The sequence below is a fragment of the Rhodothermales bacterium genome (genome assembly GCA_039944855.1).
GTDB lineage: Bacteria > Bacteroidota > Rhodothermia > Rhodothermales > JANQRZ01 > JBBSMX01.
This window is the reverse complement of record JBDUXZ010000031.1, coordinates 1-57,671: the sequence shown is the minus strand read 5'-3', so window position 1 is coordinate 57,671 and position 57,671 is coordinate 1. Positions and strand designations below refer to the sequence as shown.

Below are 57,671 nucleotides of genomic sequence, written 5' to 3'. Positions count from 1 at the left end.
GGGTAGTTGTGCGGCGACTCGTAGACGAGGTCCTCGTAGTACCACTGCGGCGTGCCGCCGCCCCCGCCCGTCGGGAAGGTGACGGTGAGCTGGTAGTCGTCGGTCGTGGACGAGGCGCCGTTGTAGCCGTCGACGCGGACGTAGTAGGTCCCGGCGGCGGCGTTCGTGACGGAGATCGTCTCGGGGTTGTTCGTCGTGTAGCCGCGGCCGAGTTCGGCTTGGGCGCTGTTGTAGAGGAATACGTCGTAGTCGCCGGAGAACCCGCCGAGCGTGACGTTGATCGTGCCTGTCGCCGTGGACGTGAACGTGTAGTAGTCGTCGTCGGAGGACGAGGCGATGAACGAAGAGATCGCCGTGCCGGACGTGAGCGGGCCGTGGGCGGTGGCGAACGAGTCGTTGGGCTCGTACGTGTCGTTCGAGGGCGGCGGGTTCCCCCCACCGGCCGGGCTCCCGATGCCGACGGACGCCCACGCGTTCTGCACCGTCGAATACTCCGTCCCGCTCGTGCCGTAGAGGTCGGCCGTGGCCTGGAGCACGCCGGTCCGCGCGGCGGCGAAGTTCGTCGACTGCGTGAAGTAGACCGTGAGGGCGCGGTACCAGATCGCCTCGGTCTTGGCGCGGCCGATCGCGGCGACGGCCTGACCGTAGTGCGTGCCGCCGTCGGCCATGAGGTAGGCCACCTTGTTCGGAATCCCGGAGTTGATGTGGACGCCGCCGTTGTCCCCGGAGCCGGTGTAGCGGTCGGCGTAGCGGTCGGGCTGGTTGCCGAGCGGCGGGTTGTTGAGGTAGCGGAGCGCGTCGCCCGAGACACCCGGCGTGTAGCTGTCCTCGCCGACCTTCCAGTCGTCGCGGTCCACCATCGCCGCGAAGATGTCGGAGACGGCCTCGTTGAGCGCGCCGGACTCGTTCTGGTAGATCAGCCCGGCCGAGGCGCTCGTGACGGCGTGCGTCAGCTCGTGCGCCGCGATGTCGAGCGAGACGAGGGCGATGAACTGGCTGCCGTCGCCGTCGCCGTAGACCATCTGCGAGCCGTTCCAGAACGCGTTGTTGTAGTTGTTCGAGTAGTGGACCGTGCTCGTAATCGTCGCGTTGTTGTTGTTGTAGGAGCTGCGGTTGTGGGTGTTCTTGAAGTAGTCGAACGTCGTGATCGCGCCGTAGTGCGCGTCGACGGCGGCCTTCTGCACCTGCGACGTGAAGTTGTTGTCGGGGTCGGTGACGTAGGAGCCGGGGAGGCTCGTCCCGTTGTTGGCGGTCATCGTGCGGATGTAGCTCGGCCCGCGCGTGGTGTTGTAGAGGTAGTAGTTCCCGCCGGAGAGGAACGTCGGGATCGCGAGCGTGCCGCCGAAGAGGCTGGACCCGCTGCCGATGCCGTCCTGCATCATCACCGACACAGGGCTCGCCGACTCGGCGTGCGCGTCCGTCGTGTGGATCGAGTTGTAGCGGTCGACGATCTCGCCCGTGGCGGCGTCGACGAACACTTCCCAGTTGGCGGGCGCGGGCGCGTCGACGAAGAGGCGGACGTGGTACGCAAGCACGAAGGCTTTGCCGAGCGGGTAGACGACGAGTTCGGCCGTGGGCGCCCAGTCGGGCTGCTCGGCGGCGGCGAAGGCGTCGGCGGCGCGCGAGACGTTCGTGGCGCGGTAGACCGTGCCGGGGGCGAGGTTGGCCTGCGCGGCGGAGATCGCGGCGGCGGCGGAGAGCCCCGGCCGCGTGGCGACGCGCGCGGCCTCGGGGTAGACGTCGCCGTTGAAGGCGTAGACGGCCCCGCTCCGGTCGAGGTGGACGATCGACTCGGCCCCGAAGACGGGCACGCCGTCGACGGTCTGCTGCACGCGGACGTGCGTGTCGCCGAGGTCGCCGACCTCAGTACGGGTCGGGCGGAACGCCTCGGCATCCGCGAGGCCGAAGAGCGGGGCGCGCTCGGCAAGGAAGGCCGTGGCGGCGTCGACGCCGCGCTTACCGTCGGCAGCGCGGAGGTCGCCCGAGAGGAAGAGCGGCACGTCGCGCTCCGCGCTCCACGTCACTTCGGTGAGGGCTCCGGCGAAGGCGGCGTCGAGGGCGGGACGCTTGTCTTGGGCGTGGGCAGGGGCGAAGGTGGTCGCTAGCAGGAGCCCGCACAGGAGCGCGGGGAAGAAGCGTGGTGGGGTAGCGGTCCGAGGCATGGAGAGGTCTCCGTGGCTGAGAGGAGCAGGAACGAGAAGAGCCGCACCCCGATCGATTCCGCTACGTGTGTTCGCAACTCGAATGAACACCACAGATACGGCGACCGTGCGCGACCGGGACCAGGGTACGCACACATGCCCCTCCACACAATGTTCACGATCAAAAAAATCACCTCACGGACGGATCGCCCCGCCATTCCCCTCTTCGTTACCCGAAGCACGATAATTGCTTGCGCCCCGACAATGCGCGACGCGGCTCTCTCAACCTTGGCTCAGCAGGTCGCGCACGAACCCGCCTTCGCCCTCCGGCTGCGAGGCGAGCCACCGCTCCAAAAGGGCCCGACTCTCCCCCGCCTTCACTCCGCCGACGATGCGCGGCATCCGCCGTTCGGGCATCGTCTGCAGCTTGCCCGTCGCTCCGTTCGGCGGCGCGCCGAGCGCGAACACGACCGTGTCGATCCCGGCCTCGACCGCCGCGCCGAGGCACATCGCGCACGGCTCGAGGGTGGTGACGAGCACGAGATCCTCCGCCCGCCCGCCGCCTTCGACGGCGGCGTGTTGGAGCGCGAGGAGTTCGGCGTGGGCGAGGTTCGTCCCCGTCTCGCGTGCCTCGTTGTGCCCGCGAGCGACGACCGTGCCGTCCCACCGCGCCACGACCGCTCCGATCGGCACCTCGCCTGCCGCGAAGCCGCGCGTGGCCTCGGAGAGCGCCTCGCCCATCAGCGTGTCGAGTCGGCCCTGCGTCAGCACATCGGGGCCGGGCGAGACGGCGGCGAGCGCGTCGTCGAGATGGGCGAGGAGGTCGGCGGCATCGGCGTAGACCACGCGAGCGCCGGCCCGGCGCAGGGCGTCGGCGTCGAAGACCCACGTTGCGACGCCGATGCCGGCGACGCCGACGCGGGTGCAGGCCTCGAAGTCGTAGCGCGTGTCGCCGACGAGCGCTGCTTCGGTGGCAGCGACGCCGAGTTTGGCGAGCACGGCCTCGACCACGTCCGCCGCCGGCTTGGACTCGTCCACGTCGCTCTTCGTCGTCACCACGTCCACACGTTCGCGGAGATCGACGCCCGCGCTCTCGAAGATGGTTTCGAGGTCGTCCTCGCCGGACGACGTGGCGATCGCCACTTTCAGCCCGCGGTCTTTCGCGGTGGCGATGAGGTCGAGCGCGCCGGAAAAGAGGGCGAAGGCGTGCTCGGTGGCGAGCCGCTCGAAGCTCTCGCCGTAGGTTGCGCGGATGGCGTCGCCGTGCTCGCGCTCCGCAGCCTCGCCGAGTACGTCGGCGATGAGCTTGTCGCCGCCCATCCCCACGGCCCGGTCGATCCGGTCGCGGGCGACGCCGTAGCCGTGGGCCGCGAACGCCTCGACGAAGGCGGTGACGTGGAAGCGGTTGGTGTCGAGGAGCGTGCCGTCGAGGTCGAGGAGGAGCGCGGTGAGCATCGGGCGGGGAGACGAGGGGACGGGAGAAGGGAGCGCATGGGAGTATCTTTCGGCATCGTCTCCCACGCTCCCCGCAAACGGTCCAGCTTCCCGTGTTGATCCGCTCCGCCCTCCTCCTGCTCGCCCTGATCGCCGCCCCGGCGCAGGCGCAGAGCCCGCTCCCCTTCGCCACCTTCGCGCAGTTCACCGACAGCCTCGCCACGATCGGCGGCATCGGGGACGCGGACGAACGCGACGCCGCCCTCGACGCGCTGTGGGCCGACCTCATCGCGGCGGAGCAGGTCCCGTTCGCGCTCGGCGACTCGGCCGCGTTCCTCTACCGCGGATCGGCCTCCTCGCTCGCCGTCGCGGGCGACCTCAACGGCTGGAACCCGAGCGCGGGGCCCCTCGGCCGCGTCGGGCTGAGCGACGTGTGGATGCGGGTCTACCGCTTCCCCGGGGCCGCCCGGCTCGACTACAAGCTCGTCCGCAGCGGCACGTGGATCCTCGACCCGGCGAACCCGCACCAGCAGTGGAGCGGGTTCGGCCCGAACTCCGAGTTGCGGATGCCCGCGTGGGTCTTCCCCGCCGAGACCGTCCGCGACCCCCAGGTGCCGGCCGGCGCGTTCACCCCGAATCTCTCGCTCGCCAGCGCCGCGCTCGGCTACACCGTCCGCTACCGCGTCTACACGCCCCCCGGCTACGACGACCTCTCGAACCTCCCCGTCGTCTACGTCACCGACGGGCACGAGTACGCCGACGACCGGCTCGGCGCGTTCCGCATCGTCCTCGACAACCTGATCGCGGAGGGCCGCGCCGAGCCCGCGATCGCCGTGTTCATCGACCCACGCGTGAACGGGCAGAATCGCCGGCAGGAGCAGTACGTCCAGAACCCCGACTTCGCCGCATTCGTCGCCGACGAGCTCGTGCCTGCCGTCGACGCGGCGTACCGGACGCGCACCGACCGAGACGGCCGCGTGATCCTCGGGACCTCGCTCGGCGGGCTGTTCTCGGCCTACCTCGGCCTGCTCCACCCCGACACGTTCGGCAAGCTCGCGATCCAGTCGCCCGCGTTCTGGGTGAGCGAGCAGGGCGCGCTCGGATGGGAGGGACCGTCGATTTATACCCTCGTGGCTGAGGCGGAGGACGGACTGTTCGACGTGTACATGTCGACGGGCACGATCAACGACACCGAGGACGGCGCCCGGCAGATGCGGACCGTATTCGAGTCGAACGACCACGCGCTCGTCTACCGCGAGGTGCCCGAGGGTCACTCGTGGGGGAACTGGCGCGCGCTCCTCGACGAGATGCTCGCCGCCCTCCTCCCCGCCACGGCCACCGACGCCGAGGACAGCAACGGCGCGGTGCCCGATCTCCGCCTCACGCCCTACCCCAACCCCGCCCGCGACAGCGTCACGTTTCAGTTCGCCCTCGACGCCCCGTCGCCCGTCGCTCTCCGCTGCTACGACCTCGGCGGCCGGCTCGTCGCCGACCTCGCCGGCGGTGCGGCGCTGCCGGCCGGTCCCCACACCGTCGCCGTCGACGCCGAGCGGATCGGCGCGGCCGGCGTCTATGTCTGCCGGCTTTCCGACGGCGAGCGCACGGCGTCGCGCCTCGTCACGCTCGTGAACTGATGGCGCCGCCCGCAGCCGATCTCGTCCCCCTGCCCGACCTCGGCCCGCGCGTGCCGCGCAAGCGGAACGCCGTCACGCGGCAGCTCAGCCGCGCCGTGCTGCGCGCAGCGGGGTGGGGGTTCGATGGCGCCTTCCCCGACGCGCCGAAGTTCATCGTCGCCGTGGCCCCGCACACGTCGAACTGGGACTTCATCGTCGGCGTGCTTGCGCGGCGGGCGCTCGGGCTGGAGGCGTACTTCCTCGGCAAGCACACCCTCTTCGCCCCGCCGCTGGGCTGGCTGATGCGGTGGCTCGGCGGGACGCCGGTGCGGCGGGACGTGGCGGGCGGCGTCGTGCAGCAGGTCGTCGAGAAATTCCAGACGCACGACGCCTTCGTGCTCGGCCTCGCGCCGGAGGGCACGCGCCAACGGGTGACGACGTGGCGGACGGGGTTCTACCACATCGCGCGCGGCGCGGGCATCCCCATCGTCCCCGTCACGTTCGACTACGGCCGTCGCCGGATCGTCGCCGCCCCGCCCGTCGTCCCCACCGGCGACCTCGACGCCGACCTCGCGCCGATGCGGACGTTCTACGCCGCCGCGACGCCGCTGAAGCCGGAAGGCGCAGGCTAAGGGTCCCTACCAAAACCCCTCCACCTTGTCATTGCGAGGAGCGCAGCGACGCGGCAATCTCTCGACCCCAGCAAACCGGAGGAGATGGGCTGCGCCGAGCCCTGCGGGGTTGCCGCGCTCCTTTCAGTCGCTCGCAATGACGGATTGAGGTTTTGTTAGTCGGTCTAAAGCAGCCCGCGCGCTTTGACTTCGAGGTAGCGGTTGATCGTGTCCACCGTCAGCGCGTCGGGCGTCGTGAGGAGCGCTTGCACCCCGTGGCGGTTGAGCTCGCGGACGATCTCGCGCTTCTCCCAATCGAGCTTCTCGGCGACGGTTTTGACGTAGAGGTCCTCGGTCGTCTTCGCCGGCGCGGTGCGCAGCTCGTGGAGCCCGGTGTTCTCGAAGAACACGACCACGACGAGGTGGGAGCGGGCGAGCGCCCGGAGGTACGGGAGTTGCCGTTCGAGCCCGGCCCGCGTCTCGAAATTCGTGAACAGGAGGAGCAGGCCCCGCCCGTGGACGTGCTGCCGCGTCGTCGCGTAGAGCGCTTCGAAGTTCGGCTCGCGGAACGTGGTCTCCTGGTTGTAGAGCGCTTCGAGGATGCGGTAGATGTGCGCCGGCCTCCGCTCCGCCCGCACGACCGTCTCGACGCTCGACCCGAACGTGACGAGCCCGGCACGGTCGTTCTTCAGGAGCGCCGTGTTGAGCAGGACGAGCGACGCGTTGATGGCGTAGTCGAGCAGCGTCATGCCCTCGAACGGCGCCTCCATCGTCCGTCCCATGTCGATCACGGCGTAGACCGGCTGCGAGCGCTCGTCCTGGTACTGGTTCACGTGGAGCCCGCCGCGCCGCGCCGTCGCCTGCCAGTTGATCGTGCGGGGGTCGTCGCCGGCGACGTACTCGCGGATCTGGTCGAACTCCATCGTGCGCCCGAGCCGCCGGACGCGCTTGACGCCGACCTCTTCGAGCCGGTTGCTGGTGGCGAGGAAGGCGTAGCGACGCATCTGAATGAACGACGGGTACACCTGAACCTGCTGGTCGGCTTCGGCCCGGAACCGGCGTAGGAGCAGGCCGATGGGTCCGGCCGCATACGCGAGCACGGCGCCGAAGTGGTATTCGCCGCGCTCCGTCGGGCGGAGCGTGTAGCGGAACCGCCGCTCCTCTCCCGCGCCGAGCGCGAGGCCAAACCGCTCGTCGCGGACCTGGAACTGCACCGGCACCTCGTCGATCACGTCGAGCCGGACGGGGAAGCCGTAGTCATTCGCGAGGACGAGGTCGACGGGGTTCTCGTCGCCGTTTGAGAAGCGGTCCGGGGCCTCGCGGCGGGCGCGGATGCCGCCGCTCCGCCACAGCATCCACGCGTCTACGAGCGATGCCGCCGCGAGGGCGAGCACGCCCCCCTTCGCGAGCGCCGTCACCCACGGCACGAAGAAGCCCACGACGAACCCGAGCACGAGCCCGCCGAGCAGCCAGAACAGCCGCGTGCTGAGGTAGAGGCTACGGAGGAAGCGGACCATGCGATTGGCGCGCGGCTAGCGCGGCACCTCGACGCCTTCGACGATGCGGCGGATCACGGCGTCGGGCCGCAGCCCTTCCATCTCGCGCTCCGGCGTGAGCAGGATTCGGTGGCGGAGCACCGGCGCCGTCACGTCGCGGACGTCCTCCGGCGTCACGAAGTCGCGCCCGCGCATCGCCGCGAAGGCCTTTGCCCCGGTCAGCATGGCGAGCGACGCGCGCGGCGACGCGCCGAGCATGAGCGCCCGGTGCCCCCGCGTCGCCGCCACGATCTCGGCGACGTAGCGCAGCAGTCCCGGCTCGACGTGGACGCTGCGGACCTCGGCCTGCGCCGCCGCGACCTCGTCCGCCGTCCACACCGGCTCTACGAGCGCGAGGTCGAGCCGGCCGCCGTGGCGCTGGAACCCGTCGAGGATCCGCACCTCCTCGTCGAGCGACGGGTAGCCGACCTCGATCTTGAACAGGAACCGGTCGAGCTGGGCTTCGGGCAGGCGGTACGTGCCCTCGTGTTCGAGCGGGTTCTGCGTGGCGAGCACGTGGAACGGCGGGGCCATCGGGTGCGCCTCGCCCTCGATCGTCACCTGCCGCTCCTCCATCACCTCGAAGAGCGCGGCCTGCGTCTTGGCCGGCGCCCGGTTGATCTCGTCGATGAGGACGAGGTTGGCGAAGATCGGGCCGGGGTGGAACGAGAACTCCGTCGTCTTCGGGTTGAAGACGGTTGTGCCGAGCACGTCGGAGGGCATGAGGTCCGGGGTGAACTGGATGCGCGAGAACGCGGCCTCCATCGTCTGCGCGAGCAGCTTCGCCGAGAGCGTCTTGGCGATGCCGGGCACGCCCTCGATCAGCACGTGCCCGCCCGCGAGCACGGTGGCGATGAGGAGGTCGACGAGTTCGTCCTGCCCCACGACGAGCTTCCGAAGCTCGGCGCGGACGTGCTCGACGGCGGCTTCGACGCGGGCCACGTCGGCGCGCGGCTCAGCAGTTGGCGGGGCGGCAGCGGGCGGGGCGGCGGCGGGAGAATCGTGGAGGTCGGCGGGGTCGGGCGTGTCGTGCATATGCGATCAGAGTCCGTTTGGAAAGGCCGTCGTAGGGGCGACCCCATGTGGTCGCCCTCGTCGGGGCGGGCGTCACGAGGGCAGACATGTGGGTCTGCGGATGGGGTGTCTACGGATGGGGTGTCACGTCAGGCGGCGGAAGAACGCGTCGGTGCGGCGGTCGAGGTCGAGGAGGTCGGCGGCGGCGATGCGGGAGGCCGAGCGGAGGCGGAGGAAGAGGTCGAAGAGCCCGTCCACGTCGGCGCGGGCGACGCCGGCCTTGCGGGCGACGCGGTCACGCGAGGCGTCGGAGAAGTCGAGCGCCGTCTCGTTGAGCACGCCACGGAGGCGGTCGAGGAAGTAGCGCGCCTTCTTCTCGACGAGGTCGCGGTCGTCCCCGTGCTGATGGTACAGCCGCCCGACCGTCTCGACAAACCCGCGCGCCCGGTTCGGCGGCGGCGCGACGACGGGCACCGCCCGCTGCCACCGCCGCCCGCGGAAGAGGACCAAGAGGACGACGCCGAAGAGCGCGACGAAGTACGCCCATCGCAGCGCGGGGTGCGCCAGCACGAAGCGCAGCGGCGTCGAGCCGGCCGTGCGTTGCGGCTTCGCGTAGGCGTCCCAGAACGTCGGTTGCGTGGGGAGATACGCGAGCGCTGCCGCCGCGTACGCCGCCCCGTCGCCGCCGAGCAGGCCGTAGTTCGTGAACGCGAGCGGCACGGCCGAGAGGTAAAACGCGCCGTCGCCCACGTCCACGCGGACGTAGTTCGTCATGGTCGTTGCGGCTCCACCTAGTTCCACGGTACGGGACGTATCGACCGAGACGAAATACCCCGAAACCAATTGTTCGTTGAGGTAGAACCCTCCAGGCCGATCAAGCTGGGGATTCGTGAGCGTGAGGGTCGTGTCGCGCGGCATCCGGCCTACCGCGCGCAGCCGCTCCCCCGTCTCGACGCCGAGCGTGTCCGCGAGCGGGCCGTCAAAGGTCGCCGCCGCGATGAACACCGTGTTGCCGCGCTCGGCGTAGCGATAGAGCCGGAGCGCCTCGCCGTCGTCGGGGGCGAAGGCGTCGGTGAGGAAGAAGTACGTCGTCGCCGTGCTCGTGCTGTCGCCGAGGTGGAGGTACGGCGGGCGCTCCATCCGCTCGACCTCCGCGCCGCCGAGCAGGTCGGGCAGCAGCTCGTAGAGCACGCGCGCGCCGTACGGCTGCGTCGCATCGTCCTCGAACGATGGGCGCCAGTCGAGCGGGCGCGGGGCGAACCACTCGACGAGGAGCAGCAACGCGAACGTCGCGCCGAGCAGGACGAGCGGGAGGCGCTGTTTCATCGGCGGGCCTCCGTCGGACCGAGCGCGTCGTGGAAGCGAAGGAAGTGCGAGCGGGCGTCCTCGAATCCGCCCGCGTCCACGGGCAGGCTCCCGTACCACGCCCGCTCGAACAGCCGGGTCGCCGCCGCGAACGGCCCTTCGAGGTCGGTGCCGCGCAGCTCGGCGGCGTAGTCGCGGTTCGTCTTGTCGAGCGTCCAGCGGATGCGGCCGTGCTCACTGAGCAGTTGGAGTGTGCGCAGGTACAGCAGCCGCATCGCCTCGCGGAAGCGGCCCTCGCGCGCTGCTGCGTCCGTGAGCGCGGCGAGGTCGACGGCCTCGATGCCCCGCTCGGCCAGCACGCCGTCGAGTGTCGCCGCCTGCCCTTTCCGGCCGAAGACGCCCTGCCGATCCGCGCCGAACAGCCGGTACAGCGCGAAGAGCAGCACGACCGCGAGGAGGCCGTAGAACAGCACGCTGCGCGCGCTCTCCGACGTCGCCGCGTAGAACGGCGCGATGATGTGCCGCTCGATCCACCGCCAGACGAGGCCCCAGACGGACGGTGACGGCGGCGTCCGTTCGTACGCGAAGTCGGGGTCCGCGCGGAAGCGGTCGAGCGCCTCCGTCGGAACGGGCCGCGCCTCCACTGCCGACGAGTCGATCCGCAGCGACGGTTGGGCACCGACCGGTTGCGCGACGGCTGGATGGATGCCCGCCAGCACGACCAGCAGCACCGCCCCGCGCAGCACCGCCCCGCGCAGGATCGCCCCGCGCGGTATCGCCCCGCACAGTGTTGTCCCGCGCAGGGCCGTCCGAATGTGCACGCTACCGTAGCCGATCGGCATCCCTCCCCTCGTCCCAACCGGCATCGTCCCAGCCTGCATCGTCGTCGCGCCCGATGGCGTCGATCCGGCCCTCCAGGTCCGGCACCGGCGCGCCCTCCTGCTTCGTCACGAGGTTGTAGTAGTGCATCATCGCCGAGACGCCGTAGAACACGTAGAGGACGTAGACCAGCGATCCCACCAGTCCGCTGAGCGTGAGGACCACGCGTGACAGGAGGTCGACCTCTCCTCCTCCCAGCGCACCCAGCGCAGCGCCGAGCGCTATTGAGGGGATCGACAGGGCCACAGTGATGACGACGCAGAGCACCACGACCAGGATGATCAGCCACAGCGTCTGCCACCAGTACCCGTCCAGCAGGTGCCGCGCGCGGCGGAGCGAAGCGAACAGCCCGCGCTCCCCCGCGAGGCGCGTCGGGATCGCCATCCACATGATGGGGAGGACGTAGACGAAGCCGATGGGCCAAGCGATCCACCCCGCGATCGGCACGAGCAGGATTACCATGCTCACCACGAGCAGCAGATACAGGCCGATCGGGTAGAGGAAGAGGGGAGCGAGCATGCCCTTCGTCTTCTGCCAGACCTCGGCTACCTCAATGGGCTGCGTCCCGTCGCCCTCCACGTAGAGCCGGGTATACGCGAACCCGACCCCGGTAGCGAGAAGGGCCGTAACCGTCGAGAGCAGGCCTAGAAGGAGGTAGGTGAAGCCGAGAGACACATCGGCCGCTTCCGGGTCGAAGATGGAGCCGGGGTTCAGCAGGGGGTTCATCGCAACGGCCTCGTCTTGGTAGAAGAAGCTGACGAGCAGCGACAGCAGGAACGGCGGCCCCGCGATGTACAACAAGCTCCGCCCGATCTCCACGAAGTGGTCGCGGATGAACGTCAGCGAGTCGCTCAGCACGTCGCCGGCATCGCGAGGGCGGAGGAAGTCGATGGGGTCGGACGCGTACGGGTCAACCATGGGCGAGCGCGCGTTGGGCCTCCGCCGCGTCCCGGCGGTGGAGGCGGATTGGATAGACGACGAAGTACCCCACCACCGCTGCGAGCGAGCCGAGGATGATGACGAGGCTGAGCCCGAGGGGCATCTCCGTGTGACGGGTCACGAAGCCTTCGAGGAAGCCCGCCGCCACGAAGACGGGCACGAGACCGACGACGAGCTTCAACCCGTTCTTCGCCCCGCGTCGGAAGGCCGTCAGCCGGGGGTACGTCCCCGGGAAGAGCAGGCTGTTCCCCACGACGAACCCCGCGCCGCCCGCGAGGATGATGGCCGATATCTCGAGCGTGCCGTGGATCCAGATCGTCAGGACCGACTCGGCGAGGAGGCCGTGCTGGTGGAAGAAGAGCTGGAAGGCCCCGAGCATCACGCCGTTCTTGAGTAGCAGATACGCCGTCCCGAACGAGGTGAACACCCCGAACACGAAAGCGAGGAACGAGACGTAGACGTTGTTCAGCGTGATGCCGAGGAACATGTCGACCTCGTTCATCTGCTTGTAGACCGCCATCGGGTCCCCCCGCTCGATGTTGTCGAGCGTCATGTTGACGTAGGCATCGCCCATGATGAGCCGGACGAACGAGGGGTCGTTGGCGGCGGAGAGCGTCCCGATCGCGAAGGCGAGGAGGAAGACGACGGCGGCGGCTCGCAGCGCGCGGCGCTCGGCGTAGACGAGGCGGGGGAGTTCGTCCGTCCAGAACCGGACGAGGCGGCCTCGGTCCTCGCGCCGGCTGCGGTAGATCCGGTGGTGCGCGCGGGCCGCGAGCCCGTTCAGGTAGTCCGTCGTCGCGGAGTTCGGGTAGAACGTGCGGGCGTACGCGAGGTCGTCCGTGACGTGGACGTAGAGGTCCGCGAGCGCGTCGGGGTCGGCGGAGCGGGCGCCGAGCGCCTGCTCGAACTGCTTCCACCGATCGGCGCTGCGACGGGTAAAGACGGCCTCACGCATAACGGGCGAGCGAGTATTTTTGCGGAGCCGGACGATACGCCCGCCCGGCGTAACGGGGCAAGCCGGCCTCCCTCCACCAACACGTTTAGCCTATCGGCGTCCGGCCGATACTCTTTAACCCGCCCCGCTCCCCGCCCCCCCCGTCCGACCGCGTCCCCGCCGTGCCTGCCGTCCACATCCAGACCGCCCAGAACGTCACGATCGCCTACCGCGCGGCGGGCGTCGGCCACCGGATCGGAGCCTACTTCCTCGACGCGTTCGTCGCCGGCTGCTACCTGTTCGTGGCGCTCTTCATCCTAGGCCTCGCGGCTCCCGACGGCGGGACCGGCTGGGCGGTGAACGTGCTCATCGCCCTCCCCCTCATCGGCTACCACCTCCTCTCCGAGGTGTTCTTCGACGGCCAGAGCTTCGGCAAGCGAGCGGTCGGAATCAAAGTCGTCGCGCTCGACGGCGGGCAGCCGACGCTCGGGGCGTACCTGTTGCGCTGGGTGCTGCGCATCGTGGACGTCCTGCTCTTCACCGGGACTGTGGCCGTCGTCGCGATCGTGGCGTCGCGGCACGGGCAGCGGCTCGGCGACATGGCGGCGGGCACGACGGTCGTGAAGGTGGCCGAGCCCGTAGCGCTCGAGGAGACGCTGTTCGTAAACACCGACCCGGCCCACGTCATCCAATTCCCTCGCGTGGACCGGCTGACCGACGAGGACGTGGCGACCCTCCGCGACGTGCAGGCGCGCTTCCGCCGCGAGGGCCGCACCGCGCACACGATGCAGCTCCTCGAGCGGGCCAAGACCGCCGTCGAGCAAAAGATGGACATCGAGCCCGTGGCGATGCCGGCTCCGCCGTTCATCCGCCAGGTCATCCTCGACTACGCCGCGCTCGACGAGGTGTAGCCGCGCAGCGGTCGGCCGTTCAGTGCGCCGTACTGTCCTCGGCCTGCGCGAGCACGGCGGCCAGCAGGTCGTCCACGCTGCGCTCCGGCGTCCAGCGGACGTGGTGCGCGCTCTCCTCGTTGAGCCGGACCCAGTGGGCGAGGATGTTGATCTCGTCCACGTCGGGCCGGCCGAAGACGACGGGCGTTTCCAGCGTCGGGTCGAAGTGCTCGGCGAGCGCGGCGCGGAGTCCGGCCACGTCGTCCGGCGAAGTCGGGACGGGGAGCGAGCGCGTCTCGACGAGGCGGCCGAAGCGGAGGACGAAGAGTTGGACCTCGCCCGCGCGAAGGCCGGGCTCGACGAGGACGGCGTGCTGGTCGTGGACGGCACTCGCGAAGGGGCGCTGCTGAGCGAGCACGCGGCGCAGGCGCGCGAGTTGGTCGCGGTACCACCCGGCCTGCTCGAACTGGAGGTCGGCCGCCGCCGCCCGCATCGCGGCCTCGACGGCCTCGATCACCTCGGTGTCGCGCCCGGTGAGGAAGCGGCGGACGCGCTCGACCTCGGCCTCGTACACCGCCTCACCGGCGTCGGTGCACGGGGCGGCGCACCGATCCATCGCCCCATAGAGGCACGGCTGCCGCGCGATCCGCGCCGTCTGCCACGTGCTCCGGTCGCACTCGCGCAGCCGGAACACCCGCCCGACGAGCTCGACGATCTCCTCCGCCGTCCGCCGCCGCCCGACGGGGCCGTAATACTCTGCGCCGTCAGCCCGAATCATCGGCGTCCACGAGAGCGTCGGGAAGTCGTGCGCCGTGTCGAGCCGGAGGAACGGGTAGTTCTTGTAGCGCCGCTGCGCGCGGTTGTAGCGCGGGAGGAGCTGCTTGATCAGCTTCGACTCGCGCAGCAGCGCGGCGAGCTCGCTCCCCGTCTCCTCCCACTCGACGACGCGGACGTCGCGGACGAGCTTCCGCAGCCGCTCCGGGTGCGCGTCGATCCCGGTGAAGTACGAGCGGACGCGGCTGCGGAGGCTCTTCGCCTTGCCGACGTAGAGGATCTCGCCGTTCTTCCGCTTCATGAAGTAGACGCCGGGCCGGTTCGGCAGGCCCGTCAGGTACGTCTCGCGGATGTGCTGCACGTGCTTCGGCTCGCCGGTGGCGTCTTTGTACCGCTTGCGCTGGAAGCCGATGAGGTCGTCGACGGTCTCGACGCCGAAGCCGGTGCGGAGCCGGTCGAGCAGGCGGCGGAGGACTTCGGCCGTGGCTTCGGCGTCGCCGAGGGCGCGGTGGCGGGCGGAGTTCGTGATGCCGAAGTGGTCGGCGAGCGCGGTCAGCCCGCGCGACGGGAGTGAGGGCAGGAGCCGCCGCGCGAGCCGGAGCGTGCAGACGGCGTCGTTCTCGATGGGCGGCAGCCCGACGCGCTCCAGCTCGGCCTGCAAAAAGCGGAGGTCGAACGGGAGGTTGTGCGCGACGAGCACGCCATCGCCGAGGAAATCGAGGAACGCCGGCAAGACCTCCTTCGCCGTCGGCTCGCCGAAGACAGAGGCCGTCGAGAGGCCAGTGATCCGCGTGATCCGGCGCGGAACGTGGCGCTGCGGGTCGATGAGTTGCTGGAACGTCCCGACGACCTCGCCGTCGCGCACCTTCACCGCGCCGATCTCGATGAGGCGGTCGTCGTCCGCCCGAGTCCCGGTGGTCTCGGTGTCGGTGACGACGAACGTGGCTTCTTCGAGCAGCAAGCGCGTGGGAGTGGGGCCGTGGGAGGAACGCAGCGAACGAACGGCGCGACCCTGAAACTACAGCCGCCCGCTGTCAACCCTCGTGACACCGCCGAGCTATCGGCTCCCCGCTGCCCCGGCCGTGCGGAGCCGCTCCGTGATAGGCGCGAGGTCGAACCCGAGCACGTCGGCGAGGGCGCGGCCGACGGCGTCGATCTCCATCGCGCCGTGGAACGCCGCCGCGCCCGGCCCGAAGGCGTAGAGCCCGACGTCGATGCCGGTGTGGCCGCCCGTCGTCCAGCCGACGTGGGCGCGGCGGCTCACGGCTTCGCCGATCGCGCGGTCGCGGGCGACGGTGAACGGGCCGGGGCCGCTCCGCTCGATGGCGGTGCGCTCCTCCGCCGAGAGGCTGTCCACGGCGGCGAAGTCCCGGAGCACATCGGCAGCGAGCTGCCCCTCGCCGATGAGCGCTGCCATCCGGTCGGCGCTCGCGCGGACGCGGGCGAGCACGGCCGGGTCCCATGCGTACACCCCGTCGCGGCCGAGCGTCATCCCACCCGTCTCGTGATCGGCCGTGGAGAGGACGAGCGTGCGGCCGTCGGCGCGGGCGAAGTCGAGCGCGACGCGGACGGCAGCGTCGTAGGCGAGGATGTCGTGGACGTGGCCGACGGGGTCGTTCGCGTGCGCGGCGTGGTCGATCCGGCTGCCCTCGACGAGGAGAAAGAACCCGTCCTCGTCGCCGTCGAGGAGGGCGAGCGCGGTCCGTGTCATCTCAGCGAGGCTCGGCTGGTCCGTGCGGTCGATCTCGTAGTCCAGGTGGTCGGCGGCGAAGAGGCCGAGCACGGGCGTCTCGGTCACACCCTCGAACCCGGCGCGGTCCTCGACGACGGCGACGCCCTGCGCCCGCGCCTCGGCGAGGAGGTCGCGCCCGTCGGTGCGCACGCCGGCCGCGTCGCCCGGGACGAAGTGCCGCCGGCCGCCGCCGAGGATCACGTCGACGCCTTGCGCCACCATCTGCGCGGCGATCTCGTCCTCGGCGCCGCGGTACGGGACGTGAGCCGCGAACGCCGCCGGCGTGGCGTGCGTGATCCGGCTCGTCGCGACGAGCCCCGTCGCCATGCCCCGCGCCTCGGCCGCTTCGAGCACGGTCCCGACGGGCCGCTGAAGCGAGTCGACGCCGATGGCGCCGTTGTACGTCTTGACGCCGCTGGCGTACGACGTGGCGCTCGCCGCCGAGTCCGTGACACGGCTCGACGACGAGGCCGTGCGGACGACGCCGCGCAGGATCTCGTCGAACGCGAGCGGGGCGCCGGAGAACTCACGCGCGAGCGTGGCCGAGGCCGGGCCGAAGCCGTCGGCGATCATCACGATGACGTTGCGGGGGCGGTCGTCGTCCTGCGCCCGCGTCGGGGCGGCGAAGAGGAGGAGCGCGCAGAGGGCGAGGAGGAGACGGGGCATCGGCGTGGCAAAGAGGGGGTGGAATCTACGTCCGTCGGGCGGCGCCCGTATAACGCGGCCGTTGCCTCCGCGCGTCTGCGAAAGGGCGAACGGGACGCGCAGCGGCGTATTCACGCAGAGTTTCCGCGTCGCACCCGCGGCATCGGCAGGCCCGGTCTATCTTCATTATCACTCGGCCGGCCCGCTTTTCTTCTCCCGGCCCCCCTCCTTTCCGCATCCGTCACCCAAGCCCCAATCCAATGAAAGTCACCGTCGTCGGCGCCGGCAACGTGGGCGCGACCGTCGCAGAGTGCGTCGCCCGCAAAGACATGGCAAACGAGGTCGTCCTCGTCGATATCCAGGAAGGGGTCGCCAAGGGCAAGGCCCTCGACCTCTGGGAGTCGGCCCCCATCCACCTCTTCGACACGAAGCTCACCGGCGGCAGCGATTACGCCATGACCGAGGGCTCGGACATCTGCGTCATCACGGCCGGCCTCCCGCGCAAGCCGGGGATGAGCCGCGACGACCTCCTCGCCAAGAACGCGAGCATCGTCCGCAGCGTCACCGAGGAGTTCGCCAAGGGCAGCCCGAATGCCATCATCATCGTCGTCTCGAACCCGCTCGACGTGATGACGTACGTCGCCTACATGACGAGCGGCTTCCCGAGCCACCGCGTGATGGGCATGGCCGGCGTGCTCGACACGGCTCGCTACCGCGCCTTCCTCGCCACCGAGCTCAACGTGTCGGTGAAGGACATTCAGGCGATGTTGCTCGGCGGCCACGGCGACACGATGGTCCCGCTCCCGCGCTACACGACGGTTGCCGGCACCCCCGTCACCGACCTCCTCCCCGAGAGCCGCATCAACGAGATCGTCGAGCGGACGAAGGGCGGCGGCGGCGAGATCGTCGGGCTCATGGGCACGTCGGCGTGGTACGCGCCGGGCGCCGCCGCGGCCGAGATGGTCGAGGCCATCATCAAGGACTCCAACCGCGTGCTCCCCGCCGCGGCGTGGATGACCGGGCAGTACGGCTGCGACGGCATCTTCATCGGCGCCCCCGTCAAGCTCGGCCGCGAAGGCATCAAGGAGATCATCGAGATCGAACTCGACGCCGACGAGCAGAAGCTGATGGACGAGTCCGCCGGGCACGTCCGCGCGAACATGGACAACCTGGAGCGGATCGAGGCCAACGCCTGATCCGTTTCTCAGCGCACCGTTCCGTAGGGGCGACCGGCCGGTCGCCCCTACGTTCGTTTCGGGCGGACCGGTTCAGTGCCGCACGATGCGCGCCGTCCCGGAGGTCCCGGCGTCGCCGGTGAGGCGGACGACGTAGAGCCCGGCCGGAAGCCGCGCCACGTCGAGCCGGTGCATCGCTTCGCCAGCAGGCTGCGGCCCGAGGTCGGTGGTGAGCACACGGCGGCCGAGCACGTCGAAGACCGCGAGCGTCACGCGCTGCGGGACATCGAGCGCGAAGCGGACGGTGGCGTCGCCGCGCACCGGATTAGGGTAGACGGCGAGGGTGAGGGCGCTTTCCTCCGGTGCCGTAGGCTCGGCGGCGACGGGAAACCGCTCGGTGCCAAACTCCAGAGCGCCGACGCGGGCATACTCCAGTATGATCCAGTCCCACTCCTCGAAAGTGCTACCTGACCTAAGCCCCACATCCGGCACCTGCCACATGTACATATGGGGCGTTGAAACTAGGGGAACTCGGTCAAATGACTTTATAGCTCTTTCAGCGGGCTCTCCATCAATCGCGACCTGCAGCGAGAAATCTAAAAAACGCGTAGATGCTACCACGTCGTCACCGCACGCTACCTCATCCCCGAGAGGGGCGTCAAGCCGACAAGGAAGCGATCCTGGCCAGACTTCCTCGCCTCCCGAAGCGTTACGCTTGACCCCCACGGCTGAGAGCGTATCGAAACGTACGAGAGCCCGCTCGGTGCCTATGTATTGGCGCTCGAGAGAATAGCCGTCTTGGCGCAGCACCTTGTACGTCAGGTCGCCAATCGTAGAATCTCGTTCCACCGTCCATCGGCTGAACTCACGCAGGACTGGGTGACAAATGCCGTGAGGTGAGCATGTACTTCCATTATAGCCATACTCCCACACGTTGCCGATATCGAGGGGGAAGTAGCGCCAGGCGCTCGTGGTGTCGGCCGTTTGCGCGAGGGCAGGCGCCGTGATCGAAAGCCAGAGGACTATCGTAGCGGTTCGCATGACGTCGTTGGTCAGGGTGAGTGGAGGACGATACGTGCCGTCGCGGAGGCCCCGGCGTCGCCGGTGAGGCGGACGACGTAGAGCCCGGCCGGAAGCCGCGCCGCGTCGAGCCGGTGCATCACTTCGCCAGCAGGCTGCGGCCCGAGGTCGGTGGTGAGCACACGGCGGCCGAGCACGTCGAAGACCGCGAGCGTCACCCGCTGCGGGGCGTCGAGGGCGAAGCGGACGGTGGCGTCGCCGCGCACCGGATTAGGGTAGACGGCGAGCGTGAGGGCCGACTCCGATGGCGCGGGCTCGGCGGCGACGGGGAACTGCTCCGAGCCGTATTCCACCCCGCCGATGCGGGCGAATGTGAGGTCCATTCCCGCTGTGACGAAGTCGCCACCGCTTGAGCTCACGAGGCCGAGGTCGGCGACGAAGGCGTAGGTGCCCAATTGAGTGACGAAATGCTTTACGAGCGCGGGTTCTCCGAACACCACCTGCTCATAGCTCTCCGCGTATCCATAATCCTGGCACCCTTCCTCCCATTCGAATGGGAGGTCGAGGGGGCAGTACAATCCACCGGGCCAGTAGTCCCATAGCTCTCCGTCGAGTCGGTACTCGTAGGCTCTGGCTTCGGTGGAGTCGTAGCGGACCAGCGCGTCTTGCGTCCAAGCCAGCGTGCCCGATTGCCGGATGCGCGCCTCGCGGATAATCCAATACGCCGTGCCGTCAAGCGTCGTGTCGCCGAGAACGCGGATCCTGGTAAAGCCGTCAGGCTCAGGCTCGCAGAAGGGCGGCTCCGGTGCGCATACGTCCGCCCACCGCTCGTACTCCCAGACGTTGCCAACGTCTAACGCGAGGTAGCGCCAGGCGCTCGTGGTGTCGGCCGTCTGCGCGAGTGCGGGCGCGCTCGAATAGACGCCGCAAAGGGCGCTGAAGGCGAGACATAAACAGAGTGTTTTCATCATGCGCTACGGTTGACCGATACTCGCGGACGCCCACCATACCTAAAGGTAGTCGCCCAAGCCCAATTATGGAAACCACCGCTCCCTCCGCCCTCGACAGGCTGCGCGGCGGCCTCCCCCACCGAGGCACCGACACCGGCCTGATCATCCTCCGCAACAAGGCCCGCCGCCTCGTGCGCGAGTACAACGACGCGCCGGACGACCAGACCCTCTCCCGGACCCGCCTCCTCGCCAGCCTCTTCGGCGGCCTCGGCGAGCGGCCCGACGTGGACGCCCCGCTCTACTGCGAGTACGGCCAGCACGTCTTCGCCGGCGACGACTTCACGACGGGCCCGAACTGCGTGCTCGTGGACGTGGGCAAGATCACGATCGGCGACCGCGTGCGCTTCGGACCGGGCGTCCACGTCTACGCCGTCGCCCGCCCGCTCGACCCGGCGCAGCGTGCCGAAGGGCTCGAGCAGGCCGCCCCCATCACCATCGGCGACGACGTGTGGATCGGCGGTGGGAGCATCCTCAATCCCGGCGTCACGATCGGCGCGGGCACGACGATCGGCTCGGGCAGCGTGGTCCTCAAGGACATCCCGGCGGGCGTCTTCGCTTCGGGCAACCCGTGCCGCATCGTGCGCGAACTCTGAGCCGGGCTCGGCGGTAGGGAGGGCGCCCCGTCCCCCCTCCCGATGCCCACCGACCTCCTCCTCCGACGCAAGCTCACCCTCCGCGCCCCCGCGCCGGGCGGGCCGCAGAAAGTCGTCTTCGTCAAGAAGCGGCAGGAGGGGATCGAGCACGTGCTGATGAAGGCGTTCCTCTGGGCGCTCTACCTCCCGGCGTATCCCGGCCTCACCGTCGAAATTCCCATCGGCGATCGGTACAAGCCCGATGTCGTCGGGCTCGACCTGCGCGGCGAGCCCGTGTTCTGGGGCGAGGCCGGGAAGGTTAGCGAGGCCAAGACCGCCTCGCTCCTCCGCCGCTACCCCGACACGCACTTCGCGATTGCGAAGTGGGCCGTGCCGCTCGCGCCGTTCGAGGCGATTGTCCGCGAGGCGCTCGACGGCCGGCCGCGCCGCGCCCCGTTCGACCTCCTCCGCCTCCCGCCCGACAGCGCCGAGCGCTTCATCGCCGAGGACGGCACGATCACGGTTTCGTTCGACGACGTGGAGCGTGTGCGGATCGACGGTGACAGATCGTAGTCGCCTGCTCTCGCCGTAGAGACGCAGCATGCTGCGTCTCACCCGCCATCAGCGCCGCCAGAAGCCGGGGGCGAAGAGGACGAGCACGGTGAAGATCTCGAGCCGCCCCGCCATCATCAGGAGGGCGAGCACCCACTTCCCGACGGCCGGCACGTGCGTGTAGTTCTCCGTCGGGCCGAACGAGCCGAACGCCGGCCCGACGTTCCCGACGCACGAGAACGTAGCGCTGAACGCGCTGAGGAGGTCGAGCCCGAGGAAGCCCATCACGAGCGTGCCCGCGCCGATGAGCCCGATGTAGAGGACGATAAACGAGAGCACGTTGCGCATGATGCCCTCGGGCACGACGCGGTGGTCGAGCCGGATGGGGAGGACGGCCTGCGGGTGGAGGAGCTGCTGCACGTCCCGGAACGAGTTCTTTAGGATGAGGAGCACGCGGATCACCTTCACCCCGCCCCCCGTCGAGCCGGCCATCCCGCCCACGAAGAACAGCGAGAAAATGACCCCGAACGCGAGCGGCGGCCACAGCTCGTAGTCGGCCGTGCCGAAGCCCGTCGTCGTGACAATCGAGGTGGCCTGGAAGGCGGCGTAGCGGAGGGAGTCCCAGAATCCCCCATAGCGGACGACGGTGCGGCCCGTCGCGGACTCGTCGGACTCGCCCAGTTCGGCGCCGCCACCCATCTCCTCGGCGCCCGCCCGGTTCTCCGGCTCCGTCGTCGCCTCGTCCGACGCGACGCCGTCGGCCTCCTGCTGCAGCCCCTCCCCCACCACGACCTCGCCGTCGAGCGTGACCGGCGGGGGGACGAACGACTGCGCCGGCTCCCAGAGCACGACGGTGATGAGCACCGTGGCGACGATGATCACCCAGGTATAGACGCGGAACTCCTCGCTCTTCCAGGGCGCGCTCCAGTTGCCGTGGAGCATGGCGTAGTGGAGCGCGAAGTTCATCCCAGCGAGGAACATGAAGACCGTGATCACCCAGTCGATGTAGGCCGAGCCGTACTGCCCGACGGAGCCGTTCTCTGTCGAGAACCCGCCCGTGGCCATCGTGGCGAAGGCGTGGTTGACGGCGTCGAAGAGGCTCATCGCCGGGAGCAGGAACAGGACCTGCACGAACGTGATGCCGACGTAGATCGCCCACAGGCGCTTGGCCGTCTCGCGGACGCGCGGCGTCAACTTGTCGGCGCTCGGGCCGGGGACCTCGGCCTTGAAGAGCTGCATCCCCCCGATCCCGAGGATGGGGAGGATGGCGAGCGTGAGCACGATGATGCCCATGCCGCCGAGCCAGTGCGTGAGGCTCCGCCAGAATAGGAACCCGTTGGGGATCGCCTCGATCGCCGGCGTGTCGGCCCCGCCGAGGATCGTCGCGCCCGTCGTCGTGAACCCACTCATCGTCTCGAAGAACGCGTCAGTGAACGAGTCGAGCACGCCGCCGAGCACGAACGGGAGGGCGCCGACGAGCGAGAGCAGCAGCCACGCGAAGGCGACGATGACGAAGCCTTCGCGGACGCGGAGGTCCTCCTCCTCCTTCGGCCGGAGCGCGACGAACGCCCAGCCGCCCACCGCGAGCGACCCCACCGCCGTCACCCCGAAGCTCCACCACGAGGCCTCGCCGTACCACAGCCCGACGCCCATCGGGAAGAGGAGCGCCACGCCGAGCGCCACGAGGAGCGCCCCGAGCGTGCCGGCGACGGAGCGGAGGTTGACGATCATCGGTGGGTTGGTTGTTAGTGGTTCGTGGTCAGTGGTCGGTAGTGAGAAGGGGCTTCAGCGAAGGGTTCGATCTCCTCCTACGAACCATCATCCACTGACCACCATCCACGAACCACTACGCCTTCACCCCGACGCCGAAGTAGCCCTCGACCTCGCCCACGCGGTCCGGCGTCGCGAACACGATGACGTGGTCGCCGGGCTGCACGTGCGTCGTGCCCGTTGCGATCTCCACGCTGCCACGCCCTCCGCTCACGACGGCGGCGACGAGGATGCCCTTCGGCAGCTTCTGCTTCATGAGCGGCGCGCGCGTGATGGGGGAGTCGAGATCGGCTTCGAGTTCGAGGATTTCCGCGTCGAGCCCGAGGACGGTGGCGACGCTCGTGACGTGCTTGCCACGGAGGAAGCGGAGCACCTCGCGGCTGATGGCGAGCTTCTGGCTCACGGCGGCGTCGAGCCCGATCGACTGCGAGATCGGGATGTACGCGCTCTTCGAGAGCATCGCGACCGTCTTCTTCACGCCGAGGTGCTTCGCCATGAGGCAGCTCACGAGGTTCGACTCCTCGTCGTTCGTCACGGCCACGAATGCGTCCATGTCGCCGACGCCTTCGACCACGAGCAAGTCCATGTCGGCCGGGTCGCCGTGGATCACGAGGGCGCCCTCCAACTCTTCGGCGAGGCGCTCGGCGGTGGCGCGGTCGGGCTCGATGAGCTTGATCCGCATCCGGCCGTGCTGCTTCTTCCGCTCGCACAGCCGGGCCGCGATGCGGGCGGCGACTTTGCTCCCGCCGAGGATCATCACGTGCTCCAGCCGCGCCCCGCTCTTGCCGAGGACGTGGATCACCTGGGGCACCTGCCCGGTCTCGACGAGGACGAAGACCTGGTCGTCTTTCTGGATGCGCTCGTCGCCGCGCGGGATGATCGTGCGCGCGCCGCGCGCGATGCCGGCGATGCGGAAGGTGAGGTGGTCGTTGGCCGCGGCCACCTCCTGCAACGTCCGCCCGAGGACCGGCGCGTCGCGGTCCATCCGGATGCCGACGAGCTGCACGCGCCCGTCGGCGAACTCGATGATGTCGGTGGCGGAGGCGCGGCGGAGGAGGGCGACGGCCTCGGCGGCGGTGCTCTCCTCGGGGTGGATGATGAGGTCGAGCCCGAAGTCCTTGATGGAGAACACGGCGTCGTCCCCGGCGAACTCCTCGCTGCGGACGCGGGCGATCGTGACGGTCTCCTTCCCGACGCGCTCGGCCAGCATCGAGGCAACGAGGTTGACCTCGTCCACATCCGTGACGGCCACGAGGAGGTCGGCGTCGAGGATGCGGGCTTCTGTCAAGGTCCGAATCGAGGTCCCACTACCCCGGATGGCGAGGACGTCGAGGGAGTCGCGGATCTGGTTGATCCGGTCGAGGTCCGTGTCGATGACGGTGACGTCGTGGCGCTGGAGCGAGAGCATCCGGGCCACGTCGTACCCGACGTCTCCGGCCCCGATGACGATGGCGCGCATGGTGTAGCGAGTGGGTGGCGAAAGTGGAAGTCGGCAAGCTACGCCGGGCGTCGCGCGCGCAGCAAGGCAACGCCGCGGCGGCAATGGCGCGCGCGATAATTCACTGCGGCGTCACTCCTCCCCTTCCTCCGCCGCGCCCTCGTCCCGGTCGCCCTCGTCCGCGAGCGGGAGCCGGACGAAGAACGTCGTTCCGACGCCGACGGCCGTCTCGAAGTGGATCTCGCCGTGGAGGTCCTCGACGGCCTTTCTGGTGATGGCGAGGCCGAGGCCCATCCCGCTCGTCTTTGTCGAGAAGTTGGGCTGGAAGACCTTGGCGCGGGCCTCCTCGGGGATGCCGGTGCCGGGGTCGCGGACGGCGCTGAAGGCCGAGCCCTCGCGCTGCTCGCTGCGGACGGTGACGGTGCCGTGCTCGTCCTCGGGCATGGCCTGGAGCGCGTTCTTGAACAGGTTGATGTAGACCCGCCGCAGCTCCTCGCGGTCGGCTGTGACGGGGAGCGGGTCGTCGGAGAGCGCGAGCGCGATGCGGGCGTGCTCCTCCTCGCCGATCAGCGCGGCGGCCTCGCGGATGACGGCGTTGAGGTCGAGCCGTTCGAGGTGGCGGCTGGGGAGGCGGGCGAAGGAGGAGAACTCGTTCGCGATCCGCGTGAGCGCGTCGATCTGCTCGATGAGCGTGCCGGTGATGCGGTCGAGGAGCGCGCTGAAGCGGCCGGGCTCGCCGTCGCCGGTCGCCTCGGGCTCGGCGCGGTGGGCGCGGCGGAGGTGCTGGACCGAGAGCTTCATCGGCGTCAGCGGGTTCTTGATCTCGTGGGCCACCTGCCGCGCCATCTCGCGCCACGCGAGTTCGCGCTCCTGCTGCGCCAGCTTCCGCCGGCTCTCCTCCAACTGGTACCGCATCGCGTTGAACGTCTCGATCAGCTCGCCCACCTCGTCCGACGACTCCACGGGAATCGGCTCAGCCAGCTCCTCCCCTGCGCCGACGGCGAGGAGCCCCGCGCGGAGCCGACGGAACGGCCGCGTTAGCCGGTTCGCGAGGAGCGTCGTGATGAGGAAGATGCCGACGAGGAGGAGGAGGAGCACGCCGAAGAGGTAGGCGATCATCCGCGCCTGATCGGCCTCGATCGCCGTCTGCTCCGGCAGCGTCGGGATCGCGATGACGGCGCCGGGCCGCCCCGTCGCGTCGGGCAGGGCCTCGTAGCCCGTCGTGTACGCGAACGTCCCGATCCGCTCCTCGGTGAAGGCGTAGCGCTCGCCGCGGACGTAGAGCGCCTCGTAGACGTCGGCCGGGAGGCGGCGGTCGATGAGCTGCTGGCGGACGAGCTGGCTCCGGCTCGACGCGATGAGGTCGGCCCCGCGGTAGAGGTTGACGTCGAGCCCGAGCCGGGGGCCGACGAGGTCGGGCCGGGCGCGGTCGATGAGCTGGTAGAGCGGGACGCTGCCGCCCGTGCGCGCCGTGGCCTCGGCGAAGAGCTCGGCCTCGACGCGGGCGAGCCGCCGCTTGAGCTGCTCCTGCACCGACTGCCGGTTCTGCACGACGACGACCTGCTGCCCGACGAGCCCCGTCAGCACGACCGACGCCACGCCGACCACGAGAAACCGGTTGAGGACGCGGTCGCGCAGGCGACTCCGGCGGAGGAGCACGCCCGCGCGCCGCCGCGCCACCACGCCGAGGGCATAGGCTACGAGCCCGAGTACGAGCGCGGGCAGCAGCAGCCGGAGGTAGAAGTAGAGGTGGTCGAACACGATGACGCCAGGCTCGCGCACCGAGATCACGCGCTCGCGCCCGTCGGCCTCCACGATGCGGCGGTAGTACACGCGGACGGGCTCGGGCCCGACCTGCTCGCGCCGCCACACCACGTCGCGCTCGCCGAGCGCGCGGCGAACCTCGGCGGGGAGCCGGAACCGGCCGTAGTCATCGCCGCGGGCGCGGACGAGCACGCCGTCGCGGAACTCGGCGAACGCGAGGTCGCTCTCGACGACGTTCGTGAGGCCGGCCGGGACGAGCACGCGCGGGAACGGCGTCTCCGAGACGTAGCGGGCGGGCTTGGGCTCGGCCTGCGCCGTGACCCACCCGAGGATCGCTCCATCGTCCTCGCGCCGGATCGGGCCGATGCCGGCGTAGCGGTACTTCCCCCGCCCTTCCGGCGCCGACGCGCGCTCGACGACGAAGCCCGGCGCCGTGTCCGCCGCGTACCGGCGACGGAGTGCATTGAACGAGAGCGGGTCGGCGGCGCCGAGCGCGCCGAAGAAATCGGGGTCGCCGGGCGGCGGCAGCTCGCGGTAGACCCCGAGGGTGTCGCTGGCCGGGCCGAGGACGGTGAGCGCCACGGTGTAGTCGGCGAGCGCGGCCAGCAGCGAGCCCGTCACGAGGTCCGTCGCGAGCGAGTCGAAGACGACCGCGCCGGCCCGCGTCCGGGCAGACCGGGAACGGCGGCTCGCGAGCGCTTCGTGCACGGCGTCGGAGGCGCGGGCGTCGAGGAGGACGCCCTCGAGGGCGAACGCGACGCGGGCGTCCTCGCCGTCGGCGAACTCCTCCGCGGCGTCGACGATGCGGGCGGCCTGCTTGTCCTGCGCCGCATCGTAGGCGATGGGGTACGTCAGCGCGGCGAGGACGAGCACGGCGAGGAGGGTTCCGCGCAGGGTCAGCGGCCCGGCCCACGCATCGGGCCCGCGCTCCATCCACCACGCCGCCCCGCCGCCGACGGCGAAGAACGCCGCCGCCACCGGCCACGGGAGCCCGAGGCCGAGATCCGTCAGCGCGTACGTCGCCGCGAGCACGACGGTCACGGTCGCCGCCCCGCCGAGGAACCACCGCCGATCCCGCACGCGCACGAGCACGCCGAGCCCCGTGAGCACGAGCATCGCCGTGAGGACGAGGAGGAGGAACGACCCGAAGACGAGCATCACGAGCGCCGACGGGAATGCGTCCGTGCGGTCGAAATAGGGCAGCGTCGCATCGAGCGTGCCCCGGCGGATGAGGAGGGCCGTGACGCCGGCCACGGCCGCGCCGACGCACGCGGCGACGAACGCCTCGGCCGCCCACCGCACGGCCGAGCGCCGCTCTTCGGGATCGGCCGGCGTCTCGGGATCGGCTCGCTCGGCGCTTCGCACGTGGCGGAGCGCGCACAACGCGAACCGGAGCCACGCGACGCCGAAAACGACGGCGAACACGGCCGTGACGATCAGCTCACCGGCCGACCCGAGCACGCCGCCGCCGAACCCGGAGGCGAGGTACACCGGGTCGAAGAGCGGCACTTCGCTGGCGCCGCCCACGAGCGCGCCGGAGCCGGCAAACCACCGCGCGGGGATGCCGAGGGCCAGCAGCGCGTAACGGAGCCCCCACCACGCCGCGGAGGCACCGGCGAAGGAGAGCGTCGCGAGGCCCCACCTCGGCGGCGCCTCGTCTTCCATGCGCCGCATCGGCTGCGGCAGGGCCCGCTCGCTCAGCATCCACAGCCCGGCCATAACCCATCCAGCGAGCAGCACGGCCCAGAAGGCGGCCACGTCGCCCATCTCCCGGCGCACGTCCTCCTCCAGCGCCGCCAACGGTGGAGCGGAGACAGTGACGCGGGCAACGACGGTCCCGTCGCGTCCGCTCACGAGGTGCATCGCGCTGTCTGCCGCCGCCCCGGAGGCCGCGCCGAAAGCGACGTCGATGGGGATGCCGGCCTGCGCCTGCCACTGCTCGGCGAGGTCGAAGTCGCGGAGGTACTGGTTTCGCACAGGGACGCGGGTCTCGACGAGGCGGAGCACGCGGACGGCGCCGGTCACGCGCCGCCCTTCGCGCACGGGCAGCCACACGACAATCGCCTGCCGCAGCGCCCCGTCGCTCACCGCCGACGTCTGTGGCGTCGAGAGGAAGCGCGTCGCGCGCGTAGCCGGGCCGAACGGCAGGCTCGGTCCCTTCCACGCGACGAGCTCCGGCGTCGGCGTGTACAGCTCGGCCGCGACGCCTTCGGGCAGGGCCAGCTCGGAGAACAGCCGCACCGCCTCGCCGCGCGCCGACGAGTCCTGGAGCGCAGCCCGCACCGTCGGGAGCCGGGCGAGGGCCTCGGCCCGCTGCATCAGGTCCGCCTCCAGCCGCTCCACTTCGCGCTCCACCACGCGCACGGCCCGCGCCGCGGCGGCCTGCTGAGCGGCCTCGCCCTGTGCCGCGATCCGGGCCAGCCGCCACGCCTGCGCCGCGTACGTCCCCCCCAGCAATGCCATCAGAAAGGCCGCGACGGCGACGTACCGCACGCTAGTTCGCTTCATACCTGCAGCCGGGATCTCGGGGACGCGACGGGGGCCGAGAAAATACGCCGACTCCGCTCCGCGCTAGCGGCGCCCGCCGGCGTGCTCGATGCGGATGGAGCGGAGCTGCCAGCGCGGACCCCGTGCCCGCAGCCGGACGAAAACGGAGACGGGATCGCCGTCGCCGTTCGCCACCCAGTACTGCCCGATCATCGAGCGGCGGTCCTCGGCGAGCACTTCCTGCTCGAAGCTCACGCGGCCCGGCGGGTTGCGGCGGAAGAAGTCGGAGAGCACGAGCGCCGCCTGCGCGCGGCTATACGACGCCCCCTTGCCGAAGATGATCACGTCGAGCCGGTCCGCCGATCCGTCGAGCAGGTTCTCGACGTCGCCCGAGCGGAAGGCGCGCTCGACGCGGACGAGCGTCGTCGAATCGGGGGCCGCCGCCTGCGCATACGCGATCCCGGAGAGGGGGACCGGCAGCGGCGAGCCGACGAGCGAGGCCAGCGTCAACACGAGGGCAAGCACAGCAGAAGAAAAGATTCGCATAGGAGGATGGTGCGCGCGCGCCGTGCCGAGGTGCTGCAATATAGAGGACGCAGCGGAAATAGCTCCGGGCGCGGGCTGGCCCAAGCCCGGCAAAAAATAGTCCAACCCCTCCCGAATCGGCCCGGCACGGCGTATCGCCCACAACGCGGCGCGGCGGGCTGACCGGGAGCCTACCAGCGGCGACGCCCCCTCCTCGATTTGCTACACCGCTGTCTCCCCACTCTGTCGTCACACGGACGCCGATGCGCGGCCATCGCGCTCGGTCAGCGGAGCGAGACCACGGTCACGCCCGGCCCGCCCTCCTCCCACGGCGCATCGCCGAACCGGCTCACTTCGGTCCGCGTGTCGAGGTACTCGCGGATGGCGGCGCGGAGTGCGCCGGTGCCCGTGCCGTGCAGCACCTCCACCATCTGCAGCCCCGCCATCGTCGCCCCATCGACGAGCCGCATCACGACGGGGATCGCCTCCTCGACGCGCTGCCCCCGGACGTCGACGCGGCGCTGCGCGTCGAGCGCGGGCATCGACGTGTGCCCGCCCGCCCGCTCGCCGCGCGGGGCGCGGACCTCGACGCGCTGCTTCCGCTTCCCGCCGACCTTCGTCAGCCGCTTCAGCTTCGCGCGGACCTTCATCTGCCCGAGGGCGACGACCGCTTCCTTCTCGTCGATCTCCAGCACCTCGCCCGTCGTCTGCCCGTCGTCGAGGCGGACCTGATCGCCGACGCGAATCGGGCCGCCGTCCACCTTCACCGCGTCGGGCTTCGGCTTCGGCGTGCGCCGCACCTTCCGCTGCTTCTTCCGCTCGACCTGCTGCTTGAACCCTTCGAGCTGCTCGCGCGCCGCGCGCGTCTCGTCCGTCGCCGCCTGCGCCTCTTTGATCTCGCGGATCGTCCGCTCCACGCGCGCATTCGCCTCGCCGACGATCCGCTCCGCCTCTTCGAGTGCCTGCTCGACGATCTCGCTCTTCCGGCTCTTGAGCGAGCCCGCACGGTCCTCGTATTCCTTTCGCGCGCGCTTCGCCCGCTGCGCCTCGTCGCGCGCCTGTTCGAGTTCGGCCTCAAGTGCCTGCGACTGCGCCTCGAATGTCGCGATGAGGTCTTCGAGCGCCGTCTTCCCTTCGCCGACGAGCGCCCGCGCCCGGTCGAGCACGGCGCCGTCGAGCCCGACGCGGCCCGCGATCTCGAAGGCGTACGACGAGCCGGGGATGCCCTCCTGAAAACGGTACGTCGGCGAGAGCGTGGCCTGGTCGAACTGCATCGAGCCGTTCTCCACGCCGTCGGTGTTGTGGGCGAAGGCCTTCAGTGTGCCGTGGTGCGTCGTGGCGACGGTGCGGGCGCCGCGCGCGGTGAGCGTTTCGAGGACGGACTGCGCGAGCGCGCCGCCCTCGGCCGGATCGGTGCCCGTGCCCGCCTCGTCGATGAGCACGAGCGTGCGGTCGTCGGCGTCGGCGAGCATCCGGCGGAGGTTGCCGAGGTGGGAGGTGAACGTCGAGAGGTCCTGCTCGATGCTCTGCTGATCGCCGATGTCGACGAAGAGCCGCTCGAAGAGGCCGAACGACGTGCCGGGCGCGGCGGGGACCGGCAGCCCGCACGCCACCATGAGGGCGAGCACGCCGACGGTCTTCATCGCGACGGACTTCCCGCCCGCGTTCGGCCCGGTGATGACGAGGGTCCGCTGCGCATCGCTGAGTTCGAGGTCGAGCGGGACGACGGAGCGCGGCGCCTCCGATGCGCCTTCGTCCGCATCGGCCGTGCGGCGGAAGTGGAGCGCGAGGACGGGGTTCCGACCGCGCACGATGCCGATGCGCCCCTCGTCATTTAGCTCCGGCACGAGTGCGTCGAGCTCGTTCGCGAGCCGGGCGCGGGCCTGCAGCGCATCGATCCGCCCGAGCACGTCGAGCGCGGCGCGGATCGCGGGGAGGCGCGAGCGGACGTGGCCGGTGACCTCCTGCAAGATCCGCCGGATCTCGCGGCCCCGTTCGAGCTCTAGCTCGCGGACTTCGTTGTTGAGGTCGAGCACGGCGGCGGGCTCGATGTAGACGGTCTGCCCCGAGCCGGACACGTCGTGGACGAAGCCCTGCACCTTCCGCTTGGCCTCGGCGCGGACGGGGATGACGGCGCGGCCGTTGCGGATCGTCGGCTGCTCCTCGGTCGCGTAGCCCTGCGAGGTCGCGTCGCGGAGGGCGGCGAGGAGCGTGCTGCGGAGCCGGCTCTGCCGCTCGGCGAGCGTGCGCGAGATCCGCCGCAGCTCCGGCGAGGCGTCGTCGCGGACCTGCCCGCGCTCGTCGACCGTCCGCCCGATGTGCTCCTCCAGTTCCTTCTGCACCTCAATCTGCGTCGCGAGCCCGGCGACCTCAGGGTACCGCTCGCGGCGCGACTTGAAATAGCCGTGTGCCCGCCGGCTCGTCCCGAGCACCGCGCCTACGTCGGCGAGGTCCTCCGCCTCGACCGACGCGCCCTTCGGCCCGGCACGGCGGAGCGCGTCGCGGACGTCGGGGAGCGGCGCGAGCGGGATCGGGTCGTCGGCGCGGAGGGCCTGCTGGAGCTCGGCCGTCCGCGTGAGCAGGCGCTCGACATGGGCGCGGTCGGCGGAGGGCCGGATGGCTTCGAGCCGCTCCCGGCCGAGCGGGCTGAGGGCGTGCCCCTCCAGCCGCCGCCGGATGGCGTCGAAGCCGAGCTTGTGTTCTGCGTCTGCGGGGAAGAGCTGCATCGGAAGCGGTGCTGGGTATGGGGTCCGAGGTGAGGGCTTCGTTCGCCGCCAACTCCGAACCCCGAACGCCAAACCTGTTACCCCTCCACCGGCCCGGCCGTTGCGTGGTCGCCGATGTTGAGCGGGCCGGCGAAGCGCGTCACCTCCGCGCTGTGGCCGACGACGGCGTCGTCGAGCGCCGAGTCCGCGACGCGGGCGTCGGCGAATACGATCGTGTTCTTGAGCACGGAGTTCGTCACCTCCGCCCCTCCGTGGACGGCGACGTACGGCCCGAGGACCGAGTCTTTGACGTGCGCGTCCGGCCCGACGTAGACCGGCTCGATGAGGACGCAGTTCTCGACCGTCCCTTCCTTCTCCCCCGTCTCCTCTTTGTCGAGGATCACCTTCGTCGTCTCCTTCAGCGCGGGGATCGTCCCGCAGTCGAGCCATTCGGAGACGCTCGCCGTCTTGAAGACGGAGCCCGCCTTCAGCATCCGGTCGAGCGCGTCGGTGAGTTGGTACTCGCCGCCGTGGCCGGTGACGTCGTTATCCATCAGGTACTGGATCTCGCGTCCGAGCGAAGCGCCGTCCTTGACGTAGTAGATCCCGATGATGGCCTCGTTCGAGATCGGCTCCGACGGCTTCTCGACGAAGTCCGTGATGTGGTCGTTCGCGTTCTTCACGACCACGCCGAAGCGGCGGGGATCGTCGACGTGCTTGACCCAGATCACAGCGTCGGCGTCGGCGAGGCTGGGCTTCTCATCCATGTAAAAGAGCGTGTCGGCGAAGACGATCACGCACTCACCGTCGAGGCGGTCGCCGGCCTGGGCGACGGCGTGGGCCGTGCCGCGCGCGGTCTCCTGCACGCCGAAGCTGGCCGAGAGCCCGTGGCGCTCGGAGATCTCGGTGAGCCGGTCGCGGACCTCCTGCCCGAAGTCAGGGCCGAGGATGAAGACGGCCTCGTCGAGCCCCGGCGGGAGCACGTCCCCAAACGTGTCCAAGATGCGCTCGACCATCGAGGTGCCGCGGACGGGGAGGAGCGGTTTGGGCGTGACGTGGGTGTGCGGGCGGAGCCGGGTGCCGCGCCCGGCCATCGGGATGATGAGCTTCATGTTCAGTCGGAGATCGGGAGTAGAGAGTCGGGAGGTGGAACTGCGCGAGGGCTATACCGGGCGCTCGGCCGATGGTTCGGGCGCGCAAGCGGCCTAACATAAACTCAACGGACGCGCGGGGCGTGCGGTGTGCCGCTAGGATGACGGTGGTGTGCAGAATTGAGTGCGGGCCTCGGGCCTCGCCCTGCGTTTCCAGGTTCGATTTCGCGTGCAGACGCAGCGCAGGCTGCGGAGGAACGGAACTTGAAAGAGTACCAAGTCGCTTAATAGCGGTTAAAGCGGGGCATCCCCGCCCACCACTCCGCACGAACCCATCGACTGAACCCATGAATACGTTATCCAATCGCCTCCGCCTCACTGTGCCGCTCGCCATCGTCGCGATGCTCGGCCTGACCCTCTTCGGCTGCCAGGGCATGAGCAACACCGGTAAGGGTGCCGTCGTCGGCGCAGGTGCCGGCGCCGTCGTCGGCGGCGTGATCGGCAAGGCCACCGGCTCCACGGCGCGCGGCGCCATCATCGGGGCCGCCGTCGGCGGGACCGCCGGCGCCATCATCGGCAACCAGATGGAAGAGCAGGCCGAAGAGCTCGACCAGGAGCTCGAGAACGCCACGGTCGAGACCGTGCCCGGCGAAGACGGCAACACGGCCGGCATCCGGATCACCTTCGACAACGCGATCCTCTTCGACTTCGACAGCTACGACCTCCGTGCCGGCGCCCGGAGCGACCTCGCGGACCTCTCGCGGAGCCTCGCCAACTACCCGAACACGGATGCCCTCGTCGTCGGCTACACGGACGCGACCGGATCGGACTCGTACAACCAGACGCTCTCCGAGCGCCGGGCCAACTCCGTCGCTACGTACCTCGCGCAGCAGGGCGTCGCGCCCGGCCGCATGCAGATCTCGGGGATGGGCGAAAGCAACCCCGTCGCCTCGAACGCGACGCCGGAAGGCCGCCAGCAGAACCGCCGCGTCGAGATCGCGCTCTACGCGAACGAGCAGTACCGCCAGAGCCTGCAGAACTAGCAGGCCATAGATCGGGCGCCCGGTGACCGCCGGGCTTCGACCGCCCTGCGAGGGCCTTCGGCTTCGGTCGGGGGCCCTCGCCTCGTTGCGTGCGGTGTCGAAATGCGGTGGACGCTGGCCCGTAGCGTTGCCGCGGTACGCGTGTCCGCTTTAGGTTGCGGGCTTCCTTCCCACCGATACCCTCCCCTCCCATGAAGCCCCCCATCGCAGCCGGCGTGCAGATGACCCCGGAAGAATTGAGCGTCTGGCAAGAAGTCCGCATCAAAGACACGTGGCGGGTCTTCCGCATCATGGGCGAGTTCGTCGAGGGGTTCGAGGTGATGTCGCGGATCGGGCCGTGCGTGAGCGTGTTTGGCTCGGCACGGACACAGCCGGGGACGCCGTACTACGAGCTCGGCGTGGCGGTCGGCCGCGCCCTCGTCGAGCGCGGCTACGGCGTCATCACCGGCGGCGGGCCGGGGATCATGGAGGCCGCGAACAAAGGGGCGCAGGAGGCAGGCGGGGTCTCGGCCGGGCTCAACATCGCTCTCCCCCACGAGCAGTCCGGCAACCCCTACGTGGACCCCGACAAGTCCATCAACTTCGACTTCTTCTTCGCGCGCAAGACGATGTTCGTGAAATACGCGATGGGCTTCGTCGTCCTCCCCGGCGGGTTCGGGACGCTCGACGAGCTGTTCGAATCGCTGACGCTGATTCAGACACAGAAGACCACGCGGTTCCCCGTAATCCTGATGGGGTCGGAGTTCTGGAGCGGGCTGCTGGACTGGATCCGCGGCGCGCTCCTGGAGGCGGGCAACATCTCGGAAGAGGACCCCGACCTCCTCTGGGTGACGGACGACCCGCGCGAGGCGGCCGACATCATCCACGCGTTCTGTCAGGAGTACGGACACCTCCCGAACTTCTAGCGAACGGCACGCGAACGTGGGCAACCCATCCGTTCTGTCGGGGTCTCTGGAGCGGACCGAGCGTGCACCCGGCTGCACAGTCGTGGCCACCGCACCACACAGGAATCGCCGACGAGGGGCTCGTTTATGCCCCTGAATACTCCGGCAAGATCCTTGTAATTTAGGATCCCGCTCCTTTCCCGCGGCGTAGGCCGCACCTGCAAGCCGCCAACTACCAGCAACCAACCGATGCACATGAACTCCAACTCCCTCCTGCCCCGCCTCGTCGCCTTCGCGCTGCTGCTGGCCCTCGTCCCGGCCAGCGCGTTCGCCCAAACCTCCGCCGACACCGTCGCCGTCGACACCGACATGGAAGACGTCGCGGTGACGCCCGCGGAAGGCGGCGCGGCGAATGCCGAGGCTCGCACCGAGTTCGGCGCGGTCATCGAAGCCGCCCAGGCCGCGAGCCAGCAAGCCACCGCCGAGAGCTACATCGAGGCCGGCGAGCAGTACCTTCAGGCCGCCGACATCGCCGCCTCCTCCGGCGACACGGAGCTCGAAGCCAGCGTCACCGACGTGCGCGGGAACGCCGCCAAGGCGTTCGTCAACGCCGGCTCCGCCTATTCCGACGCCGAGGACTTCGGCAACGCCGCCGCGCAGTTCCAGCGCGCCGCCGAGATCGCCCGCGACCTCGAAGACGCCGAGATGGGCGCCAAGACGTTCTACAACGCCGGCGTCGCCTACGTCAGCGCCGAGGACTTCGAGAGCGCCGTCGCCGCCCTCGACGCGGCGATCGAGATGGCCCCGGACGAGATGAACTACTACTACGTCCGCGGGGTCGCGCTACGCGGCAGCGGCGACGCGGAAGGCTCCGAAGCCGCGCTCGTCGAGCTCGCCGAGCGCGCCGAAGCCGCCGGCGACGAAGCGATGGCGATGAAGGCCCGCGAGACCGTCGGCAAAGGCTACCTCAGCGCCGCCTACGCCGAACTGCAGGCGGGCCGTTTCAGCAGTTCCATCGAGGGGCTCGACAAAGCCGCTCCGTTCCTCGCCGACGACGACGCGACGCTCAACACGCTCTACGCGAACGCATACTACAAGCTCGGCGTCAGCCAGGTGAAGGCCGAGCAACTCGCCGCCGCGAAGCGCTCGCTCCAGCAGGCTCAGACCTACGGCCGTCGCGCCGGTAAGGACGCCATCGTCAGCGGCGCCCAGGCCCAGCTCGACTACATCGCGCAGGTCGAAGCGCAGGGCTAACCCCCGCGCCTCCGCATGAGGAAGGCCCGCAGCCAATCGGTTGCGGGCCTTTTCTTATGTAGCGTCTATTCGCTTGCGAAGCCACGCCCTCAGTCGCTGCCTCTATTCCGCCGCGTGCGTGCGTCCGTCGTATGGCCGAACTCCGGCTCGTAGAGCGTCACGTCGAGATCGGCCACGGCCCGACTGAGGGCCGACTGCGCATCGCTGATCGCCTGATTGTAAATGCTCGGCCCGACTTCTTTGAGGACGAAATCGAGCAAGAACGTCGCTTGCAGGTCGCCGATGTCTTCGTCGCGTTCGTCCGCGAAATAGCGCTTCAGCGCGGCGATGAGCTCGGTCCGCGTTTCGTCGGGGAGGACGATAGCCATGGTCTTCGGTCGTACCTCCGCTACACCGTGTTGCGGCTGCCGAGGTAGATCAGGACGAGGAGCAGGACGGCCGGGACGAGGATGCTGGCGATCGGCATCCATTCCAGCCCGATGCCGTGCGGCACGTCCGCGAGTTGGGAGAGAAGCAGGTTCATGCGCTCGGGAGCGAGGTTCGAGGGGGGAGCAGACAAGATACGGCGACGGCTCGGTGCGGGGCCGGCTCGGCCGTAGCTTGCGCCGCCGTTTCCGCCCCCATTCCGCTGCGCCGCATGTCTGATTCCCGAATCGCCCCCACCGCTCAGATCGACCCCACCGCTGCCCTCGATGACGATGTCGAAGTCGGCCATTTCACCGTCGTCGGCCCGGACGTGCAGATCGGAACCGGGAGCCGGATCGGGCACCACGTCGTGCTCCACGCCGGGACGGTGCTCGGCGACGGCGTCCGCGTGGACGATCACGCCACGGTCGGCAAGCAGCCGATGCGCGCGGCCCGCAGCGCGACGACGGCGCACGGCGATCAACCCCCGGCGGTCGTCGGCGACGGCTGCCTCGTCGGCACCGGGGCCGTGCTCTACGCCGGGTGCCGGATCGCGGAGCGCGTGCTCATCGCCGACCTCGCGACGGTCCGCGAAGACGTCACCGTCGGTGCGGGCACGATCGTCGGGCGCGGCGTCGCGATTGAGAACAAGTCGACGGTCGGGGCGCGGTGCAAGCTGGAGACGAACGCGTACATCACCGCCTACTCGACGATTGAGGACGACGTGTTCGTAGCGCCGGGCGTGCTGACGAGCAACGACAACTACATCGGGCGGACGGAAGCACGGTTCGCCCACTTCGGCGGGCCGACGGTGCGGCGCGGGGCGCGGCTCGGCGTTGGCGCCGTGCTGCTGCCGAACAAAGAGGTCGCCGCCGAGGCCGTCGTCGCCGCCGGCGCCGTACTGACGCACGACGCTGAGGCCGGGCAGATTCACGTCGGCGTGCCGGCGCGAGCGGTGCGGCCCGTGCCCGACGAGCAGCGGCTCGATAAGCAGTAACACGCCGCTCCTCCCATCTCATCCCCAGAAACAAGTCATCCCCGCGTAGGCGGGGATCCAGAGGGTTTACAAGCCCGGTGGGTCCCTCCGCCTCCGACGCGCGTGTCTGCGCGGGGATGACGGGAAGAGCGGAGGGAGGCGTCAGCTCTGTTGAGAGTTCGGCAAATCCGGCGGGATCGGTGCGGCAGCGACGCTCGGCCGCCGTGGCGTGTCGCCGCGCGGCGTAGCTTCCGCGCGACCGTCCCACGACCCTCCTACGCTCTGCCCTATGACGATTCAGATGGTGGACCTGCACGCGCAGGTCGCCGCGATCCGTGACGAACTCGACGCCGCGATCGGCGCCGTGCTGGAATCCGGCGCGTTCGTGCGCGGGCCGTTCGTCGCCGCCTTCGAACGCGAACTCGGCGAGGCGCTCGACGCGCGGTTCGCCCTCGGCGTGGGGAACGGGACAGACGCGCTGCAGATCGCGTACGCCGCCCTCGGCCTCGGGCCGGGCGACGAGATCATCACCCCGGCGTTCACGTTCATCGCCACCGCCGAAGCCGCATCCCTCCTCGGCGCGACGCCGGTCTTCGTCGACATCGACCCAGCGACGTTCAACCTCGACCCGGCGCTTATCGAGGCAGCGATCACGGAACGGACGAAGGCCATCGTGCCCGTCCACCTCTTCGGGCAGCCCGCCGACATGGACCCGATCCTCGCGATCGCCGAGCGGCACGGGCTCGCCGTGATCGAGGACTGCGCGCAATCCATCGGCGCGACATACAAGGGCCGGCCGACGGGCACGCTCGGCGACCTCGGCTGCCTCTCGTTTTACCCCTCCAAAAACCTCGGCGCCTACGGCGACGGCGGCGCCATCATCGGCAACGAAGAGGCGCTTTTCGAGCGGGCGAAGATGATCGCCAATCACGGCGCGCGGAAGAAGTACCACCACGAGATCGTCGGCGTGAACTCGCGGCTCGACGGGATGCAGGGCGCGATCCTCTCGGTGAAGCTCCGCCACCTCGGCGCGTGGACGGAGGCCCGGCAGATCGCCGCCCGCGCCTACGACGCGCTCTTCGCCGGGTGCGACGCCGTGACGGTGCCCCACCGCGACCCCAACGGCACGCACGTTTTCCACCAATACACGATCCGCGTCCCCGCAGCCCTCCGCGACGAGTTGCAGGCGCACCTTCGGACGCTCGGGATTCCGACGATGATCTACTATCCGGTGCCGCTCCACCGGCTCGGCGTGTACGAGGACCTGGGCTACGGCGAGGGCAGCCTGCCCGAGACCGAGCGCGCCGGCCGCGAAGTGCTCTCGCTCCCGATGCACCCTGAATTGACGCTCGCCCAACTCCGCTTCATCGCCGAGTCGGTGCGCGCGTTCGTCGGCGACCACGTACCAGTGTAACGCTCCTCCTCTCGACCGAGCCCATGAGCACCACCGCATCGCGTCCCATCCGCATCGCGCAGGTCGGCGTCGGGTACTGGGGGCAGAACCTGCTCCGCAACTTCGCCGCCCTCCCGGACGCCGAGGTCGTGCTCGCGTGCGACCACAGCGCCGACGTGCTCGCCCGCGCCGAGGCCGCCCACCCCGGCCTAAAGACGACGACGCGGTTCGAGGACCTTGTGGAGTCGAACGAGGTCGAGGCCATCGTCGTGGCGACGGAGACGCCGCGGCACTTCTTGATGGCAGAGGCGGCGCTGCGGGCGGGCAAACACGTCTTCGTCGAGAAGCCGATGGCGCAGACGGTGCAGCAGGCCGAGCGGCTCGTCACGCTCGCTGAGGACAACGATCTCCGGCTGATGGTCGGGCACCTGCTCCTCTACCATCCCGCCTTCCGCTACGTCGAGTCGCTCATCCACAGCGGCGCGCTCGGCGACGTGCAGTACCTCTACTCGACGCGTGTCAACCTCGGCATCGTGCGGCAGCGGGAGAACGCGTTCGAGAGCCTCGCCCCGCACGACCTCGCCCTCGCCCTCGCCTTCATCGACGGTGCGCCCGTGGCCGTCGCGGCGCAGGGGCAGGCGATCCTCCAGCCCGGCGTCGAAGACGTCGTGTTCGCGACGGTCTACTTCGAGAACAACCGGATCGCGCACCTCCACACGAGTTGGCTCGACCCCCACAAGGTCCGCAAAGTGACCGTCGTCGGGAGCAAGAAGATGGCGGTCGTGGATGACGTGGAGGCGGCCGAGAAGGTGCGCATCTACGACAAAGGGGCCGACGCGGTCGAGCCCGGCTATACCGGCTACGCCGAGGCGATCACCGTTCGCTCGGGCGACATCACGATCCCGAAGATCCCGTCGGTGGAACCGCTCCGCGCCGAGTGCACTCACTTCATCGACTGCGTGCGGACGGGCGAGCGGCCCCGCACGGACGGTTGGAATGGGCTCGCTGTCGTCCGCCTACTCGAAGCCGCGAAGCGCTCGCTCGCCGACGGCGGCGCCCGCGTCGAGCTCTAAGCCCCGAGCACCTCGGCCACCACGCGGGCGAGCGCGGGCTGCCACGGCGGCGGCTCGATGCCCCACACGCGGGCGAGCCGCGAGCCGTCGAGCCGCGCATCGACCGGGCGACGGGCCGGCGTCGGATAGTCGCTCGTCGGGATCGGCTCGATGCGCTGGGCACGGACCTCGCCGTGCCGCCGGGCTTCAGCAACGCCGGCTTCGGTGAGGCCGTGCCACGTCGTCGCGGGCGTCCCCGCGAAGTGGAACGTGCCCCACGCAGCAGTTTCTCCAGCAACGGCCCGCTGCGCGATGCGGAGCGCGGTCCGGGCGATGTCCGTCGCTGCCGTCGGGTTGCCGCGCTGATCGGCGACGACGCGGAGTTCGTCGCGTTCACGGCTCAGCCGGAGCATCGTTTTGACGAAGTTGTGCCCGTGCGCGCTGAACACCCAACTCGTGCGGAGGATGACGTGGCGGTCGATCCGCTCGCGCACGGCCTCCTCCCCCGCCCACTTGCTCTGCCCGTAGACCCCGAGTGGGTTCGGCGCATCGGCCTCGGTGTACGACGCGCCCTTCGTCCCGTCGAAGACGTAGTCCGTCGAGAAATGGACGAGCGGAATCCCAGCGTCGGCACAAGCCTCGGCGAGGTGCGCCGCGCCGTCGCGGTTGACGGCGAAGGCGAGGTCGGGCTCCGTCTCGGCCCGATCCACGGCTGTGTACGCCGCCGCGTTGACGACGATGTCCGGTGCGCGTCTCTTGACGGCTCCCTGCACGGCTTCGCGGTCCGCCACGTCGAGGTCGGCCCGCGTCAGCCCGATCACTTCGACACCGAAGTCGGGCGCGGCGCGCAGCAATTCGCGGCCGACCTGCCCGTTCGCCCCAGTGACGAGCACCCTCACAGCGCCACGCTCTCCGCAGCGGGCAGCATCTCGGGTGTAAGCGCGGCGAGCGGGGGGTGCATCCGATCGCGCTCGGAGAGGATCGGCTCCGCGACGGGCCAGTCGATGCCGAGCGCCGGGTCGTTCCAGAGGAGCCCGCCCTCGTCGTCGGGGTGGTACACGTCCGTGCATTTGTAGAGCACGTCGGCCCGGTCGGACAGCGCGGCGAAGCCGTGGGCGAAGCCGGGTGGGACCCAGAGCTGACGCCCGTTCGCGTCCGAGAGTTCGACACCGACGTGCTCGCCGAAGGTCTCGGAGCCCGGTCGGAGGTCCACGGCCACGTCGTAGATCGCGCCGCGCACGACGGAGATCAGCTTGCCCTGCGGGTGGCGGCGCTGGAAGTGGAGCCCGCGCACGACGCCGCGCCGCGATCGCGAGAGGTTGTCCTGCACGAAGTCCCTATCGAGCCCATGCTCGCGGTAACGCGCGGCGTGGTAGGCCTCCAGAAACGCGCCGCGCTCGTCCTCGAACACGCGCGGCTCGAACAGCCGGAGGCCGGGGATATTCAGGTCAGTTACAGTCATCAGATGGGAGGTAGAGACGCAGCATGCTGCGTCCGTACGGATGGCGCGAGCGATAGGGCACAGGCACTCGGCCCGGCTCAGAGCAGGTCCAGAAGGTACTGCCCGTACGCGTTGCCCGCGAGCGGCCGGGCGAGCGCTTCCAGCGCGGCAGCGTCGATGTAGCCCATCCGGTACGCGATCTCCTCCGGGCAGGCGATCTTCAGCCCCTGCCGGCTCTCGACGACCTCGATGAAGTGGGCCGCTTCGAGGAGCGCCGCATGCGTGCCTGTATCGAGCCACGCCGTCCCCCGCCCGAGCTGCTCGACGCGCAACGTACCGCGCTCCAGATAGGCCCGGTTCACGTCCGTGATCTCCAACTCGCCCCGCGCCGACGGCGTCAGACGCTGGGCGATCTCGACCACATCGTTGTCGTAGAAGTAGAGCCCCGTCACCGCGTAGTTCGAGGTCGGGCGCTCGGGCTTCTCGACGATGTCCACGGCCCGCCCCTCGGCGTTGAACGTGACGACGCCGTAGCGCTCGGGGTCGCGGACGTAGTAACCGAAGACCGTCGCCCCCTCCTCCAGCCGGGCGCAGTGCTGGAGCCGCTCCGAGAGACCCTGCCCGTAGAAAATGTTGTCGCCGAGCACGAGCGCCACGCTGTCATCACCGATGAAGTCGGCGCCGAGGAGGAACGCTTCGGCGATCCCGTTGGGCTCCGGCTGCGCGACGTACTCGAACGAAAGACCCCACTGTTCGCCGTCGCCGAGGAGCCGCTCGAAGAGCGGAAGGTCGCGTGGCGTCGAGATGACGAGGATCTCGCGGATGCCGGCGAGCATCAGCGTCGAGAGCGGGTAGTAGACGAGCGGCTTGTCGTAGACCGGCATGAGCTGCTTGCTCACGGCCAGCGTCAGCGGGTAGAGCCGGGTGCCGGTGCCGCCGGCGAGGATGATGCCTTTCATAAGAGCCGAAGAGAGGATGAGGCGATGAGACGAAGAAACGGATTTCCTCGACTCATCGCCTCCTCCGCTCATCGATTCGTCTGCTCCTCCGCTCGACTCACGCCGTCTTCGCAGCCTCTGCTTGCTCGGGGAGAGCCTGCTGAAAATACTCCAAGGTCCGCTTCAGGCCTTCGGCGCGGTCCACGCGCGGCGCCCACCCGAGGATCTCACGCGCCTTCGTGATGTCGGGCTGGCGGATCTTCGGGTCGTCGGCCGGGAGCGGCTCGTACGTGACCGTGGACGCCGAGCCCGTGAGTGCGAGGATCTCGTCGGCGAACTCGCGGATCGTCGTCTCGTCGGGGTTCCCGATGTTGACCGGGTAGACCTCGTCCGAGAGCAGCAGGCGGTAGATGCCCTCGACGAGGTCGTCGACGTACTGGAACGAGCGCGTCTGCGAGCCGTCGCCGTAGACCGTGATGGCCTCGCCGCGAATCGCCTGGTTGATGAAGTTGCTCACCACACGGCCGTCCTCGGCGCGCATGCGCGGGCCGTAGGTGTTGAAGATGCGGACGATCCGCGTCTCGACGCCGTGGTAGCGGTGGTACGCCATCGTGATCGCCTCGGCGAAGCGCTTGGCCTCGTCGTAGACGCCGCGCGAGCCGACGGGGTTGACGTTGCCCCAGTACTCCTCCTGCTGCGGGTGGATGAGGGGGTCGCCGTAGACCTCGCTCGTCGAGGCCAAGAGCAGCCGCGCGCTCTTCGTTTTTGCGAGGCCGAGGAGGTTGTGCGTCCCGAGCGCGCCCACCTTCAGCGTCTGGATCGGGAGCTGGAGGTAATCGATCGGGCTCGCCGGGCTCGCGAAGTGGAGGATGTAGTCGAGGTCGCCCGCGACGTAGACGTAGTTCGACACATCGTGCCGGACGAGTTGGAACCGCTCGTGGCCGACGAGGTGCGCCACGTTGTCCGGGTTGCCCGTGATGAAGTTGTCCATGCAGACGACCTCGTGGCCTTCCGCGATGAACCGGTCGCAGAGGTGCGAGCCGAGGAAGCCGGCGCCGCCGGTGATGAGGGTACGAGGCATGATTCGGTGGACGGTGGACAGAAAAAAGTGGACAGTGGGCGGGAAACGAGGAGCGGTGGATACAGAACGCAGGGCCGCCTTCTGTCCACCGTCTACCGTCTACTGAGCGTGGCCGTTGGCAGCGACGGCGGAGTCGGTCGCGCTGCCCGCCGGGGCCACGTACGGACGCCCGATGGAGTGGTACTCGAACCCGGCCTCCGCCATGCGCGCGGGGTCGTAGAGGTTGCGGCCGTCGAAGACGAGCGGCGCGCTGAGCAGGCGCTGCATCCGCTCGAAGTCGGGGCGGCGAAACTCCGGCCACTCCGTGCAGATCACGAGGGCGTCGGCGCGGACGAGCGCGCTGTACGAGTCGGCGGCGTAGGCGAGGCTGCCCGTCCCGAGTTCGCCCTCGCCGAGCACGTCGCGCGTGGTCTCGATGGCTTCGGGATCGAAGGCGAGGATCTCGGCGCCGCGCTCGGTGAGCGCTTGGATGACGGTGTGGCTCGGAGCTTCGCGCACGTCGTCGGTGTTCGGCTTGAAGGCGAGGCCCCAGACGGCGATCCGCTTGCCCTCGAGCGAGCCGCCGAAGTGCTCGATGATGCGGTCGGCGAGGACGCGGCGTTGCCGCTCGTTGACCCGGAGGACGGACTCCAGGATCTCGAACTCGTACGCGTTCTCCTGTGAGGTGCGGACGAGCGCCTGCACGTCTTTGGGGAAGCACGAGCCGCCGAAGCCGATGCCGGCGTAGAGGAACTTCGTCCCGATCCGGCTGTCGGTCCCGATCCCGTGGCGGACCTTGTCCACATCCGCGCCGACGCGCTCGCAGACGTTCGCGATCTCGTTCATGAACGTGATCTTCGTGGCGAGCAGCGAGTTCGCGGCGTACTTCGTCATCTCCGCGCTGCGCTCGTCCATCACGATGATGGGGTTGCCGCTGCGGACGAACGGCTCGTAGAGCAGCGTCATCAGATCGGCCGCCCGCTCGCTGTCGGTCCCGATCACGACGCGCTCCGGCTTCATGAAGTCGTCGACGGCGACGCCTTCGCGGAGGAATTCGGGGTTCGAGACCACGTCGAAATCTTTGCCGGCTTCGAGCCCGCGCTCTTCGATAATCGCCGTGACGCGGGCGGCGGTCCCGACCGGGACCGTGCTCTTGTCGACGATCACGCGATAGCCCCACGAGGGGTTAGCAGCCAGCAGGTCGGCGATGTCGCCGGCGACGCCGAGCACGTACGAGAGGTCGGCCGAGCCGTCTTCGCCGGGCGGCGTCGGGAGGGCGAGGAAGAGGATCTCGGCGGCCTCGACGGCCTCGGCGAGGTCGGTCGTGAAGCTCAACCGATCCTCGCGGAGGTTCCGCTCCAGGAAGCGCTCGATGCCGGGCTCGAAGAGAGTCAACTCTCCCCGGCTCAGCTTCTCGACTTTGCGCGCGTCGATGTCTACGCAGACGACGTCGTTGCCCATTTCGGCAAAGCAGGTGCCTGAGACGAGGCCGACATAGCCGGTACCGATAACTCCGATTTTCATAGCAGAAGTAGGATGTCACACGCAGGGCCAAGCGGCGGCACCGCGCACTAGCTCAAGAAAGACTGGATAAGGTCGCTGAAAGTAGGCACCTCTCGTCGGCAGCACAAAGGAAGAACGAGCGGAGAGCCGGACTCAGCGCAGGCGCAGCGTGCTGCTACGCCCGAACGCGAGAGCCGATGCAAGCGCCGTTCCTCCCTCGTTCACCCGGCCGATTCGACGCCCGACGGCCCCGGCCGATCCGACCGTACCCCCGGCGTCCGCGTGTCCTATCTTCCCGCGCGGCCTCGTCCCCTCTTCGCTCCCCTCTGTTCTGACGGCAACCCACATGTCCCTCTACGCAGTAATCATGGCCGGCGGCGTCGGCAGCAGATTCTGGCCCCGCAGCCGGCAAGAGTCCCCGAAGCAGTTCCTCGACGTGTTCGAGCAGGCCTCGCTCATCCAGAACACGTTCGCGCGGCTCCAGCCCCTCGTCCCGGCCGAGCGGTGCTTCGTGGTGACGAACGAGCGCTACGTCACGCAGACGCAGGAGCACCTCCCGGCCGTGCCCGAGGCGAATATCCTCGCCGAGCCGGCCAGCCGCAACACGGCCCCGGCGATCGCCTTCGCCGCCGCCCACCTCCACACCCTCGACCCGGAGGCGGTGATGGTGGTGCTGCCGGCGGACCACGTGATCCGCAACGTCGCCGCCTTCCACGACGTGCTCCGCGCCGCCGTCGACAAAGCGGCCGAGCCCGGCGCCCTCGTCACCATCGGCATCGAGCCGTCGCACCCCGAGACCGGCTACGGATACATCCAGTTCGCCTCGGCGGCGACGGAAGATGGGACCGCCCTGTCTGCTTTTCCCGTCCGCACCTTCGCCGAGAAGCCCGACCTCGCTACGGCCGAGCGCTTCCTCGACTCCGGCGACTTCCTCTGGAACAGCGGCATGTTCATCTGGCGCGCCGACTCCATTCTCGACCAACTCCAGCGCCACCTCCCCGACGTGTGGGCCGCGTTCGCGCCCATTGAGGCCGCGATGAGCAACGGTGAAGCGGCGCTCGGCGAGGCTGTCAACGACGCCTTTCGCCGCACGCCGAAGATCTCCATCGACTACGGCGTGATGGAGCCCGCCGCTGCCGACGGCCACGTGTGGGTCGTCCCCGGGTCGTTCGGGTGGAGCGATGTCGGCGACTGGCGCGCCGTCTTCGACATCCTCGACAAAGACAAAGCCGGCAACGCCGTCGAGGGCAACGTCATCGTTCACAACGCGAGCCGCTGCTACGTCCGCAGCCAGGACCGGCTCATCGTGCTCGTGGGCATCCACGACGCCGCCGTCGTCGATACGGGCGACGCCGTGCTCGTCTGCCACATGGAGTCCACGCAGCAGGTCAAGAACATCGTGGACTACCTCGGCTCGCATGGGCTCGAGGAGTACATCTGATTCCGCATCGCAGGAGCCGAAAGGACAGGCAGGAGCCGAAAGGACAGGGGAGCCTGAACCGGGAGCGACCGGGGTGGGCTCCCCTTTTTCACGCGCACCCTTTACGACACCTTCACCTCGGCCGCGCATCTTCCCGCTCTCTCGTTGCGATACAAGCGCCTACGCGACGAGCATGCGTGCCGCTCTTCATCATTTCGTAATGCAACCCCGGATAGAAGGTGACGTAGGAGTCGGCATGTGACCAGCGAGTCACATCCTGACTAACGGTTCATGCTCCTCGACATGGAAGTCCCCACCCTCTCCCGCCGTGACCGCGAACGCCTCGCTCGGCGCCGCGCGATGCTCGATGCGGCGCTCGTCGTCTTCGCCGACAAAGGCTACGACGGCGCTACGCTCGACGAGATCGCGGAGCGGGCTGAGTTCGGGAAAGGGACCCTCTACAACTACTTCCCCGACGGCAAGGAGTCGATCCTCTTCGCACTGCTCGACGAGATGTTCGACGGGATGGCGGCGCTCGTCCGCACCCACTTCGAGCAGGTAGCGGGGGACGGCCGCTCCACGCGCGAGCACTTCCGCGACTTCATCGCCCGCCTGCTCCACCACTTCACGGACAACCGCGAGACGTTCTTCCTCCTCATCAAAGAGGCGCAACGGCTGATGCTCACCGAGCACGCCCACGTGCCCTCGCTGCACCGCCGGCGCGACCGGGCGATGGACGAACTCGTCAAGCCGATCGAGCGCGCGATCACGGCAAGCGAACTGCGGCCGCTCCCGCCCATCCTCGTCGCCCACATGCTGATGGGGAATATCAAGGGGTACCTCATGTACGCCTCGCCCCTGTCTGAGTGCGACGTCGAACCCGGCGACGAGTTCGCCTCGCTCGACGAGGCCGCCGACTTCATCACCACGATTCTTTTCGACGGCCTGCTTCCCCGCGACTAAACGCTGTCACCACAGGCACCTACTCTGACGGCACGCCCTCCACGACTCGCCCCATGAACCGCTCCCTCCCCATCCTGCTCGCCCTGCTGGCCCTGACGCTCCACCCGGCCGTCGCTCAGACGCCGGACTCCACACTCGCCGGCCCTGTGCTCGCGCAACCCGCCACGGCGACCGGGGGCTCCGTGCTCCCGCTCTCGCTGGAAGAGGCGATCGAGATCGCGCTGGAACGGAACTACAGTGTCCGTACCGCCGCGCTCGACGTCGCCAACGCGAACGCGCAGGTCCGCGAGGCGTGGGGGCAGGTGCTCCCCAGCGCCGACGTCTCCTCGTCGTACACCCGGAACATCGTCGAGGCCAACCCCTTCGCGGGCTCCGACGCGGGCGGCCTCTTCGGCGCACTCGGCTCGATCGACTGGCTCGCCTTCAACGAGGACGCCCGCACCGACGACGACCCGGCGACGGAGCCGATCTCGCTCGCGGAGTTCCGTCGACTCCAGCAGCAAGGGTTCGAGGATGCCGGCATCGTGCTCGACAGTGGCGACAACCCGTTCGGCGTGGCGAACCAGTTCCAGAACTCGCTCTCCATCACGCAGACGCTCTACAACGGGAGCGCGTTCGCAGCCATCAAAGGCGCGAAGAGCCTGAAGGACATCAACCAGGCCGCGCTCACGCAGCAGCAGCAGGCCGCCATCGACCAGACGCGCCAGCTCTACTACGGTGCCCTCCTCGCCCGGCAGCAGGCCGAGGTCGTGCGGGCGAGCGTGGCGCGGACCGAGACGACGCTCAACGAGACGTCGCGGCGCGTGGCGCAGGGCGTCCTCCCGAAGTTCGAGCGGCTCACGGCCGAGGTCGAGGTGGCGAACCAGCAGACCCAGCTCATCGAGGCGCAGAACGCGGCGGCCGTCGCCGAGAACAACCTGCTCTTCGCGCTCGGCCTGCCGGTGAACCAGCGCGTCGCGCTCGTCGGCGAGCTCGACCTGCCGGGCGACGTGTTCCTCGAAACGGTCTCGTTCGACGACGCCGTCGCGACGGCGTTCGAGCGGCGGCCCGACCTCGAGCAGGCCCGCCTCGCGATCGACCTCCAGCAGGTGCAGCGCGACATCACGCGGGCGCAGTACTACCCCAACCTCAGCGCGTTCGCGAATCTCAACTACGTCGGCAGCGTGCCCGACGACCGGACTTCCGCGATCCAGGGCGCCAACCCCGACGACCCCTTCGCCGTGACCTCGGACTCGCGCGGGTTCTTCGACACCGCGTACTGGAATCCGAGCGTGGCCGTCGGCGTGCGGATGAGCTGGAACCTCTTCAACGGGTTCCAGACGAGCTACCGCGTGCAGCAGAACACGATCGAGATCCAGAAGGCCGAGGTCCAGCTCGAACGGGCCGTGCAGGGCGCGGTCCTCGAAGTGGAGCAGGCGCTGCGAAACCTCGCCTCGGCACGGCAGCGGATCGCGGCGCAGGAACAGACCGTGCAGACGGCGCAGGTGGCCTACGACTTCGCCGCCGAACGCCTCCGCACCGGCGTCGCGACACAGATCGACGTCCGCCTCGCCTCGGCCCAGTTCGACCAGGCTCAGCTCGGCTACCTCCGCGCCGTCTACGACTACCTCGTGGCCCGGAGCTCGCTCCAGCGCGCCATCGGCCTCGTCCTCCCCGAGCCCATCGGCGCCGAGGACGGCACCACCCTGACCTCCGCCCAATAACGTCGGCCCCGACGCCTTCCCCCGTGCAGACGCAGCCCCCGCGTCGCCACCCCTTGACGCCATGAACTTCTCCCTCTCCGCCCGCATCGCGCACCTCACCCGGGGCTACCGCCTCGCCACGCTCGCGCTCGTGCTGCCGATGGTCCTACTCCTCGCCGCGTGCGGGGGCGACGCCGAGGTGCCCGTCGACTCCGAAGCCACGGCGTTCGACCGCACCCTCCCCGTCGAGGTCATCGTCGCCGAGGCGAGCACGTTCGAGGACGTGATCGAGATGACGGGCACGATCGAGGCGCCCGACGACGCGACGCTCTCGGCCGAGGCGTCGGGCACGCTCACCGCCCTCGCCCCGCTCGGCACGACGATCCGCCGTGGCGGGACCGTGGCGCAGATCAACGCGACGATGGGGCAGGCGGGCGTGGCGCAGGCGCAGGCCTCGCTCGAAGCGGCGCAGGCGCAGGCCGCCCTCGCCGAGGACCGCTACCGCCGCGAGGAGCCGCTGCTCCAGGACTCCATCATCTCGGCGATGGAGTTCGAGAGCGTCCGCACGCAGCGGGCGGCAGCGCGGGCGCAGGTGGCCCAGGCGCGGGCCGCCCTCGCCCAGGCCCAGCAGCAGCTCGCTTACACCCGCGTCACGGCCCCGTTCACCGGCACCGTCGAAGAGCGCTTCGCCGAGCGCGGCGAGCAGGTCGCGCCGGGGGTGCCCGTCGTCCGCCTCGTCTCGACCGAGCAGGTGAAGGTGCAGGCCGGCGTGCCCGAGCGCTACGCGGGCGACATCGAGGTCGGCACGCCCGTCCGCATCGTCCCGCAGGCGTACAACGTGCCCCCGATGCGCGGGACCGTCACGTTCGTCGGCCGCGCCATCAACCCGCAGAACCGGACGTTCCCCATCGAGGTCGGGCTCCCGAACGAGGCCGGCCAGCTCAAGCCCGAGATGATCGTCCGCCTCGAAGTCCAGCGCCAGCAGTTCGAAAACGTCATCACCCTGCCCCTCGCCGCGATCGTGCGGGACGAGCGCGGGACGAGCGTGCTCGTCGTCCGTGAGGAGGGCGATGGCCTCGTCGCCCAGCGGCAGCCGACCGAGCTCGGCGCGCAGTCCGGCGGCTACGTCGTCGTCACCTCCGGCGTCGAGCCGGGGGACCGCGTCATCGCCTCGGGCCAGTCGACCGTCTCCGAAGGCGACCGCGTCCGCATCTCCGACGAGCTCCCCTCCGGCTTCGCCCCCGTCAGCCTCGCCGACTGACCCTCCCTCTTCCCGCCCCAGCCCTCGGGCCTTATGAAGATCACGAACCTCGCCATCCAGAACCGCATCGCCGTCATCGTGCTGACGGTGCTGCTCTCGATCATCGGCCTCGCGGCGTACGTCGCGATCCCCAAGGAGTCGGCCCCGCAGATCGAGTTCGCCACGATCATCGTCACGACGGTGTACCCCGGCGCGAGCCCCGACGACATCGAGTCGATCATCACGCAGGAGATCGAGAACGAGATCGCCTCGATCGACGGCATCGACGAGCTCCGCAGCACCTCGACCGAGGGCGTCTCGACCGTCGTGATCACGTTCCTCCCGGACGTGGAGGTGGACGACGCCAAGATCGATGTGCGCGACGGCGTGGACCGCGCGAAGGCCGAGTTCCCCTCTGACGTCGAGGAGCCCATCGTGTCCGAGCTCGACACGTCGGAGTTCCCCATCATCAACATCAACCTCGCCGCCGACTACTCCCTCGCGCAGCTCCGCGACGTGGCCGAGGACTTGCAGGACGAGCTCGAAGGCATCGCGGGCGTGCTCGAGGTCAACCTCATCGGCGGGCTCGAGCGCGAGGTGCAGGTCAACGTAGACCTCAACGCGCTGCAGGGCTACAACCTCACCTTCAACGATGTCATCGACATCATCCGGCAGGAGAACTCGAACATCCCCGGCGGCTCCGTCGACATCGACCGGCTGAACTACCTCGTCCGCATCGACGGCGAGTTCGAGGACCCGAGCGAGATCGAAGCGCTCGTCGTCAAGGCGGAGAACGGCGCGCCGATTTACGTCCGCGACGTGGCCGAGATCGAGTTCGGCTTCAAAGACCGCACCTCGTATTCCCGCCTCGAAGTCTTCCAGATCGAGCAGGAGGACGGCGAGTTCGTCCCGGTCGAGGAGGTGCAGGATCTCCAGGTGATCACGCTCGTCGTAAAGAAGAAGCCGGGCGAGAACATCATCGAGACCGTCGACGCCGTGCAGGAGGCCGTCGACACGTATCCGCTCCCGACGGGGACCGAGGTGACGTTCACGGGGAACGAGGCCGACAACGTCAAGACGCTCGTCGAGGACCTCGAGAACAACATCATCGCGGGGATCATCTTCGTGATCGCGGTGCTGCTGTTCTTCCTCGGCGTGCGCAACGCCACGCTCGTCGGCATCGCGATCCCGCTCTCGATGTTCCTCAGCTTCATCATCTTCTCGGCGATGGGGCAGACGCTGAACTTCATCATCCTGTTCAGCCTCATCATCGCGCTCGGCATGCTCGTCGACAACGCCGTCGTGATCGTCGAGAACATCTACCGCTACCGCGAGGAGGGCTACGACCGCTGGGAGGCGGCGAAGCTCGGGACGGGCGAGGTCGGCGCTGCCGTCGCGGCGTCCACGGCGACGACGGTCGCGGCGTTCGCGCCGATGTTGCTGTGGCCGGGCATCATCGGGAAGTTCATGAGCTACCTCCCGCTGACGCTGATCGTGACGCTCTCGGCGAGCCTCTTCGTCGCGCTCATCATCAACCCCGTCATCACGGGCTACCTCGTCCGGCTCGACGGCGAGGAGCAGCCGAAGAAGAGCAAGGCGTTCAAGCGCGTCATCTACGGCCTCGTCGCGTTCACGGCCCTGCTCGTGCTGCTCACGAACTGGAAGACGTTCGTCTTCGTCGCGGTCGCGGTCCCGGTCCTCTACCTCCTCCACACGCGCTTCCTCGACCCGGTAGCGCGGCGGTTCCAGCACGAGACGCTCCCCCGCATCACGGAGCGCTACCGCGCCTTCCTCGGCTGGATGCTGGAGCGCGACTACACAGTCAAGCACGCGATGCTCCGCAACACGCTCGCGCTCGGCTCCTTCACTGTCGGCGCGCTGCTCCTGATCGTCGGCGCGGCGGTGGGGGCGGTGTCGGAACTCGGGAGCCTCGTCGTGATGGTGCCGGCCGGCGTGCTGCTCGCCGTCGGCGTGATCGGCATCCTCGTCCACGCCTTCGAGTCGGCGTTCATCGGGCGGAAGACGTCGATCAAGGCCGGGCTCATCGTGGCCGCCATCATCGGCGCCCTGCTCTTCCTGCTCTTCCTCGGCGGACGGATCGACGACCCGATCGTGGTCGTCGAGCTGCTGATCCTCCCGGCGTTCATCGTCGTGGCCGGCGTGCTCGGGCTGTTCTTCGCAGGCGATCGGAAGACGCTCATCCTGACGGACAACCGCGCGCGGCTGCTCACGAGCACCCTCTCGCTCCTCGTCGCGATCCCGCTCCTGTTCGTCCTCGCGCCGACCGGCGTCGAGTTCTTCCCGAACACGGACCCGAACATGGTCCAGGTCAACCTCGAAGCCCCGCTCGGGACGAACATCGAGGCGAGCAACCGCGTCGCCCAGACCGCCTTCGAGCGGATCCAGGGCCTCGTCGAGGAGAACCCCGCCGCCGAGGCGAATACGCGCGACATCCTGACGAACGTCGGCGTCGGCGGCGACGCGATGTTCGGCGGCGGCTCGGCCAGCCCCGAGCAGAGCCGGATCACACTCAACATGGTCGACTACGCGCAGCGCGCCGAGCCCTCGTCGGTCACGCTCCGCCGCCTCCGCAACGAGCTCCAGGGCATCCCCGGCGTCGAGACCTCGATCACGAAGGACGAGAACGGCCCGCCGACCGGCGCCCCCGTCAACATCGAGGTTTCGGGCGAGGAGTTCGAGACGATCGTCCGCATCGCCAAAGAGGTGAAGGCGCGGCTCGAGCGCGGCGCGACGGAGCCCGGCTCCGACGGCGTGCCGCCGCTCGCCGGCCTCGTGGACCTCTCCGACAACCTCAACACCGGCCGACCGGAACTCCAGGTCAACATCGACCGCGAGCGCGCCGCCCGCTTCGGCCTCTCGACGAGCCAGGTCGCGCAGACCGTCCGCGCCGCCATCAACGGCATCGAGGCCAGCACGTACCGCACGGGCGAGGACGAGTACGACATCACCGTCCGCCTCCGCGAAGCCGACCGCGCCGACCTCGCCTCGCTCCAGAGCCTCACGATCCTCGACGAAGGGACGCAGATCCCGCTCGTCGCCCTCGCCGACATCTCCGTCGGCGGCGGGCTCGGGAGCATCACGCGGCTGGAGCAGCAGCGCGTCGTGACCGTCTCCGGCGAGGCCGCCGAGGGCGTCAACGGCAACGAGCTCCTCGGCCGGGTCCAGACTTACCTCAGCGACTACACCGCCGAGCTGCCGCCGGGCTACACCGTGAAGTACACCGGCGAGAGCGAGGACCAGCAGGAGAGCTTCGGCTTCCTCACGACGGCGCTCCTCGTCGGCGTCTCGCTCATCACGCTCATCCTCCTCCTCCAGTTCAACTCGATCACGAACCCGCTCATCATCATGATCGCGACGGGCCTCAGCCTCATCGGCGTGATGCTCGGGCTGATCCTGACGCGGACGCCGTTCGGGCTGATGACGTTCATCGGCGTGATCTCGCTCGCGGGCATCGTCGTCAACAACGCCATCGTGCTCATCGACTACATCGAGCAGCTCCGCGCGCGCGGCGAGGGCAAGAAGGAGGCCGTGATCGACGGCGGCGCGACGAGGCTCCGGCCCGTCCTCCTGACGGCCTTCACGACGATCATCGGCCTCGTCCCGCTCACATTCGGGATCAACATCGACTTCGTCGGGCTGATCACGAACCTCGACCCGAACTTCCAGATCGGCTCGGAGAACACGCAGTTCTGGGGGCCGATGGGCACGGCGATCATCTCGGGCCTCACGTTCTCGACGTTCCTCACGCTGGTGATCGTGCCGGTGATGTACTCGACGTTCGACTCGATCGCGCTGCGGTTGGGGAGCGCGATGGGCTCCGCCCGCGACGCCGTCGCCGACGGCGGGCAGCCCGATGCGCTCGTCCCTGCGCCGGCCGGTGCTCTTCCCGGCGGCAACGGCTTCGGCGACGGCGGCCCCCTCGTCGAGCGCCCCGCGCCGCGCAGCTAGGTGGCCGACTCCGCCCCCACCTCGTCCCCCGTGCGCCGCCGCTCGGGGACGCGTCCCTGGCCCCGTGTCGTCGGCGGCGCGCTCGTGCTCATCGCCGCTGCAAGTACGTTCCTCATGGTCGACATCTGGTCCGCCCTCGGCGCCAAGCCCTCGGGCGAACGCCTCGCCCGCATCGCGCAGTCGCCGCAGTACCGCGACGGCCGCTTCGCGAATGCACTCCCGACGGTTTCGAGCGGGATGAGCCTCTCAGCTACGCGCGAGTTCTTCTTCGGCGGCAGCGACTACCGCGAGCCGGCGCAGCCGCTCCCCGTCGTCACGCGGACGGCCGCTGACTTCGCCGACGCCGCCTCTGACCTTCGCGTGACGTGGCTCGGCCACTCGACGCTCCTCGTCGAGCTCGACGGCGCGCGCATCCTCGTCGATCCGGTGTGGGGCGAGCGCGCCTCGCCGATGTCGTTCGCCGGACCGAAGCGGTTTTACGCCCCACCCCTCGCCCTCGCCGACCTCCCGCCGCTCGACGCCGTCGTGATCTCGCACGACCACTACGACCACCTCGACGAGCCCACGATCCGCGCCCTCGCGGGGCGTGTGCCGCGCTTCCTCGTCCCGCTCGGCATCGGCGCGCACCTCGAATACTGGGGCGTAGCGCCCGACCGGATCACCGAAATCGACTGGTGGGAGCGTGTCGAGGTCGGCGGGATCACGCTCGTCAGCACGCCGGCGCGGCACTTCTCGGGCCGCTTCCTCACCGACCGCGACGCGACGCTGTGGTCGGGGTGGGCGTTCCTCGGCGATGAGCGGCGGGTGTTCTACAGCGGCGACACGGCACTCACACCGGGGTTCGAAGAGATCGGTGAGCGGCTCGGGCCGTTCGACGTGAGCTTCATCGAAGCGGGGGCGTACAACGCGGCGTGGGCCGACGTGCACCTCGGACCGGAGCAGGCCGTCGCCGTGCATCAGATGGTGCGGGGCGGCCTCCTCGTGCCCGTCCACTGGGGGCTGTTCGACCTCTCGCTGCACGGCTGGACAGAGCCCGCCGAGCGCATCCGCGTGGCGGCCGAGCGCGCCGGCGTGCCCGTCGCCTTCCCGAAGCCCGGCGAAAGCGTCACCCTCGGCGATGCCCCCGCCGCGCCTTGGTGGCCGGAGCTCCCGTGGCAGACCGCCGCCGAAGCCCCGATCGTCTCGTCCGGCCTCCCCGCCGACCTCCCCGTCCCGGTCCCGTGACGTTACGAAGTCCTGATAGATGGATTAACTTCTGGGAATTCCCAATCGACGTGATAGCCCATCAGCAGCTTTGAGCACTTATCGCTACGAAACTGAACTCCAAGAGGAGATTGAGGGCCTGCTTATGACGATTTGGCCCTCGGAGGGTCGAAGGGTCTACAGGCGCGAGGTACCCATGGGCGACCGGGTACCTGATTTCGTCTGTATAAGCTTCAAGAACCTGTCAGGCAAAGACGTGCTGCCTAAGAACTGCACGTATCGTCACGCAGCAGTCTTGGCTACGCTCCGTCAGCGCCGTCGCACTCGCCCTGCTGCACTAGCGAAGCGTCTCTACACCGATGTTGAGCGCTTGCAGCCTCTGCTCAAGGATCTGATTGCAAGCGGCGCTGTCGTAGAGAACCCTACCGGGTCTTTGTCACTATCTACTCTCTGGGGTGAGATGAGAGCAGAAGTGATTGCTGTAGAGGCAAAGCTGACTCGTTGGAGAGACGCGCTGATTCAGGCCATGTCTCACAAGCGATACGCTGATACCGCCGTCGTCGCTATGGATGCTGCGACGACGCCTCGGAAGGCGAGTTCGCTTCAGGCGTTCGCGGATCAGGGGGTTGGTCTGTGTGCAATCTCCCCCGACTCTGCTGAGTGGGTAGTCGAACCAGAACGTCGCGAAGGCAGAGGACACGAACGGGAGTATCTACTGACCTCCGCTCTGACTTCTTCTCATACGTTATGGTCCCGCCTGTAAGCGGAGAAGGCTGCTTCCCATGCGCTTATGTGACTCAGTTTTGTGCTGCCTAGCTGAGGGCCAACGCTAGAGGAAAGCGCGTTGGCTTGCTTAAGCCACTCGTGAATCGTGTTGATTCTATCTTGGACGGTGAGCGGTTGCAGACGCTGATCGAAGCGGGCCATCGCGTGAATGAAGTGTTCTTGGGCCGCTGAGATGTTCGACTGCCGCCATGTCCAATCCGGCACGCTCGCTACTGCCCGGCCGCTACTGAGAGCCTTGATCAGACCCGCAGAGGGAGGAGTCAGAGTGGCTACAGAAGTGAAGGCGCTGCCACTCGCGAGCGTATCGAGATCGCTTTGCAGATGGATGTCCGTAGCCATCCCGTCAGACCAATAGGTCGGGAACGCCCGCCCGCCCGCCTGCTTGTCAGACAGCTTCATTCGGTACAAACTTTTGTACCATCCCGAAGCCCATGACTCCGCACCTGCCGCTACGCACGCGAGGCCAAATGCTCCGAGGAAGTTGATAAAGACTCGGATACCAGCATCGTTTGACAGAATGTGTGTGAGGTGCAGTGCCGACTGAAGAACCCGGAAGTTGCCGCACTGTCGAGTGTCGGCAGCTTCTGACCCTTGCTCTATGACGAGGTAGACGCCATCGACGCCCCTCGCCGACACAGAGTCAGCAATAATTTCTAGCAGTGGGTTGCTGTCAGGTTCAGCAGCTAGCAGGCATAGGTCTTGAATTGCTATGGTCGCCAAAACAGGCAGTTCGTCACCGTATGCCTTAGCCTGCCGCAGTCCACTCTCTAGCCACTGAATCTCAAAGCTGTAATCAGAGCCGGGGTCGCGTGTTAGAGGTGAGGGGAGGATGATTGCTTCGCAGCCAAGTCGAACTTGGAACTCGACGGTCTCCTGCGCGGCGACTTCTATCTCATTTGGATCGCTAGGGGGAGCGGCGGGCCAGTGTTTGACGATCTCTTTCTCAGCGTCCTTTTTCCACCTGCTCTGTTTATGGAGAGCACTGTCGAAATCATCTAGCCCTTGTGCTCCGAACCAAGGGTAAGAGGCCAGGTTGGTGCAGGCACCTCCCGAGGCAGAGGCGCTTAAGCCTGCGAGATAGAGTTGTGGATCAAACAGTCGACGATCTAGGTGGGGGTATCGATCATTGATGTCTCGCCTCTCGAGCACGTGCATAGGCATCGCCGAAGCAATGACAACGCTCCGGTCAACCCCGCTGACCGGAGGCCTTTTGAACGAGTATCCGACATTTAGATAAAAGGCCATTGGATTTAGGGGGCGTAACTAGCGAGGGCGCTGATGATGTTCTGCGGCGAAGGTCGACCGACGGGGCTAGGCGAAAGCATCTTTTGAATCAATGGGGCGAAGGAGAATGAATTTGCTAAGCCAGGCAACCGATGATTCATTCCGCTCGAGAACACACGCCCCTGATCCCTGCGGGTAGGATGGCGACCCAGGGCCGCCTCGACTGCAATGATGCCGAGGGCGAAGACATCCGACTTGGAGGTCAGCGCTTTGCGCGCCTTCGCCTGCTCTGGTGAGAAGTAGCCCACGGTTCCCCACGTCGATCCGGTTGCTGTTAGGGTCGGTTCATCAATGTGCCGCGCCACACCTAAATCGATCACACAGTACCGACCGTTGGACCGAACCATAATGTTGTCTGGCTTCAGATCTCGATGTACAATCCGCTTGCCGCCTTCCCATAGCGCCTCAATAGCTCCCGCCACGTCGTACACAAGTGCTCCTACCGCCGCTTCTGAGAGCGCGGCACTATCTATCACATCTCTTAGAGACTGTTTGGGGAAGCTAGGCGATGCGTCGAACCATCAACCGAATCGCACTGAGTTGGACCAACGCTTCGCTGACGGCGGGTAGCCGCTCGTAGTCCTTCGAGAGCCGGCGGTACCCGCCGAACCACGCGAACG

The 57,671-nt window shown here is 69.0% G+C and carries 45 protein-coding genes and 1 pseudogene (1 of these 46 running past the window's edge); 18 read left to right on the top strand and 28 right to left on the bottom strand.

Annotated features, from left to right (window positions below; translation table 11 throughout):
* Both ABJF88_15645 and ABJF88_15640 read right to left on the bottom strand, forming a co-directional pair.
* Positions 1-2,162 carry the 5' portion of a M4 family metallopeptidase gene (locus ABJF88_15645; protein MEP0548370.1) on the bottom strand. Its footprint begins 631 nt before the window's first position, so the window shows 2,162 of its 2,793 coding nt (coding positions 1-2,162); it begins with the start codon at positions 2,160-2,162; its stop codon lies off the left edge, out of view.
* Positions 2,163-2,423: 261 nt separating this feature from the next.
* Positions 2,424-3,596 (bottom strand): HAD hydrolase-like protein, encoded by a 1,173-nt coding sequence (locus tag ABJF88_15640; protein MEP0548369.1) that lies wholly within the window; start codon positions 3,594-3,596, stop codon positions 2,424-2,426.
* A 92-nt stretch (positions 3,597-3,688) separates the two neighbouring features.
* Between ABJF88_15640 and ABJF88_15635 the strand changes: the two genes are divergently transcribed.
* A complete protein-coding gene (locus ABJF88_15635; protein ID MEP0548368.1) occupies positions 3,689-5,209 on the top strand; it encodes an alpha/beta hydrolase-fold protein in 1,521 nt (506 codons plus the stop codon).
* Positions 5,209-5,820, top strand: coding sequence for a lysophospholipid acyltransferase family protein (locus ABJF88_15630; GenBank protein MEP0548367.1), 612 nt, complete (start codon positions 5,209-5,211; stop codon positions 5,818-5,820). Before ABJF88_15635 ends, ABJF88_15630 begins: the two co-directional genes overlap by 1 nt.
* Before the next feature lie 164 nt (positions 5,821-5,984).
* On the opposite strand, the gene ABJF88_15625 is transcribed toward ABJF88_15630, so the two are convergent.
* The 6 genes from ABJF88_15625 to ABJF88_15600 all read right to left on the bottom strand — a co-directional run bounded on the left by ABJF88_15625 (position 5,985) and on the right by ABJF88_15600 (position 12,426).
* The gene (locus ABJF88_15625) at positions 5,985-7,316 is read right to left on the bottom strand and encodes a DUF58 domain-containing protein (protein ID MEP0548366.1); all 1,332 of its coding nucleotides are present in this window, start codon (positions 7,314-7,316) and stop codon (positions 5,985-5,987) included.
* A gap of 15 nt (positions 7,317-7,331) precedes the next feature.
* A complete protein-coding gene (locus ABJF88_15620; protein MEP0548365.1) occupies positions 7,332-8,369 on the bottom strand; it encodes a MoxR family ATPase in 1,038 nt (345 codons plus the stop codon).
* Positions 8,370-8,492: 123 nt separating this feature from the next.
* Positions 8,493-9,674: a DUF4350 domain-containing protein gene (locus ABJF88_15615; GenBank protein MEP0548364.1), complete on the bottom strand. Its 1,182-nt coding sequence runs from the start codon at positions 9,672-9,674 to the stop codon at positions 8,493-8,495.
* Positions 9,671-10,495 (bottom strand): DUF4129 domain-containing protein, encoded by an 825-nt coding sequence (locus ABJF88_15610; GenBank protein ID MEP0548363.1) that lies wholly within the window; start codon positions 10,493-10,495, stop codon positions 9,671-9,673. The genes ABJF88_15615 and ABJF88_15610 overlap by 4 nt, the downstream gene beginning before the upstream one ends.
* Positions 10,476-11,450 (bottom strand): hypothetical protein, encoded by a 975-nt coding sequence (locus ABJF88_15605; protein ID MEP0548362.1) that lies wholly within the window; start codon positions 11,448-11,450, stop codon positions 10,476-10,478. The genes ABJF88_15610 and ABJF88_15605 overlap by 20 nt, the downstream gene beginning before the upstream one ends.
* The gene (locus tag ABJF88_15600) at positions 11,443-12,426 is read right to left on the bottom strand and encodes a stage II sporulation protein M (protein ID MEP0548361.1); all 984 of its coding nucleotides are present in this window, start codon (positions 12,424-12,426) and stop codon (positions 11,443-11,445) included. The genes ABJF88_15605 and ABJF88_15600 overlap by 8 nt, the downstream gene beginning before the upstream one ends.
* 161 nt (positions 12,427-12,587) lie before the next feature.
* Here ABJF88_15600 and ABJF88_15595 point away from each other — a divergent pair, with 161 nt between their 5' ends.
* Positions 12,588-13,316, top strand: a complete 729-nt coding sequence (locus ABJF88_15595; GenBank protein ID MEP0548360.1) for an RDD family protein — start codon at positions 12,588-12,590, stop codon at positions 13,314-13,316.
* Positions 13,317-13,335: 19 nt separating this feature from the next.
* Here the strand turns inward: ABJF88_15595 and ABJF88_15590 are convergent, their stop codons facing one another.
* Both ABJF88_15590 and ABJF88_15585 read right to left on the bottom strand, forming a co-directional pair.
* Entirely contained in the window at positions 13,336-15,030 is a 1,695-nt protein-coding gene (locus ABJF88_15590; protein ID MEP0548359.1) for a DEDD exonuclease domain-containing protein, read from the bottom strand.
* 96 nt (positions 15,031-15,126) lie between these two features.
* Complete coding sequence (locus tag ABJF88_15585; protein ID MEP0548358.1) at positions 15,127-16,467, bottom strand: alkaline phosphatase; 1,341 nt, start codon at positions 16,465-16,467, stop codon at positions 15,127-15,129.
* Between the two features lie 239 nt (positions 16,468-16,706).
* Between ABJF88_15585 and mdh the strand changes: the two genes are divergently transcribed.
* Positions 16,707-17,642, top strand: coding sequence for a malate dehydrogenase (gene mdh / locus ABJF88_15580; GenBank protein MEP0548357.1), 936 nt, complete (start codon positions 16,707-16,709; stop codon positions 17,640-17,642).
* Positions 17,643-17,714: 72 nt separating this feature from the next.
* Here mdh and ABJF88_15575 read toward each other — a convergent pair whose 3' ends face one another.
* Complete coding sequence (locus ABJF88_15575) at positions 17,715-18,122, bottom strand: T9SS type A sorting domain-containing protein (GenBank protein MEP0548356.1); 408 nt, start codon at positions 18,120-18,122, stop codon at positions 17,715-17,717.
* 551 nt (positions 18,123-18,673) lie between these two features.
* Positions 18,674-19,612, bottom strand: coding sequence for a T9SS type A sorting domain-containing protein (locus ABJF88_15570; protein ID MEP0548355.1), 939 nt, complete (start codon positions 19,610-19,612; stop codon positions 18,674-18,676).
* 65 nt (positions 19,613-19,677) lie between these two features.
* Here ABJF88_15570 and ABJF88_15565 point away from each other — a divergent pair, with 65 nt between their 5' ends.
* Both ABJF88_15565 and ABJF88_15560 read left to right on the top strand, forming a co-directional pair.
* On the top strand, positions 19,678-20,244 hold the full coding sequence (locus ABJF88_15565; protein MEP0548354.1) for a sugar O-acetyltransferase: 567 nt from the start codon (positions 19,678-19,680) through the stop codon (positions 20,242-20,244).
* A 42-nt stretch (positions 20,245-20,286) separates the two neighbouring features.
* Complete coding sequence (locus ABJF88_15560; protein ID MEP0548353.1) at positions 20,287-20,796, top strand: hypothetical protein; 510 nt, start codon at positions 20,287-20,289, stop codon at positions 20,794-20,796.
* 48 nt (positions 20,797-20,844) lie between these two features.
* Here ABJF88_15560 and ABJF88_15555 read toward each other — a convergent pair whose 3' ends face one another.
* The 6 genes from ABJF88_15555 to ABJF88_15530 all read right to left on the bottom strand — a co-directional run bounded on the left by ABJF88_15555 (position 20,845) and on the right by ABJF88_15530 (position 32,576).
* Positions 20,845-22,506, bottom strand: a complete 1,662-nt coding sequence (locus ABJF88_15555) for a potassium transporter TrkG (protein ID MEP0548352.1) — start codon at positions 22,504-22,506, stop codon at positions 20,845-20,847.
* A 115-nt stretch (positions 22,507-22,621) separates the two neighbouring features.
* Positions 22,622-24,004, bottom strand: coding sequence for a Trk system potassium transporter TrkA (gene trkA, locus ABJF88_15550; protein MEP0548351.1), 1,383 nt, complete (start codon positions 24,002-24,004; stop codon positions 22,622-22,624).
* A gap of 111 nt (positions 24,005-24,115) precedes the next feature.
* Positions 24,116-28,255: an ATP-binding protein gene (locus ABJF88_15545; protein ID MEP0548350.1), complete on the bottom strand. Its 4,140-nt coding sequence runs from the start codon at positions 28,253-28,255 to the stop codon at positions 24,116-24,118.
* A gap of 63 nt (positions 28,256-28,318) precedes the next feature.
* Positions 28,319-28,780 (bottom strand): DUF4783 domain-containing protein, encoded by a 462-nt coding sequence (locus ABJF88_15540; GenBank protein ID MEP0548349.1) that lies wholly within the window; start codon positions 28,778-28,780, stop codon positions 28,319-28,321.
* Between the two features lie 263 nt (positions 28,781-29,043).
* Complete coding sequence (locus ABJF88_15535; protein MEP0548348.1) at positions 29,044-31,485, bottom strand: endonuclease MutS2; 2,442 nt, start codon at positions 31,483-31,485, stop codon at positions 29,044-29,046.
* A gap of 77 nt (positions 31,486-31,562) precedes the next feature.
* Positions 31,563-32,576: a sugar phosphate nucleotidyltransferase gene (locus ABJF88_15530; GenBank protein ID MEP0548347.1), complete on the bottom strand. Its 1,014-nt coding sequence runs from the start codon at positions 32,574-32,576 to the stop codon at positions 31,563-31,565.
* Between the two features lie 326 nt (positions 32,577-32,902).
* On the opposite strand from ABJF88_15530, the gene ABJF88_15525 reads away from it, so the two are divergent.
* From ABJF88_15525 to ABJF88_15515, 3 genes are all read left to right on the top strand, one after another.
* Positions 32,903-33,598 (top strand): OmpA family protein, encoded by a 696-nt coding sequence (locus ABJF88_15525; protein MEP0548346.1) that lies wholly within the window; start codon positions 32,903-32,905, stop codon positions 33,596-33,598.
* Positions 33,599-33,789: 191 nt separating this feature from the next.
* Positions 33,790-34,503 carry a TIGR00730 family Rossman fold protein gene (locus tag ABJF88_15520; GenBank protein ID MEP0548345.1) on the top strand — a complete coding sequence of 238 codons (714 nt, stop codon included), beginning with the start codon at positions 33,790-33,792 and terminating at the stop codon, positions 34,501-34,503.
* Between the two features lie 234 nt (positions 34,504-34,737).
* Positions 34,738-35,736 carry a tetratricopeptide repeat protein gene (locus tag ABJF88_15515; GenBank protein ID MEP0548344.1) on the top strand — a complete coding sequence of 333 codons (999 nt, stop codon included), beginning with the start codon at positions 34,738-34,740 and terminating at the stop codon, positions 35,734-35,736.
* 89 nt (positions 35,737-35,825) lie between these two features.
* Here the strand turns inward: ABJF88_15515 and ABJF88_15510 are convergent, their stop codons facing one another.
* Positions 35,826-36,104, bottom strand: coding sequence for a DUF2164 domain-containing protein (locus ABJF88_15510; GenBank protein ID MEP0548343.1), 279 nt, complete (start codon positions 36,102-36,104; stop codon positions 35,826-35,828).
* A gap of 20 nt (positions 36,105-36,124) precedes the next feature.
* Complete coding sequence (locus ABJF88_15505) at positions 36,125-36,259, bottom strand: hypothetical protein (GenBank protein ID MEP0548342.1); 135 nt, start codon at positions 36,257-36,259, stop codon at positions 36,125-36,127.
* Between the two features lie 114 nt (positions 36,260-36,373).
* Here ABJF88_15505 and ABJF88_15500 point away from each other — a divergent pair, with 114 nt between their 5' ends.
* From ABJF88_15500 to ABJF88_15490, 3 genes are all read left to right on the top strand, one after another.
* Complete coding sequence (locus tag ABJF88_15500) at positions 36,374-37,138, top strand: DapH/DapD/GlmU-related protein (GenBank protein ID MEP0548341.1); 765 nt, start codon at positions 36,374-36,376, stop codon at positions 37,136-37,138.
* A gap of 268 nt (positions 37,139-37,406) precedes the next feature.
* On the top strand, positions 37,407-38,531 hold the full coding sequence (locus tag ABJF88_15495; protein ID MEP0548340.1) for a DegT/DnrJ/EryC1/StrS family aminotransferase: 1,125 nt from the start codon (positions 37,407-37,409) through the stop codon (positions 38,529-38,531).
* A 23-nt stretch (positions 38,532-38,554) separates the two neighbouring features.
* Complete coding sequence (locus tag ABJF88_15490) at positions 38,555-39,583, top strand: Gfo/Idh/MocA family oxidoreductase (GenBank protein MEP0548339.1); 1,029 nt, start codon at positions 38,555-38,557, stop codon at positions 39,581-39,583.
* Here the strand turns inward: ABJF88_15490 and rfbD are convergent.
* The 5 genes from rfbD to ABJF88_15465 form a co-directional block, all read right to left on the bottom strand.
* Positions 39,580-40,461, bottom strand: coding sequence for a dTDP-4-dehydrorhamnose reductase (gene rfbD, locus ABJF88_15485; GenBank protein ID MEP0548338.1), 882 nt, complete (start codon positions 40,459-40,461; stop codon positions 39,580-39,582). The genes ABJF88_15490 and rfbD overlap by 4 nt on opposite strands.
* Positions 40,458-41,024, bottom strand: coding sequence for a dTDP-4-dehydrorhamnose 3,5-epimerase (gene rfbC / locus ABJF88_15480; protein MEP0548337.1), 567 nt, complete (start codon positions 41,022-41,024; stop codon positions 40,458-40,460). Before rfbC ends, rfbD begins: the two co-directional genes overlap by 4 nt.
* A 77-nt stretch (positions 41,025-41,101) precedes the next feature.
* Positions 41,102-41,962, bottom strand: a complete 861-nt coding sequence (rfbA, locus tag ABJF88_15475; protein MEP0548336.1) for a glucose-1-phosphate thymidylyltransferase RfbA — start codon at positions 41,960-41,962, stop codon at positions 41,102-41,104.
* Positions 41,963-42,059: 97 nt separating this feature from the next.
* On the bottom strand, positions 42,060-43,022 hold the full coding sequence (locus ABJF88_15470; GenBank protein ID MEP0548335.1) for a UDP-glucuronic acid decarboxylase family protein: 963 nt from the start codon (positions 43,020-43,022) through the stop codon (positions 42,060-42,062).
* A 99-nt stretch (positions 43,023-43,121) separates the two neighbouring features.
* Complete coding sequence (locus ABJF88_15465; GenBank protein MEP0548334.1) at positions 43,122-44,525, bottom strand: UDP-glucose/GDP-mannose dehydrogenase family protein; 1,404 nt, start codon at positions 44,523-44,525, stop codon at positions 43,122-43,124.
* Between the two features lie 325 nt (positions 44,526-44,850).
* Here ABJF88_15465 and ABJF88_15460 point away from each other — a divergent pair, with 325 nt between their 5' ends.
* The 6 genes from ABJF88_15460 (at position 44,851) to ABJF88_15435 (ending at position 55,002) form a co-directional block, all read left to right on the top strand.
* Complete coding sequence (locus tag ABJF88_15460; protein MEP0548333.1) at positions 44,851-45,945, top strand: mannose-1-phosphate guanylyltransferase; 1,095 nt, start codon at positions 44,851-44,853, stop codon at positions 45,943-45,945.
* A gap of 270 nt (positions 45,946-46,215) precedes the next feature.
* Positions 46,216-46,887, top strand: coding sequence for a TetR/AcrR family transcriptional regulator (locus ABJF88_15455; GenBank protein ID MEP0548332.1), 672 nt, complete (start codon positions 46,216-46,218; stop codon positions 46,885-46,887).
* Positions 46,888-46,940: 53 nt separating this feature from the next.
* Positions 46,941-48,590, top strand: coding sequence for a TolC family protein (locus ABJF88_15450; protein ID MEP0548331.1), 1,650 nt, complete (start codon positions 46,941-46,943; stop codon positions 48,588-48,590).
* 61 nt (positions 48,591-48,651) lie between these two features.
* Positions 48,652-49,830, top strand: a complete 1,179-nt coding sequence (locus ABJF88_15445; protein ID MEP0548330.1) for an efflux RND transporter periplasmic adaptor subunit — start codon at positions 48,652-48,654, stop codon at positions 49,828-49,830.
* A 33-nt stretch (positions 49,831-49,863) separates the two neighbouring features.
* On the top strand, positions 49,864-53,778 hold the full coding sequence (locus tag ABJF88_15440) for an efflux RND transporter permease subunit (protein MEP0548329.1): 3,915 nt from the start codon (positions 49,864-49,866) through the stop codon (positions 53,776-53,778).
* A 30-nt stretch (positions 53,779-53,808) separates the two neighbouring features.
* The gene (locus ABJF88_15435; protein MEP0548328.1) at positions 53,809-55,002 is read left to right on the top strand and encodes an MBL fold metallo-hydrolase; all 1,194 of its coding nucleotides are present in this window, start codon (positions 53,809-53,811) and stop codon (positions 55,000-55,002) included.
* A 717-nt stretch (positions 55,003-55,719) separates the two neighbouring features.
* Here the strand turns inward: ABJF88_15435 and ABJF88_15430 are convergent.
* From ABJF88_15430 to ABJF88_15420, 3 genes and pseudogenes are all read right to left on the bottom strand, one after another.
* Positions 55,720-56,922: a hypothetical protein gene (locus ABJF88_15430; GenBank protein MEP0548327.1), complete on the bottom strand. Its 1,203-nt coding sequence runs from the start codon at positions 56,920-56,922 to the stop codon at positions 55,720-55,722.
* Positions 56,923-57,017: 95 nt separating this feature from the next.
* A pseudogene (locus tag ABJF88_15425) lies at positions 57,018-57,533 on the bottom strand (protein kinase).
* Positions 57,534-57,552: 19 nt separating this feature from the next.
* A partial coding sequence (locus tag ABJF88_15420) for an IS5/IS1182 family transposase (GenBank protein MEP0548326.1) occupies positions 57,553-57,671 on the bottom strand: 119 nt, incomplete at its 5' end.

Bases quoted from the DNA above. Each gene is read 5' to 3' on its own strand.
- ABJF88_15560 (MEP0548353.1), top strand. From the start codon at position 20,287: ATGCCCACCGACCTCCTCCTCCGACGCAAGCTCACCCTCCGCGCCCCC.
- ABJF88_15540 (MEP0548349.1), bottom strand. From the start codon at position 28,780: ATGCGAATCTTTTCTTCTGCTGTGCTTGCCCTCGTGTTGACGCTGGCC.
- ABJF88_15445 (MEP0548330.1), top strand. From the start codon at position 48,652: ATGAACTTCTCCCTCTCCGCCCGCATCGCGCACCTCACCCGGGGCTAC.
- ABJF88_15460 (MEP0548333.1), top strand. From the start codon at position 44,851: ATGTCCCTCTACGCAGTAATCATGGCCGGCGGCGTCGGCAGCAGATTC.
- ABJF88_15600 (MEP0548361.1), bottom strand. From the start codon at position 12,426: ATGCGTGAGGCCGTCTTTACCCGTCGCAGCGCCGATCGGTGGAAGCAG.
- trkA (MEP0548351.1), bottom strand. From the start codon at position 24,004: ATGCGCGCCATCGTCATCGGGGCCGGAGACGTCGGGTACGACGTGGCC.
- ABJF88_15610 (MEP0548363.1), bottom strand. From the start codon at position 10,495: ATGCCGATCGGCTACGGTAGCGTGCACATTCGGACGGCCCTGCGCGGG.
- ABJF88_15630 (MEP0548367.1), top strand. From the start codon at position 5,209: ATGGCGCCGCCCGCAGCCGATCTCGTCCCCCTGCCCGACCTCGGCCCG.
- ABJF88_15535 (MEP0548348.1), bottom strand. From the start codon at position 31,485: ATGCAGCTCTTCCCCGCAGACGCAGAACACAAGCTCGGCTTCGACGCC.
- rfbC (MEP0548337.1), bottom strand. From the start codon at position 41,024: ATGACTGTAACTGACCTGAATATCCCCGGCCTCCGGCTGTTCGAGCCG.
- ABJF88_15570 (MEP0548355.1), bottom strand. From the start codon at position 19,612: ATGATGAAAACACTCTGTTTATGTCTCGCCTTCAGCGCCCTTTGCGGC.
- ABJF88_15490 (MEP0548339.1), top strand. From the start codon at position 38,555: ATGAGCACCACCGCATCGCGTCCCATCCGCATCGCGCAGGTCGGCGTC.
- ABJF88_15585 (MEP0548358.1), bottom strand. From the start codon at position 16,467: ATGCCCCGTCTCCTCCTCGCCCTCTGCGCGCTCCTCCTCTTCGCCGCC.
- ABJF88_15520 (MEP0548345.1), top strand. From the start codon at position 33,790: ATGAAGCCCCCCATCGCAGCCGGCGTGCAGATGACCCCGGAAGAATTG.
- ABJF88_15470 (MEP0548335.1), bottom strand. From the start codon at position 43,022: ATGCCTCGTACCCTCATCACCGGCGGCGCCGGCTTCCTCGGCTCGCAC.
- ABJF88_15565 (MEP0548354.1), top strand. From the start codon at position 19,678: ATGGAAACCACCGCTCCCTCCGCCCTCGACAGGCTGCGCGGCGGCCTC.
- mdh (MEP0548357.1), top strand. From the start codon at position 16,707: ATGAAAGTCACCGTCGTCGGCGCCGGCAACGTGGGCGCGACCGTCGCA.
- ABJF88_15455 (MEP0548332.1), top strand. From the start codon at position 46,216: ATGCTCCTCGACATGGAAGTCCCCACCCTCTCCCGCCGTGACCGCGAA.
- ABJF88_15505 (MEP0548342.1), bottom strand. From the start codon at position 36,259: ATGAACCTGCTTCTCTCCCAACTCGCGGACGTGCCGCACGGCATCGGG.
- ABJF88_15620 (MEP0548365.1), bottom strand. From the start codon at position 8,369: ATGCACGACACGCCCGACCCCGCCGACCTCCACGATTCTCCCGCCGCC.
- ABJF88_15510 (MEP0548343.1), bottom strand. From the start codon at position 36,104: ATGGCTATCGTCCTCCCCGACGAAACGCGGACCGAGCTCATCGCCGCG.
- ABJF88_15625 (MEP0548366.1), bottom strand. From the start codon at position 7,316: ATGGTCCGCTTCCTCCGTAGCCTCTACCTCAGCACGCGGCTGTTCTGG.
- ABJF88_15440 (MEP0548329.1), top strand. From the start codon at position 49,864: ATGAAGATCACGAACCTCGCCATCCAGAACCGCATCGCCGTCATCGTG.
- ABJF88_15500 (MEP0548341.1), top strand. From the start codon at position 36,374: ATGTCTGATTCCCGAATCGCCCCCACCGCTCAGATCGACCCCACCGCT.
- rfbA (MEP0548336.1), bottom strand. From the start codon at position 41,962: ATGAAAGGCATCATCCTCGCCGGCGGCACCGGCACCCGGCTCTACCCG.
- ABJF88_15615 (MEP0548364.1), bottom strand. From the start codon at position 9,674: ATGAAACAGCGCCTCCCGCTCGTCCTGCTCGGCGCGACGTTCGCGTTG.
- ABJF88_15640 (MEP0548369.1), bottom strand. From the start codon at position 3,596: ATGCTCACCGCGCTCCTCCTCGACCTCGACGGCACGCTCCTCGACACC.
- ABJF88_15515 (MEP0548344.1), top strand. From the start codon at position 34,738: ATGAACTCCAACTCCCTCCTGCCCCGCCTCGTCGCCTTCGCGCTGCTG.
- ABJF88_15575 (MEP0548356.1), bottom strand. From the start codon at position 18,122: ATGTGGCAGGTGCCGGATGTGGGGCTTAGGTCAGGTAGCACTTTCGAG.
- ABJF88_15530 (MEP0548347.1), bottom strand. From the start codon at position 32,576: ATGAAGCTCATCATCCCGATGGCCGGGCGCGGCACCCGGCTCCGCCCG.
- ABJF88_15555 (MEP0548352.1), bottom strand. From the start codon at position 22,506: ATGATCGTCAACCTCCGCTCCGTCGCCGGCACGCTCGGGGCGCTCCTC.
- ABJF88_15495 (MEP0548340.1), top strand. From the start codon at position 37,407: ATGACGATTCAGATGGTGGACCTGCACGCGCAGGTCGCCGCGATCCGT.
- ABJF88_15430 (MEP0548327.1), bottom strand. From the start codon at position 56,922: ATGCACGTGCTCGAGAGGCGAGACATCAATGATCGATACCCCCACCTA.
- ABJF88_15605 (MEP0548362.1), bottom strand. From the start codon at position 11,450: ATGGTTGACCCGTACGCGTCCGACCCCATCGACTTCCTCCGCCCTCGC.
- ABJF88_15465 (MEP0548334.1), bottom strand. From the start codon at position 44,525: ATGAAAATCGGAGTTATCGGTACCGGCTATGTCGGCCTCGTCTCAGGC.
- ABJF88_15545 (MEP0548350.1), bottom strand. From the start codon at position 28,255: ATGAAGCGAACTAGCGTGCGGTACGTCGCCGTCGCGGCCTTTCTGATG.
- ABJF88_15525 (MEP0548346.1), top strand. From the start codon at position 32,903: ATGAATACGTTATCCAATCGCCTCCGCCTCACTGTGCCGCTCGCCATC.
- ABJF88_15450 (MEP0548331.1), top strand. From the start codon at position 46,941: ATGAACCGCTCCCTCCCCATCCTGCTCGCCCTGCTGGCCCTGACGCTC.